Raw genomic sequence first — 57,671 nt, forward strand, 5'->3', positions numbered from 1 at the left:
AACAGAGAAGTTAAGCCCTGCAGCGCCGATGGTACTGGGGTTACACCCGGGAGAGTAGGCCGCCGCCACATTATTCAGACCCTCAGATACATACCTGAGGGTCTTTTTGCATTTTTGGGAAATTTGGAAAAGAAGATTGGTTTTGAATCCAACATAATAATTTCATTATTGCCTCCATATAGAATGGGTTTTACAGAATTTTTCTGGGCCATACTTTTGAAAAGGGACAATAATGCGAAAAAATTAATTTATTCAGCCTCAAATGATCAACTTGAATTTGAAAATTAATCAAAATCATTTTATTAAAATTTTAAACTTATTGGTAGTAAAACAATTCTTAATAATATCAATATATAATTTGAAAAGAATAATTGAAGTATTTCATAATTTTATATTGATAATGAAAGACAATATATTATTTGGTAATTTTTAGTTGGTTATTTAGTAATATTTTTTTTTTGGTCAAAATTTCTCATATTACTGTTGTATTGTTTTAAAATAAAATTTTTATTCCTAGTCTGTTAGATTTATAAAATGTCACAAATACGCCAACTTGCAGCGATCATGTTCACTGATATTGTCGGATACACGGCATTGATGGGCAATGATGAACAAAAAGCCTTTGAATTATTAAGGAAAAACAGGGAAATCCATAAACCAGTAATAGATGAATTTGGTGGTAAGTTTATCAAAGAACTCGGTGATGGAGTCATGGCAAGCTTTCCTTCAGTGAGTAATGCTGTTTACGCCGCCATAAAAATCCAGAATTTATGCAATGAAGCAAATGTTTATAAACTTAGAATAGGAATTCATCAGGGAGAAGTCATTTTTGAGAATGAGGACATTTTTGGAGATGTAGTCAATATTGCAGCAAGAATACAGGCATTAGCAGCACCGGCGACTATATTCGTATCCGAATCCGTACAAAGAGATCTCACCAATAAAAATGACATCAGGTCAGAGTTTTTTAAAATTGAAAACCTTAAAAATGTAAAAGAGCCGGTCAAGGTCTATAGAATACTATCTGCATCATCCATTTCAAGCAGTAATCAAACCTCAGCCATAGAAAAGTCATCCATTATTCCTGAATATGATTATGATATCCATATCAGTTTCAGGTTTAATGATAATAAATATGATGGTTGGGTTTCCGAACTTGTCACAAAGCTCAAACAGGAACTGAGCGCTACCTGTAAAGATAAGCTTTCAATTTATTTCGATATTAATCCCGAAGATGAAAAGAAGAAATTCCTACAAGAAGACGGGTCTGTTTCCTCAAAAATTAAATCTTTGATTTTCATTCCGATTATTTCACAAACCTATTGTGATGTCGATTCACCTGTTTGGAAAAATGAATTCAAAGGATTTCAAGATGGGGTACTTAGTGAGAAAATGGGCAAAACCATTAAGCTATTGAATGACAATGTCGCTTCAAGGGTGATCCCGGTAAAAATCCACGATATAGATATGGAGGATATCAAACTACTTGAATCAGAACTTTCAGGTGGTTTACGTTCGATTGATTTTATTTTCAGAGAAGATGGTGTCAACCGCCCCCTGCTGCCCATAGATGACGAAAAGCAGGGAAATCCAAACAGGCCTATGTACCGAAATCAGATCAATAAATTGGCCAATGCTGTCAAGGATATTGTTTCGGGAGCCAAACTTTTTCAAAAAGAAAACTCTTTTGGATATACAGCCTTTTCGCCAACATCTACAAAAATTGTCCCTAATGTAGTCTCGACATCTTTGTCTTCCTCCCTTAAGGTTCAGATGATAGACCGTTCCAGACCAAACATTTTTTTGGCTTGGACATCCAATGACATAAAAGAAAAAAGAGAGGAGATGGCGATAATCCTCCAAAAAGCAGGATTCAATGTACTCCCTTCTATTGATTGCCCGGCAGATGATGAAGTGTTTAAAGCAAAGACGGTTGAAGCTCTAAAACAATGCGTTTGCTCGCTCCATATATTAAGTGGGGAATTTGGGAGACGATTCGAATCCGATGATGATGTTTCATTTCCACAATTCCAGTTTCTAGAGGCCAAAAAAAATATTGATTCACCAGGGGCGGAATTCAATTCATTTATTTGGTTGCATCCTGAAGCCTCTGGAACAATAAAATCTGCTCAACAGGAATTTATCAAGTACATAAGGAACAACATCACAAAAAACATGATGTTTTCCAATAGTGCAGGCCCCATGCAGTTGGTGGATGATATCAGAGTAGTAATGATGAAGGAGCAAGTGGAAATCTTCGACTCCAAGGATACCGATATCTTCTTTATTTTCAACCAGCAGGATGAACTTGAGGCAAAAGAAATTACGGACAGGTTGAGTTTGGAATACCCAATCGAAATCATGAATATCATGCCCGATGGTGAAGATCAATATAGGGAAGTGTCCTCACAGCAGATTCCAAAAAGTAAACTGGCAGTAGTTTATTTTAAATATGCTGCGGATTGGGCTTTGCCTTTCATAAAGCAAATCTGGAAAGAAGTAGGTGGTGCTTCTTCTCCTACCCCGATATTTTTTGTTGGCGAAGATGATCCTAGAAGTAACTTTGCACGGATTTTTAAAGCTCCAAAAGTGGTTTCCATTATTGTTCCGAAGGAGGAAGTGCCGGCAGAAGTCAAAAAAGTTTATACCACAGTTGTCAATCTCAAATAACGGGTATGTTTGAAGACTATCAAATATGCCCCTATACGGGACTGCGCTCTTTTACAGAAGAGGAATCTTTATACTTTAAGGGTAGGGAAGATGATATTGATGCTGCTACAGCCCAATTGCAGCGGAATAAGTTTTTGATGCTGACAGGTGCTTCGGGTGATGGCAAATCATCACTAGTCTATGCAGGGATCATTCCCAATGCCCGGGCAGGTTTCCTTAAATCGAAATATAGCCAATGGTGTGTTGCTGATTTTAGGCCTGAAAGATCCCCCTTCAAAAATCTGTGCAAGGCAATTGCGAATCAACTTGAAATTCCAAGCGAAATAACCGTTGAATCGGAACTTAAGCATGGTTTTTCTGCCATTGTTGATTTATATAGGAATTCTGATAGGTTTCTTGATGATGATGCTTTGGAGTGGCAGGCAGCCGACGAACGGAAAAAGGCAATTATTAAGAGAAAAGCAGCCAATTTGATAATCCTTGTGGATCAGTTTGAGGAATTTTTTACCAATCCTGAAAATTACGATAAAGGAGTTCCCTCAAAAGAAGCCAATCTGGTTTTAAATTTATTGCTGGAAACCTCTAAGATAGCATTGGATGAAGGACTGCCCATCTATGTTATTTTTACCATGAGGTCAGACTTCATTGGGCAATGCGCGGCTTTTCGTGGATTGCCTGAGTACATAGGATTTTCCCAGTTTTTTGTTCCCAGGCTTAATAGGGCCCAACTGCAATTGGTCATCGAAGAACCGGCTGTCCTAAGTGGAAATCAAATTACAAGAAGGCTGACTGAAAGACTGATCCATGATCTGACCGAGGGTGTAGATCAGCTTCCGATTCTTCAGCATGCACTCAATCAGATCTGGCATGCGGCCAATAATGGGACAGAAGAAATGGATCTGATTCATTATGCCATGGTTGGGGGAATGCCTGTATCCGAACTGCCGGAAGATCAGGTATTGAAATTTAAAAAATGGTTTGATGATCTGCCTGAAAATATCAAAGCCTGTTATCATGCACCGAGCCTACAGAATGTCCTTGATACCCATACCAATAAGCTATTTGAGCAGGCAAGGGCTTACTACATTGAAAATACAGGTAAGGATATTTCCAATGAAGACACAAAAGCAATTATCAAAAATACTTTTTCCTGCCTGACCAAAATTGACCAAAGCCGTGCGGTAAGAAACCGAATGACCCTACAAGAAATTACCAATATATTGGGTAGGAAGGAATTTGGCACGATGGAAGTCGGGGCGGTATTGAATATTTTCCGGGAACCGGGCAATACTTTTATCAGACCATTTATTTCCGATGATCCTGAAAGCCGTGCTCTTGGCGAAAATGACGTGCTTGACATTACCCATGAGAGTCTGATCCGTAATTGGGATTATCTCAAAAACTGGGCTGAGGAGGAATATAACAATTACACCGTTTATCTCGATTATGAGCAACAGCTGAACCGCTGGGTTGAAAGCGGAAAATCGAATGCTTTTTTAATGTCAATTGGGCCTTTGACCTATTTTGAAAATTGGATCAATAATCTAAACCCAAATATCCACTGGGTTTCCAGATACCTTCCGGAGGAATTTGATCAGGACAAGAAATTATCCAAGGCAAAAAATATCCTAAATAATTCTCAGGAATTCTTAAACAAGAGTGCCAGAAAACATGTGGTGACCAGGACAGTCATGCGCTATGGAGCAAAAAGAATCGGGATTGCCATTGCTTTGATTGCCTTTTTGGTTTTCAGTTCTTTTGCCATTAGGCAATACCTTAGACAGCAGAATTCATATATTTTAAATTCCATTAAGGAAGAGTCAATAAAATTAGTCAATAGTCCGAAAGTGGCATTTGAGGATAGAATATATCTCATAGCGGAGCAAATGAAGCTTGACCTTACCAATATAGATGAGGTGATCAATGCCATTCCCGACCCAATCGAAAAAATCAATATTTCAACAGGAATTGCTACAATGTTGGTGTTTCAGGGTAGAGACGAGCCAAAAAAAGAGATTTTCAGAAGTTTGGCCCTTGCGGACAGTGTAGCATCTGAGTATAGCCAATTCAATAATTCATCTTCTGCATTATCTGCCATTTTGAAGCAATTGAATTTTCTGCGTGCGACTCTGGAACTGGCTTATTATTATAATCCTGATCCTCAAATCAATATTTGGAAAATGGAAAATGCAAAGCGGTCAGGGGAAATAATTTTTCATATTCTCCAAACCCGTCCTGCAGATTTCAGTGATATCAAAAATTTCACTTTGGCACTGGAACATGCCGTGAACTATTCGGTTTTTAATCAAGAACAAACCAGTGAACTTATTCAAATACTGTCCTCATTTGAAAAGGAAACTAAATCGGATTGGATTAAAGTGAATTTTGATGAGGATAAGCTACTTCAAAGAGGAAATGGCGAATATGGCTTTAAATTCAATGGGCTTTATCAGCAATTAGCCTATTTATATGCCTCACAAGGCAATAGTGAAAAGGTGTTGGATTGTATGGATGTTTTATTGGCCAATTCCCAAAACAATTACCAAGGGGATTACGCTGCGGGTGCGGATAATGCAGCCAATATAGCTGCTGTATTTTACAAGTTTGGTCATGAAAAGGCTTTGGATCATTTTGTGAATGGCTATACTCAGAGAAAGAATATTTCTTCCGAAGAATTTTATATCCGAGTTTTAGGCCGGATGTTAAAATCTGTTACCACCATCAGTAATCTTCATTTATTTCCATTTATGGATGAAACGCAAAATCTAAACCTACAATTCAGTGATAGGGCTCAAATTGGGTTTTTCTTTTCCAAATATAGGGAAGTGGTGATTCGGGATATCCAGGTTCCTGACCAAAGAAATTTTTTGATCGCACTTTCCTATAAAAATGAAGGAATTCTAAAAAACATCAATTATGAAGATCCCAATCCGGGAGAGCTTACTGTTAATCAATTATTGGACAAATCTGTTGAATATTATCGGACAATTGCTCCTTCTTTCCTTGAGGAACCCACGACATTTATAGGAGTTGCAGCAACGGATGATTTGATCTTTCCCCGGAAATTTTTATTCATTTACCCTGATATAAGACTTAGCTTTGCTCCTTTGGAACCAAGGGTATTCTTTTTCTTTTATTTTTCTGATGTTTTTATCGAGTATTTATTGGACAATCAGCTAATGGAGTTCTTTTATCCAAGTAAGGCTGAGCTTGATTTTATTTCTATATGGTTACAGAATTACAAATCAAAAGTTTGGGCACCTAATGGCTTTGTGGTTAAACCGGTCCGTTCTGATGTATTTCAAAAATTGGACATAGAACTGTCCAAAAGAGAGAATATTGCACAGGTGGATCTGAATTTATTGTACTTATTTTTAGGTGAAAGGGCATATCAAAGAAATGAAGAAGAAGTAATGCATGCCTATTATCAAAAAATTAACCCTGACATTTTATTAAACAATCTTCGTACCAAGGAATATGGAAACCAGGTAAATAATTATGTGTTAAGATTGATAGCAACAGCTACTGAAGGTTTGGCAAATTCCGAGAGTTTTGACGAGATCTTTAGATTGATAAAACCATTCAACAAAGCCATCAATAGGTCTTCAATTTATGCCTATGCAGCAAAAGACCTCCTCTACAAAAAAACAAATCCAGAAATGGCAAAAAGGCTTTTGGACTCTGCCAGAGTTGAGTTTGACAGAACCGGAATTGTCACCACAGGCCAACCACATAGAATACAACTTGCCTACGCCAATACCCTTTATGACCCGAAAGAAAATTTGGAGGAGTCTTTTAGAATTATAAAAAACTTACAGCTGAAAATTCTTGCTAATCAATTTATTGTACGCTCTTTGGGATTTCATTTTTACTTATATGAGGCTAAAAGCCGTTTTCCTGAAAATATTTCTGATGGAGACCAAGCTATTTTGTTGAGTGAAATATTATATGGATATGCAGAGGGCAAAGGAGAGTTAGAGGATAAATGGTCTGAATTCCAGGAAAATTATCTTTGGAATGTTACCAAATGGATTATTTACCTTGATGAAAGCAGCTGATATGAATAATATATGTCCATATACCGGTTTAAGGTCATTTACTGAGGATGAAAGCATTTATTTTAAAGGCCGGGATCATCAGATAGATCAGCTTACTGCCTTGTTGGAGCAGAATAAATTCTTGATGGTAACCGGCGCCTCAGGTGAAGGAAAGTCATCTTTGATTTATGCCGGGTTGATTCCCAACGCCAGGGCAGGCTTTTTCAAAGCGAAATACACCAATTGGGTAGTAGCCGACTTCCGTCCGGAGCGTAGTCCTGTCAAGAACATGGCCTCAGCTATTGCTGATAAATTCAACATTCTAGATTCAACGGTTGAAACAGAATTGAGAAGAGGATTTTCATCCCTGATTGATTTATATACCAATTCCGATTTTTATATAGACGAGCAGGATGAAAAGTGGCAGGATTTAGACGAAACAGGAAAGAGAAACAGAAAGAGAAAGGCTGCCAATTTAATGATCATTGTGGATCAGTTTGAGGAATTTTTTACCAATCCCGAAAACTTCTACAAGGAAGCCCCTTCACAGGATTCACAAATTGTCGTGAATCTGATTTTGGAAACCGCACGCATTGCCCTCAAAAAGAACATACCCGTGTATGTGGTCTGTACCATGCGTTCAGATTACATTGGGCAGTGTTCTGCATTCAGAGGGCTTCCTGAATATATAGGTTTTTCACAGTTTTTCGTGCCTCGATTAAAACGAAAAGATCTAAAACAGGTAGTTGAGGAACCTGCGATATTGAGTGGAAACAGGATTTCCCAAAGGTTGATTGAGCGATTGGTGTATGACCTGTCAGAAGGCTTGGATCAACTCCCTATTTTGCAGCATGCCTTGACTCAGATCTGGTTAGCTGCGGATAGTGGGTCTGAGGAAATGGATCTCATTCATTATGCAAAAGTCGGGGGGATGGCGGCTAATGAATTGCCGGAAAATGATCAAAAAATATTCCTGCAATGGTTCAAAACTTTGCCTGAACATCAGCGGGTATATTATCATCAGACCGGTTTGAGTAAGGTTATTGAAATCCATGCCAGCATTTTATATGAAAATGCATGGGAATATTACAATAAGAATAATCCTGAAAATCCCATTTCTCAGCAAGAAGCCAAGCGGGTTATCGCATTGACTTTTAGCGGACTTACAAAAATTGACAATAGTAGGGCAGTTAGGAATCGGATGAGTTTGGGAGAACTTACCGAAATCATCAATACGCCTAATCTTACTGCCAAGGTTGTGGGTGGAGTTCTGAATATTTTTAGGGAAGAAGGGAATTCATTTATCAGACCTTTCAAAACAGAAGATCCTGAAACCCATGTTTTACAAGATGAAACGGTTTTGGATATTACCCATGAAAGTTTGATCCGGAACTGGAATAAACTCAATGCCTGGGCCAATCAGGAATTTGAGTTCTATAGCATCTTTTTAGATTTTAAAAAACAATTGGATCGTTGGAAGGATAATAAAAAAAGCAGAAATTTTTTACTTCCGATTGGGCCCTTGTCATTTTTCGAAAACTGGTATGAGGAATGTAAACCGAACGTGGGTTGGATCAAAAGGTATTCAGAAATCAAAGAAAATGATGAAATAAGGACGAAGGAAGCCCAAAAACTCTTAGCTGAAATCCAGGAGTTTCTGAAGCGAAGCAGTAGAAATGTGATTTTTACCCGGACTTTTATGAAGTATGGTCCCCAAAGGATAGGGACCTTTTTTGCCATTTTGGTGATGATAGTGTTAAGCGGTTTTTATTGGTATGACGCAGAGCAAAAAGCAAATGAGCGGGTCATTGAGCGGGCTAGAAAGGAATCTGTAACGTTTTTGAATAGTCCGGAAGTAAACAACCAAGATAAGGCGATTTATCTGCTTGCAGAAGAGCGTTTTGAATCAGGCTATTTGACTTCATTTTTGAATTCGATTAATCAAAAGGATAGAATTTCTTTGGCTATTGACACTTATAAATTTTTGATTTATGTAGATAAGCATATTGAAGACCCAATTAGGAGTTTGGTTGTCGATTTTATTTTTAAGGATCTGCAATCACCGGAGTCTTCAATTGAATCAGATTATATTTTGGCTCAGACCAATAAGTTTATGCTTATTCTGATGAGAGATAATTATTATAGCCCCTCAAAAGAAAATGGAGAAATTATTTCAGATTTAACAGAAAGGAACAAGAATAGAGTCCTGGATTTTTATAAGGCAACAGGTCAGTTTAGTCCAACGCTTCCTTTTGAGCTAAATTTGGCCATTCAGCTTTGGCTTACCGATGGCAAAGCAAATATTCAAGAAATAGATGAAGTTCTTCAGACCATTTCACCTGCTGAAAGCGAGGAAGGAAGAAATGCTTTCTCCCGATATTATCCAAAGGGAAGTTTTGAACCCAACGGGAGACAACCAGTGGATTTTAACAACGGTTACCATTCTTTGGCTTCACTTTATGCCAGCAAAGGAGATATCATTGGAGTGGAATGGGCCTTTAACCAATTACTGGATAATGGCCAAAGGGAGTACTTTGAATTGGGAAGGGTATTTAATAATCACCAAAATATTTTGGGGTATTTATACCAATATAAGTTTAGGGATCTAGCGCCAAGGTTAGTAAAATGGATAGCAACCAATACGTTTGACAACCCCGAAATAACGATCTATAGAAACACGGTAATCCGGTCAGGATATATTTCACATCTATATGTTTGGGCCAATCTTGAGCCTCAGGGCTTAAGGTCCTATCGAGGGTATATTTATCCGAATCTATTCTTTTCAGACCGATCTGTTTATGACCAGATGAGTGAGGATTACGAATTATATATCAATCAGATCAAAAACCCCTCAGAACGCAATTATCAATTGGCGATCAATACTAAAAGAAAGGCTGTTTTTACCCACAAATATTGGTTTGACCGTCAAATGGAAGTCAATCAGGATTTGTTGGATTCTTGGTTGGACACTGCGTTTGAATATTATTCGAAGTTAGATGCCAACTATTTAGAAGAAAAAATAGCTTCAACTATCCCATACTATAATGATGGGGTTAGGACAACTCAGCCTACCAGAAAGGAATTGTTTATTTATCCTGACTATCGGGATGGTTGGTTCAGTTGGAACTACCATTCAGATATGTTCTATCAGTATATGGATAGAAAAGGATTGTTGTCAAAAATGTTCACCACAGGGGATGATTTACAGACTATACATTTCTGGATTGCCAAAGCATTTGAAGTTAAAGCCTTTCCTCCTCCGGGTACGGTGGATAACGAGTATCCACTTGCAGATGAAACATTAACCCATGTATTGAATTTTCTGGAGGATCATCCCAAGGGTACAGAGGTCGATAAAAACCTGTTTTATTTGATTTTGGCCAACAGGGCATTTGATAAGGCGGATACAGCGAAAGGATTTGAATATTACCGAAAATTCGATCAACAGGCTATTTCCAGGTCTTCCAATAAATATGAGTATGTGGAAAAAAACTTTTTTCTTAATATGATGACCCAGCTTGCAGCTAATTTAGTACAGTATGGTAAAATTAAAGAGTCCGTTGAATTGGTGGAAAGATTTCCAGGTGATGCGGAAAAGGCCTTCCCATATATTGCGATGGCTAAAAGAGCCTATAAAACCAATTCCGATCCACAGGCATTTGTTTTTTTAGATTCTGTTTCTGCCAAAACAGCAAACTTGGATTTCAATATTCTATTTCGACCATTGGATAGCAGGCCTTATTTTATCAATGTGTTATCCACAATAGGCAGTCAAAGAATCAATAGTCTTGCCCGTGAAATTTTGAGGGATATTCCAGAGCAACAGAAATTCGATGCTTTATATGAATTGGTATCAGGATTGGCAAGGGAAGGTAATTATTATAGGGCATTGATAGCAATCCCAAATAACCTGACAGAGTCACAGGATTTGCAATGCAGAGGCTTGATTTTGTTGGAAGCTTCTAAAAGAAAGGAACTGGAGTCAGGAGATAACCGCTGGAAAGAATTGGATAATTTTCTTGAATGGACTGAAATCTATTTTAATTTCTTGATAAACTGATGAAGAAATATAACACATATTATTACCTGTTATTTGTCCTTTTGGTGATGGGTGGATTTGCTTCCATGGCACAGAACAGCTACGGTTTCAAAATCATGGGGTTGGTTGCCTTTATTTTTGGTTTGTTGTTTGTTACCCAGTTGGTTTATGTTTTTAGGAATAAATCAAAAATTGATTACCTGGTTATTTGCGAACTGATCGGATTGTTTACCATTTCGATTATCCTGGGCTTAAGGGTATATTATATCCATTTTGATTTGGTCGAATTGATATTCGGATTAGCGGGTGGCTTATTAATGGCAGTTTATGGAGTAAAAGCAGTTCAGCTATTCAAAGAAATCAACTCTAAAAACAAGGTATTGGCGTTGCTGGTTTTATGTTTTTACGTGAGTTTGATATCCTATATTTTATCAATGACAGTAATTCCATTCTTCCCCATTTTTTCTGAAGTTTTCGGTATTCTTGCCTTTTTATTACTGATAATTTTCGGTGTAGTATCATTTAGGAAAAAGCAAATGCATTATGGGTCTGACAAGGCAACTTCTATTTCGGTTATTGTTGGGAATAAGGACAGGTCCATCATCCTGATGTCACTTTTTCTATTATTTACGGTATACATGGGGCTATCCAAAGTGGAAGTGCTTCCCAAAATGTATTCAGATGAATTTCCCCAAGCTTATTTTGAATTGGTCAACACGGCAGAGATGGGTCAGGGTGAAGCCGTAGATGGAAAATACAAGCATGAAGAATTCAAAGAGAAATTTGAAAAGTTCTTGGAGAATTCGGAGAGAAGGAATGCCCGGTAGTGTTGTCATTTTTATATAAGACAATAGACACAAGAATCAAGACGTAAGACGTAAGACAAAAAACAAATAGCCCTGAACCCTTATTTTTTCTGGCTAAATCAACTTTTGGCATCTCGCAGCCAAACCCCGAATTGCTTGAAATGGTGCATGATGTGTTTGTAGTGAAATCTATCCCATTCCTCCTTATTGAGGTACCCGAATCTAGGATGGACTTCGGACGCGTCGCTATCTTTCTCATAATATTCCATGTATTCATCCCAAGCCAGTAAGAGTGCTTCCTTGGCTTTTTCCAGATCAGAAAATTTTAAGGGATAGAGTTCTCCGGTATCATTTGGAGGAGTCATGCCCATTGGCATTTCAAGTTCTGTGAACAACAGGATGTCTTTTGACTTGAGTGCCCTTTCACTGGGAGTAAGGGGAGGATATTTGATTTTGCCTACAGAAAGTTTCAATGTCAGGGTTAAATGTTCCACCATATGCTGTGCAGTCATTTTTCCAAATATGGGTTCTGTATCATCTTTGAGCATTTTCAAAGAATCCTGGATTTGAGATGCTGTAAGTACCATGGAGATTGTGGTTTTTCAAATTCATGAGAAATATAAAAAAGCGCCTGATAATATCAGACGCTTTTGGATTGGTATAAATAACTCTAAATTTTTAGCTTTTAACTTCCACACATCTCGCACTCATCAGGATTGTCAAGGGAACATGCGATAGCACCTTGCTTTTGCCCTTTGGTCAAGTCCATGGTAGGGGTTGATGCGATGACAGTTTTTTCAGGCTCTAAAGCACCTTTATCAACAGTGAATTGGATCGCTGCAGTAGCTGCCTGAGACCTCAAATAGTACATCCCTGTCTTTAGACCTTTCTTCCATGCATAGAAGTGCATAGAGGTTAATTTACCAAAGTTGGGGTCCTGCATAAAGACGTTCATACTCTGTGATTGACAGATATATGCTCCTCTGTCTGCAGCCATGTCAATGATGATTTTTTGAGAGATTTCCCAAACTGTCTTGTACAGATCCTTGATGTTTTGTGGGACATCAGGAAGTTTCTGTACAGATCCATTGGCTGCAATCAGTCTGTTTTTCATATTGTCATTCCAAAGACCAAGGCTGATGAGATCTTTCATCAAGTGCTTGTTTGCAATGATGAATTCACCTGAAAGCGTTCTTCTGGTATATACGTTCGAAGTATATGGTTCAAAACATTCATTATTTCCCAAGATTTGAGAAGTAGAAGCGGTTGGCATTGGAGCTACCAAAAGGGAATTTCTCACACCATGCTGTAAAACTTGCTCCTTAAGGGAATCCCATTGCCATCTGCCTGATTTTGGAGTTACACCCCACATGTCAAATTGGAATATGCCTTTAGATGCAGGAGATCCTTCATAAGTTTCATACGGCCCATGAATTTTTGCCAATTCCATGGAAGTTTCCATGGCGGCAAAGTAAATGGTTTCGAAGATGTCTTCATTCAGACCTTTTGCTTCTGCGGATTCAAAAGGCATTCTCAGCATGATAAAGGCATCAGCCAATCCTTGTACGCCGAGCCCGATAGGTCTGTGTCGGAAGTTGGATCTCTTTGCTTCCTCTACCGGATAGTAATTGACATCAATTACTTTGTTCAGGTTTCTGGTAGCAACTTTTGTGATTTCATACAACTTCTGATGGTCAAAGAATTTTTTTCCATCTGGTCCGGTTGTTACATATTTTGGGAGTGCAATGGATGCAAGGTTACAGACAGCAACCTCATCAGGTGCAGTATATTCTAGTATTTCTGTGCAAAGATTGGAAGATTTGATCGTTCCAAGATTTTGCTGGTTGGATTTTTTATTTGCCGAATCCTTATACAACATGTATGGAGTACCGGTTTCGATCTGTGATTCCAATATTTCAAACCAAAGCTCTTGTGCTTTTACGACTTCTCTCGCGCGGCCTTCTCTCTCATATTTTTCGTAAAGTCTTTCAAATTCTTCACTGTGGCAATCTGCCAATCCCGGTGCTTCATTTGGACAGAAAAGAGACCAATCCTCATTCTCTTCCACTCTTCTCATGAAAAGGTCAGGTATCCACATGGCATAGAAAAGATCTCTTGCTCTCATTTCTTCTTTGCCATGATTTCTTTTCAATTCCAAGAAATCTTTCACATCTGCATGCCATGGCTCCAAATAAATAGCAAAACTGCCTTTTCTCTTTCCTCCACCCTGATCCACATACCTTGCGGTCATGTCAAAGTTTCTAAGCATGGGCACTATTCCGTTAGAAACACCATTTGTGCCTCGGATATAACTGCCTTTTGCCCTAACATTATGGATAGAAAGCCCGATGCCGCCTGCAGATTGGGATATTTTTGCGCATTGCTTTAGCGTATCATAGATCCCGTCAATGCTATCATCTTTCATTGTCAATAAGAAACAAGATGAAAGCTGTGGCTTAGGCGTGCCGGCATTGAATAGGGTTGGAGTGGCATGTGTAAACCACTTTTGGGAAAGTAAGTGGTAAGTTTCAATAGCAGCTTCCACATCCTCTTTATGGATCCCTACAGCGACTCTCATGAGCATGTGCTGCGGTCTTTCCACAACCTTATTATCCAAACGGATCAAATAACTTTTCTCTAAAGTCTTGAATCCGAAATAATCATAGTCAAAGTCTCTGTTGTAATCAATCGCTTCGTCAAGCTTAGCCGCATGGTTTTTTACCACACCATATACATCTGGAGCGATCAAAGCTGCATTCTCTCCCGTCTTCGGATTGACATAGGTGTATAGCCTTTTCATCGTATTTGAGAAAGACTGAGAGGTAGTTTTCTGTAGATTGGATATGGCTATCCGAGCAGCTAAGATCGCGTAATCAGGATGCTTTACAGTCAATGATGCTGAAACTTCAGCAGCAAGATTATCGAGTTCTGTGGTGGTAACTCCGTCATAAAGGCCGTCAATTACCTTTTTTGCGACTTCGATTGGATGGATATAATTGATATCCAGACCATAACATAGGTTTTCTATTCTAGCGGTTATTTTGTCGAACCGTACAGATTCGCGACGGCCATCTCTTTTTATTACTAACATGACAAATGGATTTGGGTTAGTGGTGAAATAATTTTAGAAATCTTCTCCGATGGAGAACTTAGGGGATTCGACCAATTCTTTGGACTTCATCACCCCAGCCTTTTGGTAATCACCAACCCTTTTTTCAAAGAAATTGGTTTTGCCCTGAAGGGAAATCATGTCCATAAAGTCAAATGGGTTGGTACTGTTCCATACTTTGGCACAGCCCAGTTCTACAAGAAGTCTGTCGGCGACAAACTCTATATATTGGCACATCAAATCGGCATTCATACCGATCAATTTGACAGGCAATGCATCTGTGACAAATTCTTTTTCGATAGCAACTGCATCTTCAATTATTCTTGTTACAGTTTCTTTAGGAAGATGGTTGACAACGTGCTGTGTGTACAAATGACAAGCAAAATCACAGTGAAGCCCCTCATCTCTTGAAATCAATTCATTGGAAAAGGTTAGCCCAGGCATGAGGCCTCTTTTCTTCATCCAAAAGATGGAACAAAAAGAACCTGAGAAAAATATTCCTTCGACAGCAGCAAAAGCAATCAGTCTTTCCTGGAAATTACCGTTGTCGATCCACCTCAAAGCCCAATCCGCTTTTTTCCTTACACATTCGATGTGCTCCAGGGCATTCAAAAGCCTGTCTCTTTCGACATTGTCTTTGATGTAGGTATCTATCAATAAACTGTAGGTCTCCGAGTGGATATTTTCCATGGCGATCTGGAAACCATAAAAAAACTTGGCTTCGGTATATTGTACTTCGGCCACAAAATGCTCAGCAAGGTTTTCATTTACTATCCCGTCGCTTGCAGCAAAAAAAGCCAAAACGTGCGATATAAAGTGTCTTTCTCCGTCATTCAGGTTTTTCCAGTCTTTTAAGTCTTGACTCAGGTCAATTTCTTCGGCTGTCCAAAAACTGGCCTCCGCCTTTTTGTAGTATTGCCAGATGTCGTCATGCTGGATGGGAAATAAAACGAAACGGTTTTTGTTCTCTTGGAGAATTGGTTCAAAGTGTTGCATTACTCTTAAATGTTTTGGGGTTAGTCTTCTTTAAAAGGAGAGAGAAGGCTATATTAAACTCCTAAATACTGCTGGGAAGAAAAGGCCATTTTTTCAGAACAGCCTTCAACAAATATGATGAAGAATTTCCAAAAATAAAACCCCGAGAACGTCTAAATGCTTCGTTTTTTGAATTTAATTCAAAAAATATATAAACATCATAAAATCAATATTTTAAAGTCATTTATATAAATCATAGATTTAATTTAAAATTACTGTATGAGGCATCAAAACTTTTTTTGATGTCCACAAATATTTTTTTTCGACCTGTTTTTAAGAAGGTTTTTGAATAAAAGTCAAAATAATATTGTAAAAATAATTAATGTGTATAGATCTCAAAATTTGACCTATCTATACAACCGGTCCTGAGTTTTCAATTGCTGTATCAATGTCGTTTAGATAAGCTTTTGCGTTATACAAACCTTTTCCAAAGTTGGGACCAGACCCTGAAAACCTTAAAACATCCATTCCGAACTTTGGAAAAGTTTATCGAATCTCCCCTAATTAAACGACATTGATTGCTGTATATATAAGATAATGTCAGGTAATTCTTAGGGATACTTTTTTATTAATGAAAGAGTAATTATATTTGCACCTCAATTTCCTAAAGACATTAAAATCATTCTATGTACGCAATTGTCAACATCGCAGGAAAGCAGTTCAAAGTAACTAAAGATCAGCACGTTTATGCACCATTGTTGCAGGGCGAGGCTGGCGCTTCCGTGGAATTTGATCAGGTATTATTGGCCGAGGCCGATGGTGCAGTATCAATTGGGGCCCCAACCATTGCAGGGGCCAAGGTATCAGGAAAAATTCTTGATCACGTTAAAGGTGGTAAAGTAATCGTCTTCAAAAAGAAGAGAAGAAAAGGTTACAAAAAGAAAAACGGCCACAGACAAGACTTCACAAAAGTATTGATTGAAAGCATTTCATTATAAGATTTCGCAAGAAGTCCTAAACGTATAAAATCATGGCTCACAAAAAAGGCGTCGGTAGTTCCAGAAACGGTAGAGAATCACACAGCAAAAGACTAGGTGTGAAGAAATTTGGTGGTGAGGCAGTAGTTGCCGGAAACATCATTATCAGACAAAGAGGTACAAAGCACCATCCTGGTGAAAATGTAGGTATCGGCAAGGACCATACCCTGTTTGCACTTGTACCGGGAAAAGTTGAATTCAGAAGGAAGTTTGACGGTAAATCTTATGTTACCGTTGTACCTGCTGAAGCATAACAATCATTTTTCCAAGCATCAGAAAGGCTTCTCCTAACGGGGAAGCCTTTTTTGGTTTTACTACTCCTGATCGATTTTTGGAATTAGAATATATTGGAACGATTCAGTCGGCTTTTTTTGATTCTCCAATCACCTGCCTGTCATGTAAAAAGATTTTTAATTGTGAATTCAGCAGTTGAACTTCATACCTGATGAACTCAATAAAATTATATCCATGAAATCTCTCCAGATACAAATTCTGATTTTGTTTTTGATATATTCAAATCAAGCCATAAGCCAAAACAAACCTTTGGAAATCAAAGATTATGCACGGTGGTCCAGAATCGTCACGGCCACTCCTGCTTCTGATGGTAAGTGGTTTGCTTATGCACTAAGACCCAACGGTGGAGACGATACACTCCACCTCAAATCCCTGACTGATGGCATTCTAAAACGCATTCCATTTGGATTGAATCCGAGTTTTTCAGAAAACAGTAATTTCTTTTCCTATTTTTCCAAACCCAATAAGGCAGAGACTGAAAAACTCAAAAAGGAAAAAAAACCTATTCTCCAAAAAGCATATTTGCAATCTCTCATTGGAGGTGATTCATTTGAGGTTGAATCTGCCCATTCTATGGATTTTTCATCCGATGAAAAATACTGGTTGGTTCACCGTCAAAAAGAAGAGGGAGATAAAGAGTCCCATAAAGGTTCAGATTTAGTGGTTTACATTACTACGGAGGGAAAATCTTTTGTGATAGGGAATGTTTCCGAATTTGCATTGAATAAAAAGTCCTCCCACTTGGCGTACATAGTAGATGCTAAGGACAAAATAGGAAACGGTATTTATTTATTGAACTTAACCACCATGTCTACTAACGTCCTAGATTCTGATCAAAAATCCTATCAGGGGCTGGTTTGGGATGATAAAGAAAGTAAAAAGAAGGAGTGGTCAAGCAAGGGCAATCGGTTTGCGGTTTTGAAAGGAGAAAAAATTGACTCATTGGAGCAGCAGGTGAATGAGTTGCTTGTAGTTTCTGAAATTAATGCCAAGCCGGTAATTCAAACCCTGAATTCCGAAAATCCCGATTTCCCAAAACAATTTGTCATAAGCGAAAAATCCAATCTGCGTTTTTTGCAGGATGGTAGTTCAGTTTGGTTTGGGATCAAAGAGCAAGAAATCAAATTCAAGGCGGATAAAGACACCATTCCAAATGTGGATGTATGGCATTGGAAAGACAGCTATATCCAATCAGTGCAAATAGTACGTGCAAATAGGGACCGGAACGCAACATTTTCCTCGATTTACCTTTTTGGGCAAAACAAATTTGTCAGGCTTTCAGATGATGATTTAAAAACAGTTTTGTCCTCAGGACACAATGTATTTAAAATAGGACTAGACGAAAAACCCTATATCAGTGATATCAATTGGGGAGTGTCGCCGGCAGATATGTATAGGGTAAATGTCAAAAATGGAGAGCGAATTTTGGTTGAAAAATTGGTAAATAGGCCATTGCAACAATCTCCGGACGGGAAATACTACCTGTACCAAAAAGATACCTCAATTATTGCTTACAATCTTGAAACCAACACCAAAATTAATGTATCATCAAAAGCCAATGTAAAATTCATGGATTTGGAACATCCTTATCCCCATGAAAAACCTCCTTATGGAGTTGCAGGTTGGACAAAAGACGGGAAGAATGTCATATTGAACCACAAATTTGACCTTTGGATATTGGCCTTGGACGGAAGCAAAGCCGAAAATATTACCAAGATAGGTGACAAAGAGGAAATCAGGTTCAGACACTTTAAATTGGACAAAGAAGAAGAATGGATAGACACCAAAAAACCAATATTATTGGAAGCCTACGGGGAATGGACCAAGAAAAATGGCTATTACGAACTTAAATTGGGCGGTAATCCGGCACCTCTTTTCTATGTAGATGCGATGATAGGTTCATTGCAAAAGCCGGAAAAGGCTGAAAAATTGTTTTTCACCAAACAAACCTTCGAAGAGTTTCCTGACTTTTTTACATCAGATTCAAAATTTGGAAGTATCCAAAAAATCACTGACGCAAATCCCCAACAAGAAGAGTATGCTTGGGGTCGTAGAAAATTGGTTGATTTCACCAATAGTAAAGGGCAGCGTTTGCAGGGGACGCTGACATTGCCTGCGGGTTATATCGAAGGGAAACAGTATCCTACCATTATGTATTTTTATGAAAAAATGTCTGACCGTCATCATGCTTATTCCATGCCTGTATATGACGATAGACCTCATTTTTCTACTTATGCAAGCAATGGTTATATGGTTTTCATGCCTGATATTATATTTGAGGAGGGTAAACCCGGAACAAGTTCCTTGGATGCAGTAACTTCAGCAGCAAAAAAATTAATTGAATTGGGTTTTGCTGACAAAAACAATATAGGTCTTCAGGGACATAGCTGGGGTGGTTACCAGACTTCTTTTATTCTTACCCAAACTGACATGTTCAAGTGTATCGTCACGGGTGCTCCACCGACCAATCTTGAAAGCTTCTATAATAACATCTATGGAAGTTCGGGGACGGTTCATCATGGGATTATGGAAATAGGTCAGGTAAGAATGGGTCGGGGAGTTACGCCTTGGACACATAGGGAAGATTATAACCGGGAAAATCCTATGCGCCATGTTCCCAATATCAAAACTCCTTTTTTGATCCTGCATGGCACAAAAGATGGAGCTGTGGATTGGGGACAAGGCTTGGAACTTTATAATGCAGCAAGAAGAATGGGGAAAGAGGTGATATTTCTTTCATATCCCAATGAAGGTCACCATCTTTCTAATGAAGCCAATCAAAAGGACTTTCAGGTGAGAATGAAAGCTTATTTTGATCATTATCTGATGAATTTGCCTGCACCGGAATGGATGGAAAATGGTGTTCCCCATTTAGATAAACTTTACGACAAGGTAAAATAACAAGGAACAAATTGAGACTTCCTCATGAATATTTATGCTTAAATTCTGTCATCTTTATTCAATCTTATATTTCCAATGACAACCATTATATCAATATGAAAAGAATATTACATTTTGCTTTATCAGTATTTATCCTACTCGGAATAGGATTTGGACATCAAGTCCACGCACAGCAGTATGATGAAAAAATCTACGAAGCCATCCAATGGCGAAACATCGGCCCTCATCGTGGGGGACGATCAGCTGCAGTGGCAGGAGTAGCTTCCGAGAGGAATACATTTTACTTTGGCGCTACAGGTGGTGGGGTATGGAAAACCACCGACGGAGGAAAAACCTGGGGAAATATTTCCGACGGGTATTTCGGTGGTTCTATTGGGGCAGTTGCTGTGGCAGATTCTGATCCCAATATAATCTATGTCGGTGGTGGAGAAAAGACCGTCAGGGGCAATGTTTCTTATGGCTATGGCTTTTGGAAAAGTGCCGATGCCGGAAAGACTTGGACAAGTCTAGGAATGGAAGAATCCCGCTTTGTATCTCGCATCAGAATCCATCCCACCAATCCGGATGTTGTCCTTGCTGCAGTGATGGGTGACATATTCAAACCAACAGAGATAAGAGGTGTGTACAAATCCATTGATGGAGGAAAAACCTGGAACAGAAAACTTTTTGTAAATCCCACGTCAGGAGCAGTGGATTTGGTATTGGATCCAAAAAATCCGGATGTCATGTTTGCAACGACTTGGGAACTGAAAAGAACGCCTTATAGTCTTGAAAGTGGCGGACCCGGATCCAAAATGTTCAAGAGTGTAGATGGAGGTGAGAATTGGACCGAAATTTCTACCAACAAAGGATTGCCTGAAGGTACTTTGGGAATCATCGGAGTCACCATTTCACCGGTCAACCCAAACCGTATCTGGGCCATGGTCGAAAACCTAAATGGTGGATTGTTCAGGTCAGATGACGGAGGGACGACTTGGGAGAAGACCAATGAAGATAGAAACCTCAGACAAAGAGCCTGGTACTACACCAGACTTTATGCCGATACGCAAAGCGACAGCACGGTGTATGTCCTGAATGTCGATTACCATAAATCTACTGACGGAGGCAAGACATTCAAAAATTATGATGCCCCTCACGGGGACCATCATGACCTGTGGATTGATCCAAAAGATAACCAAAGGATGATCATCGCTGATGACGGCGGAGCGCAGGTTTCTTTCGATGGAGGAGCTTCTTGGACAACTTATATGAATCAACCGACTTCCCAATTTTACAGGGTAACCACGGACAATCATTTTCCTTACAGAATCTATGGGGCACAGCAGGATAATTCCACGCTACGTATCAGCCACCGAAATGATGGAAGAGGGATTACCGAAGATGACTGGGAGCCTACAGCCGGTGGAGAAAGTGGATGGATAGCACCTGATCCAAATGACAGCGACATTGTGTATGGCGGGTCGTATGGTGGGTATTTGACTAGGGAAAACCATAGGACAAAAACCTCCAGAACGGTCAATGTGTACCCAAACAATCCCATGGGGCATGGAGCAGAAGATATGAAGTATCGTTTTCAATGGAATTTCCCCATTTTCTTTTCCCTTCATGACCCGAAAGTCCTTTACACGACTTCCAATCAATTTCACAGGTCAACAGATGGAGGACAATCTTGGGAGACTTTCAGCCCGGATTTGACAAGGAATGCAAAAGAGAAATTGGGACCTTCCGGTGGTCCGATCACCAAGGACAATACCTCTGTGGAATACTACAGTACCATTTTTACTGCGTCTGAATCTCCTTTGAAAAAAGGGGTGCTTTGGGCAGGTTCAGATGATGGATTGGTCCATGTGTCCAAGGACAACGGTAAAACCTGGGAAAATGTAACTCCAAAAGGCCTTCCTGAATGGATCCAAATCAACAGCACAGAGGGCCATCCTTTTGAGGAAGGCGGATTATACTTTGCTGCAACAGGCTATAAAAACGGTGATTTTACACCGTATCTATACAAGACCTCTGATTACGGTAAAACCTGGGCCAAAATCACCAATGGTATTGACGGACAGCATTTTACAAGGGTGATTAGGGCTGATCCGTCCAAAAAAGGGATTCTGTATGCCGGTACAGAGACAGGAATGTATATCTCTTTCAATGACGGTGCGGATTGGAAACCGTTTCAGCTCAATCTTCCAATTGTTCCTATCACAGACTTGACCATCAAGGACAACAATTTGATCGCTGCAACCCAAGGCAGGAGTTTTTGGATCGTGGATGACCTGACTGTCCTGCATCAAATGTCTGATCAAATTGGAGCAAAACCATTTCACCTTTTCAAACCGCAGGATTCTTACAGGATGGACGGTGTAAAAAGGGAGTCAAAAACTGCAGGCACCAATAGGGCCGGCGGAGTCTTGGTTTATTATCACCTGAAAGACGAACCCAAAGAGGAAGTTCGGGTGGAGTTTTATGACAACAAGAGAAATCTTCTCAGAGAATTTTCTTCCAAAGGAATCGAAAAAGATACTTTGAAGTATAAAACCGGTTCGAATGAAATCAATTGGAATCTTCGCATTCCGGATGCCAAAAGTTTTGAAGGGATGATCATGTGGTCCGGCCCGCTACGTGGCCCAAAGATTGTTCCTGGAGACTACATTGTCAGATTGATAGTGGATGGCAAGGCTGAGGAACAGACTTTCAAGGTTTTGGCGGACCCAAGGTATGAATCCACGCAAGAAGACCTTTTGGCGCAATACGATTTTCTCTTGAATGTCAGGGATAAGCTGACCGAAACCCATGAAACAATCATCATCATCAGGAAATACAGAGAGGAGTTAAATGCATTGGTTGAAAAAGATCCCAAAATGAAAAGAAGGATTGATCCTATCATTAAGAGTATTAGTGATATAGAAAAAGAATTGTACCAAACCCAAAACCAAAGCGGACAAGATCCATTGAACTTCCCGATCAGGTTGAACAATAAGTTGGCACATTTGAATTCTGTGGTCGGAACGGGAGATTACCGACCGACCGATGGCGCCGAAGAGGTACGAACAGAAATTACCAACCTGATCAATATCCAATTGACAAAATTCAGGGAAATTGAAAAAACCCAGATTTCCAAAGTTTTGAATATCGAGGAATTGAAAGCGGAGATAGAGAAGAAGTAGTTGCTGTTTTCAGGATAGTTCCCAGTCGATAGTCAATTGACCAAAGCAGTACGTAAAAAAGAAAAACCTCAGTCTAGATCGGACTGGGGTTATTTTTTTTCATAGACACCTAGAATTTTATCACGTCTAAGATCATTGGTAATAATCCAGATAGTATGCCTGTCAAAAAGCGCTGAATGTTTGAAAAGTCACTCCAAAAATTGGAGTGGCAAAAAATAGATGAAAAGCTAATCCGGACAAGTTCCCCAAACAGGTTTTGGCAAGGTCCAAGCTGAATTGGTAAAATCAATCGGAATAGTCGGGATTTTTGCCACACACCATTTTGACAGGTCCTGGTTAAAATCTGTATTCTTACTAAACATTCCATCCATTTTAGTAACATTACTGACATCCCATTCTCCAATAGCTTGGTTAAAAAAAGCCTCATAGAACCCATCGGCACCCAATCCCCCTGCAAACATGTCCTGCATGTTGGTTACCTTACTGACATTCCAAGCTCCTATAGGTTGGTTGAAAGCTGAACCATAAAACATATTCGACATATCAGAAACCTTACTGACATCCCAATTTCCTATGGGTTGGTTGAAATATGAAAATTCAAATAAGTTACTCATATCGGTTACCAAGGAGGTACATAATTTGGTCATGTCCGCTTTTTCTACAAATCTTTGTCTTAAAAACTCATTGTTTACCGCCTCAAATTCATCACCATTAAGGATTCCTTTTTGACCTGCGATGACATTTTCACATTTGCAGGTAATGCCATTTTCTGCTAAATAAAACCTCGGCTCTCCCTGTGGCTTGGGCACGAAAGTGACTATTAAAGTTTTTGGGGCATCGATAAGGGCTATTATTGGGATTTCATTAGAAATTAAATATTCCCAATACCCACCATTGGTTTCAGCGCCATATTCTCCCCAACTTTCAAATACCCATCCTTCTTTGGGGATTGGGGTCAGTTCAACCGTTGTTCCATGTGGGTACTCCCTTCCTGAAGGGTTTTCCACAACCTTTTCGGATACAATGCCCTCTCCAATAATGGTGTAATCCAAGCCATAATTCTTTTTGACAAAGACAGCAATCACCCTTTTGTCTGAATCCATTTTCAGTTCGAGAGGACTGGAAGCCCCACTTACGTCTCCTTCCCATTTTTGAAACACCCAATTTTCATTGGGTTCGGGGGTTAGGGTCACAGAAATTCCTTTGGGATAGAGGCTGTGCCAAGGAGTAAAATTGATCTTACCGGCTTCTTCGGGAGTTGAAGACATGGAAAGTTTGAATCCTTCCAGTGGTAGAGGTTCTTCTTCACAAGAGAAAAGTACCGTGAATAAAAGGATCAGAATTAATTTGGTGCTTCTCATAATTGATGAAAATTTAGGGTTGGAAAAACTTTCAATTAACTGTGACTCCAGACAATCATGTTTAATTATTTAATCCGGACATGTCCCCCAGGCAGGTTTTGGCAAATACCATTGAGTTGAAGCAAAGTCCTTTGGAATAGTTGGGATTTTTGAAACACACCATTTTGACAAGTCCTGGTTAAACTCAAAATTATCCTTGAACATAAAGTCCATATTGGTCACATTACTAACATCCCAATCCCCAATGGATTGGTTGAAAAAAATGACATTTTCTGCTGGGCCATCCCCGCCCACTGGGCCATCCCCGCCCCCATCGTCCTGATAGGCAGCAAACATCCCCTCCATGTTGGTAACATTGCTGACATCCCAATTCTGTATCGCCTGATCAATACTTACTCCCATAAACAAATAGCTCATATCCGTGACCAAAGAAGTACATAATTTGGTCAGGTCAACTTTCTCTCTGATTCTAACCCTTAGGTATTCGAGATTTACAGCTTCGTATTCCACACCGTTAATAACTCCCTTATTTCCTGCAATGACATTTTCGCACTTACAGGTGATTCCATTTTCAGCAAGGTAAAATTTCGGCTCTCCTTGTGGCTTAGGAACAAATCTTGCCGTCAACTCTATCGGTTCGTTTACAGTGATCCTTTTCGGTATTTCATTTCCTGTGAATCCCCCTCCTGCTCCCCAATTTTCAAAAACCCAACCTTCCTTTGGAACAGGGGTTAGTTCTACGATGGTCCCAGGAAAATACTCTCTTCCGGAAGGGTTTTCAACAATTGTCTCCGTAACAGTTCCTTCTCCTATGATTTCTAAATCCAGGGTATAAACTTTTTTCACAAATACCCCTATGATGTTTTTGTTAGAATTCATCTCAAAAAAGTAAGGATTGGAGGTACCAGCTGCATCTCCTTGCCATTGCTGGAACACCCATCCTTCACTGGCTACCGGAATTACCGCAACCCTTTGACCTTCAGTGAAGGCATCAAGCCATCCCGGAGATAAATAAACTTCACCGCCTTCTGCCGGAGTTGCTGTTTTAGTTATTGTATATGTCTTGACAGGAGTCTCTTCCTCACAGGAGGAGAATACTGTGAACAAGAGGATTGGAATTAATTTGGCGCTTCTCATCATTGATAAAAATTTAAGGTTTGAAAACTTCAATTTGACTCCAGACAATCATTTCTAATTATCTTTTCCGGACAGGTGCCCCAGATAGCTTTGAATAAAATGACCACCGCTTAAAGGCAGATTTCTTGGGAGGCGAAATGTAAGAGTAAATTTAACTAAGCTAAGGTTCGATAAAGAGGCAGTTGCAGTTTTTAGAGAGGAGGCTGATGATTCTTATCTGCGACTAAATTATTTTGTCGCATGATAGATTTTATTTGTCGCAGTTACTTTTCAACGAACGATTTAAAAGTATTTTTTATAAGTTTTTTATTGGATATTTCGGTATTAATTTCGCTACAACTGTAGGCAATGTTGTGCCACTGATTTCGGTGGTATAGTGCCCGGATTCGAGACCTTTTTCCCTGATCATCAACAATTGGAATGAGATGATCGGACAATGGACAATCATAGATGCAATTCTTGAGAGGATATTGAAACCATACCATGTAGGTTTATCCTGAAATTCACTCAGAAAAAAGATCGATCAATTACAAAAACTTAGTATTTTTATATCTACAGTAAGTGTCACGGTATCAACCTAATATCATTTTTATGAATATCCAGGAATTTATTTTTTCCGAAAAACGAAATGACCGCATCAAGCAACACCTGTTGTTTTGGGGGATTTGGTACCCATATATCACTTTGACCCATGCCGCATCTCCATTTGGATATCCCGAAATGGCTTACTTTAGAAACCCAGTCTATACATTTACCGAAAGTTTCTTTGTTGTATTGGCGCAAGTTCCATTGACCTACGGGATGCTTTATTTTGTTTTGCCTAAATTTATCTTGAGAAAGAAATACTTGCAGGGTCTCTTCGTTATCATCGCTTTTTGGTTTGCAGGAGGCATTTTTAACCTATATCTGATGGGTCAGGTATTTCCTCCACTTCTGGCTTACCTTTTGCCTACTGAGTATTTACCCCTAGCCCCACGTAGCGAAGGTGTGTCCTTCTTTATGGCAGTGATTGCGACAAACAAAGGTGCATTTACCATTGCATGCAGTGCGCTGATGCTAAAATTCGGTAAACACTGGTATCACAAAGAACATAGGAATCTTCAATTGCAAAAGGAAAATGCAGAATCACAGTTGAGGCTGCTGACAGCGCAGGTGCATCCCCACTTTTTATTTAATACGCTCAATAATATTTACTCTCAAACTCAGATAGAATCCCCAAAGGGTTCTAAAATGATTATGGGCCTTTCAGATATTCTCAGGTACATTTTATACGAAGGTCAAAAACCGATGGTGAGGTTAAAGCAGGAATTACAATTAATCATAGAGTATGTCAATCTTGAAAAAATACGTTACGGCAATAAACTGGAGGTAAATGTTTTGATCCCTGATACACCAAAGGATTTGTATATCGCTCCATTGCTGTTACTACCATTTGTCGAAAACTGTTTTAAGCACGGTACAAGTAACGTGTTGGAAAATCCCTGGATCAACCTGACCATTGAATTGAAAGACACAACACTTGTGATGAAACTAATGAACGGAAAAGTGCCGATGAAAGGAAAAGAACAAAAGCGTTCTGGCATCGGAATCAATAATGTGCGTAAGCGTCTTGACCTTTTGTATAAAGACAGATATGATTTGCAGATAAGAGAGGAAGAAGAAGTCTTTGTTGTTGACCTGCGGGTTGAACTCATTAGAATTACAAAAAAGAAGCAGATTGAAGAAATGAACGAACCACAAAACCCTGTTTATGCCTAATGAAAGTCATATGCCGACCAATTGCATCATTGTGGATGACGAGCCCATGGCAAGAGATGTGGTCAGGCGATACATTGATATGATACCGGGATTGAAGCTCATAGGCGAATTTGGAAATGCCATTGAAGCAACCATGTTTTTAAAAGAACAATCAGTGGATCTGATTTTTTTAGATATTAAGATGCCACAACTTAGTGGGATAGAATTTGTAAAAAGCCTTCATAATGCTCCAAAGATCATTTTCACAACCGCACACAAAGACTTTGCTTATGAAGGTTTTGAATTGGATGTTACGGATTTCCTTTTAAAACCAATCCGATTTGACCGCTTTTTAAAAGCTGTGAACAAGGCTCTACCCCAAAAACAACATGAAATTGAAACACATGGAATAACAAATGGAGAAAAAATCAATCCTGCTATTTCATTTATTTATCTGCGGGCGGATCGCAAAATGAAGAAAGTTCTGCTCGATGAAATCATTTATATTGAAAGCGACAGGGATTATGTAAAAGTTTTCACTGAAAATGGATTTATCATTACCCGTCAAACGATTGCATCAATAGAGGCATTGTTGTCTGAAAACCAGTTTGTACGTATCCACCGTTCTTTTATCATCTCGATCAGTAAATTAAAGTCCTTTACTTCTGAGACTGTGGAGATAGGAAACAAAGAACTGCCTATCGGGAAGTTATACCGAAATAATTTTTTGAAACTTCAAAGCAACTGAAACAGGATCAATATAGAATACTCCCCTAAAACTGGATCGAATGTTGAGTGTAACCTTCCGACAAAGGCATATTTTTAGACTTGCTAAACCTCTGCTATCCTTTTGTCATCAAAAGTTTCAGCTTTCCGACGAGTTATAGATTGGATTTGACATTTGGTCAAAAAAATTACTACCGCCACTTTTTAGTAATTCCGAAATAAGAAAAGGCTGAGAATAAACGCTCACAGCAATCAGTACCTGGTCGGTCAACCGCATTTTATGCTTGGAAAGATAGTCCGACGAGTACAGAAAAATCATGTAATCACCTACTGAGAAATAACTCTCTATCATTGGCTGAAATGTTACTGCGACAAACATAGATTTTAATACGACGAAATAACCAAGTCGCGGATGAGAATCATCAGACTACTATCTAAATATCAATTTTTCCTCCCTATCGATCTGATGTATGGGTAAATTTATAACTACGTTTTGTAGCCAAGATTACCTGCCTTCGAGTTGGGGTGATTTTATAAAATGTTGCACCTTGACGCAGTAAGTAGGGAGGAGAACGGATTCGAAAACAGGCATTAAGTACGATTAAGTCCAATCCTAGCCAATTTAATAGCCTGTAGTATTTTACGGTTTTTCAACCATAAACTTTTATCATTATGAAAACACTTAGATTATTTCAAATCGTTTTGTTTACTACCTTATTTTCCTGCTCAGAGGAAAAATACCTATCGATGTCGGTGTTTCCAATTGAAAGTGGGCAAATTGATTCTTCAGTGCCCCCCGGACCGATTGAGCAGGGGCAATCCGTCACCCTTACGGCATTAGCCAATGAGAACTGGGTATTCCTTAGATGGGCTGGTGCTGCAAGCGGCACGGCCAATCCGCTCGTGATTACGATGGATTCCGACAAAAGCATTGAAGCTGTATTTGTCAAGAAGGATTTTCTCCTCGAATACACCATCGTAGGAGAGGGCAAGGTCTTCGATAGGATAATTGAAAATCCTTCAGGGAGGAAGTTGCCCCATGGCACGATGGTAGAACTCACGCCTGTCCCAAAGGAAGGATGGGTATTTGAAAGTTGGATTATCGAGGATATTAACGCGGCAAGAAACTTAATTTCAAATGACAACCCTAAAACAATAAGCATTGACGGACGCAATTTCCTCATAAGGGCTGTTTTTGTTTCCAAACCCCAAGGAGAGGCAAGGTTCTTTTTCGGGGAAAACGGAGTCACATGCAAATGTGAAAATGTGATTTCAGGGCAAAAAGGAATCTTAAATGGCGTTGAATTCGAAGCTGTTAACAATGAGCTATTAAGGCAGAAAGTTAATGATAAAGCCGATCTGACCAAAGTATGCACCTCTTTAGTAACCGATATGAGTCAGTTGTTTAATGAAAGAAATTTTAACCAACCTATTCGGAATTGGGATGTAAGCAATGTCACAAACATGTCTTATATGTTTTCTAGTTCGGGGTTTAACCAACCGATTGATGCTTGGGATGTAAGCAATGTTGCCAATATGTCTTATATGTTTACTGGTTCGAGTTTTAACCAACCGATTGGGAAATGGGATGTAAGCAACGTTACCAATATGAAGGGCATGTTTGAAGCAAGAGAATTATCGCAATCGTTTCCTGATGGTGAAACAATCATTCAAGTGATAGGGGAATTCAATCAACCGATAGGAGAATGGGACGTTAGCAAAGTCACCAATATGGATTACATGTTTTCAAACCACCCCAAATTCAATCAGGATTTATCAAATTGGTGTGTTGTAAAAATACCTGTTGCGCCGACAGGCTTTTCCAATAATACTTGGCTTTGGGTATTGCCAAAACCGGTATGGGGTAGCTGTCCGGATTAGAAAACGGCAGTAAATCTTAATAGGTAACAAAAAGCGAGAGCGACATTCAATAAAACCTGGATTTTGTTTCGTGCTGCGTCAAGGGATTTCCTCAAACAGCCATGAACGAAAGCTAGGTTTTAGGGGAAGACATTCCCGAATGAAGGAAGAAAACGTCGAAGATTGACATTTTTTTTCTTCTGGTAATTGAATTCGAATTCCAATGACCTGTCCCTTGGGGGATATCGAAAACTCTTTTTAACTTCAAGAATCCAAGCATAAATTATTATGAAAAAATCATTTGGTTTCATTATTTCGGTTGTCTGCATCAGTTTCCTATTTGGATGCGAACCAGAACCAGATCCTACGCAAGGAAATCAATTTATATCACTGGATGCAAAAATCGACGAAATCATCAAGAGATATGACATTCCGGGAGCTCAAATTGCAATAATGAAAGATGAAAGATTGGTTTACCAAGGATCATATGGTTTTGCCGATAATGAGTCCAAATTGCCGGTATCGAACCAAAACGTTTTCCGAATTGCCAGTGTTTCCAAGCCAATTACGGCAATAGGAATTTACAAGCTTGCTCAAGATGGACTATTGGCTTTGGACGACAAGGTTTTTGGGGAAGGGGCAATTTTGGGAACTACATTTGGCACCAATCCGTATTCAGAAGCCATAAAATCGATCACCGTCAGACACTTGCTAGAGCACAAGGCAGGTGGCTGGACTAATGACGGAAATGATCCAATGTTCTCACTGCTTAACTACCCACAGCACCAGCTGATTGGTTATACCCTTGATACAAGACCCCTTGATTTTCAACCAGGGTCAACTTTTCTCTATTCAAACTTTGGATATTGCATTTTAGGGAGAGTTATAGAAGCAGTGAGCAGAGAAAGCTACGAAGCTTATATACGGAACAATATCTTGGAGCCTTCCGGAATTACAGGCATGTATATCGGCAGCAAAACCTTTTCCGAAGAATTTGAAAATGAGGTGCGGTATTACAATTCTCATTCAGGTTTTTCCCCATACCAAATCGACGTTAAGCGGATGGATGCAGGAGGTGGATGGGTAGCCTCTGCAACAGATTTACTCAGATTTATGGCTAGAATAGACAGACTTCCCTACAAACAGGATTTTCTGAAAGAATACTATTTGTTCCAGATGTATTTTGGGTTTTTCAATTGGATACACAATGGTGCAATGTCAGGAACCTCAGCTGTTTTGGAGAGAGTAAATGACAATTTCAGCTTTTCTGTCGTGGCCAACGGTAACAGCAATGAGTTCAACACCGCTATTGAAGCCTTTAGGAGGGCAATCAACGATGAAATAAAATCCAAAAGAAGTTGGCCGGACCATGACCTATTTTAATTTAATTAGAAAGGAATTTCTTAACAAAATCCTACCATATTTCCAGAATCGGCATTCCCTTTAGATAGATAAAAGTAAAATCCCTAAATGCCAAATTTAAAAGGTGACTAAGTTGGGAGGAGAGAATGCAGTCAACAATTGATTTCCTTCTACATTTTTTCTTTACTACTATTCATTTTGTCAAGCAGAAGTACCAAATGGGATAGGGAACAAAAAAACGGCTATAGGAAAGTTATACCGAAATAATTTTTTGAAAATACAAATCAACTGAAATAGTAGGAATATAAAATATTCCAATAAAACAGGAACGGAGGGTGGCTAAAATAGGCCATTTTGATTTGTGTCAGTACGACTAACAGCATCAAATCAGGAACTTTTTTTGTTAATTATTCTTAACTTTTCCCTGTAAATTTTTAGGATTTTAAGGACTACCAAAGATTTTGTACATTACCGCCCATTATTTTCCAGTCCCAAAAAAAATATTTCTGCCACCTAATTATTGAGAACTCTATGTTTAAACTGAAAAAAAATTTACTCCTCACCATGGCGATTGTGATGGTGGCTGTGGCCATGCCCATGAATGAGGCTTTGGCACAAAAAAAGAAAAAGAAATCCGATGCGCCTGTAGCCGCAGCTCCCGCTCCGGAAAAAAAACCTGATAAAAAAACCATCGCTGACCTGACCAAAGGCAACCATAAGTTTGAAGGCCTCTTCACATTTTATCAGGATACTGTCAGTGGAGAACTGAAAATGGAAGTCAGCAAAGATCAGTTGGGCAAAGAGTTTATTTATTTTGCCCAGATCGGAGATGGCGTCACTGATGCCGGAACCTTTAGAGGAGCTTATGGTGAAAATAACATCTTTAAGATTGTCCGCTATTTCAATAGGGTGGAATTTGTCAAACAAAACGTCTCCCATTATTTCGATCCTACAAATCCCCTAAGCCGATCCGCAGATGCCAACATCAGTCCAGGTATCATGGCAAGTGCCAAAATTGAAGCTGAAGACGCTGAAAAAGGAACAATTCTCATCAAAGCAGATAACCTCTTTTTGAAAGAAACTTTTTCGCAGATCAAAAACCCACCTTTCCCCGGTGAATCGCCAATGGCATTTAGGTTAGGCAATCTTGACAGTGAAAAAACAAAAGTACTTGCCATCAGAAGTTATGAGAAAAACACAGACCTCGCGGTAGAATATGTGTACAACAATCCCTCAGTTCTCAATGGAGGATCTTCTGCCGTAACTGACGGAAGGAATGTGAGCATCAAGGTTTTTCATAGCTTGATTGAACTGCCGGACAATGGCTATGAGCCGAGATTCGACGATCCGAGGGTGGGCTTTTTCACTACCGAAGTGACGGACATGACCTCTGCCAGCGCCACTCCTTTCAGAGATTTGATCCACAGATGGGATTTGAGAAAGAAAGATCCAAGTGCGGCTATTTCCGAACCTGTTGAGCCTATTGTTTTTTGGATAGAAAATTCAACTCCTATGGAATGGAGAGGAACAATCATGGATGCGGTATTGGAATGGAATAAAGCCTTCGAAAAGGCTGGATTCAAAAATGCCGTTCAGGTCAAAATCCAGCCGGATGATGCAGATTGGGATGCAGGAGATATCCGATACAATGTATTGAGATGGACAAGTTCACCAAATCCTCCCTTCGGTGGTTATGGTCCAAGCTTTGTCAATCCCCGAACAGGACAGATTTTAGGAGCAGACATTATGTTGGAGTTTGTATACCATACCAACAGGGTGATGTATGACAAACTTTTTGGCGAAGAAGCAGCCTTAGAAAATGGAGTTAACCATAGCAAACAACCTCATTTCTGTTTTGTAGGAGCACATCTACAAAACAATATGATGTTTGGTCAGGCTTTCCTGAGAGCACATGGAGCTTCTGACATGGAAATGGAAGGTATGAAAAAAGAAGCAATGGCTGAATTGCTGATGCATGAGGTTGGACATACGCTAGGTTTGAACCACAACATGAAAGCCTCCCAGCTATTTTCCCCAAAAGAATTGGCTGATAAAAATTTCATCGAAGGAAAAGCCCTTTCAGGATCTGTAATGGATTATTTGGCGATCAATCTTTCTCCCGATAAGAGCACCCAAGGGCATTATTTCTCTACCACAGTCGGCCCTTACGATGTGTGGGCAATCCAGGCTGGTTACACTCCTGTCAAATCCCAAGCCGAATTAGACGCGATTTTGGCACTTTCCACCAGGCCTGAACTGATTTTTGGCAATGATGCGGATGATATGAGATCTCCGGGTAAAGCCATTGATCCAAGGGTGATGATCGGTGACCTTTCCAATGATCAGATTGGCTATTCCATCCACATGATGGAAACTTCCAAAAAACTCATGGAAGGGATCAAAGAGAAATATTCAACCGATGGCCAGTCCTACGAAGAATTGACTCAAGCATATGGTGTATTGATGGGGACCTATACCACTGCGGGAGGTGTAATGTCAAGGTATATCGGTGGAGTATATGTGGACCGTGCCATGGCAGGCCAGGACGGAGCTACGCAGCCTTTCACTCCCGTTAGCGTCAAGGATCAAAAAAGGGCTTTGGATGCGATCAGCAAACACATGTTGGCCCCAAATGCCTACCAGATCCCTGAAGACCTGATCAATTACCTTGCGAGACAAAGAAGAGGATTCAACTTCTTTGGTGGACCGGAAGATCCAAAAATCCACCAGCAGGTCTTGAATTCCCAAAGAAGTGTCTTGGCCCATATGACCCACCCCAATACTTTGCAGAGAATGGTCGATTCAGAATTGTACGGCAATGAATACAACATGGCCACCTATATGAATGACTTGACCAAGGCAATATTCGATGCGGACATCAATGGCAATGTCAATACTTTCAGACAGAACCTTCAGATTGAATATGTCAATACTTTAAAAGGAATGGTAACAGGACCGCAAAGCAACAGGTATAATAATTTTGCCAAGTCTGCGGCTTTGTATAACCTGAATTATATCAAAACCAAAGTGAGCAATTCCTCAGGGAATATTTCCTCTAAGGCCCACAAAGACCACTTGAAGTTGGTCATCAACAATACCTTGGAAGATGTGAAGTAAAAAAAGCAAAACATTGTTTCTATAGCCTCAGGCCGGTCAGGTCTGAGGTTTTTTTATTCCGGCAACTATTGGCACCAGAAAGGAATGTTTTTGTGTCCTTGGATATTGGATGATTATCTGATTTTTTGGAAGGTTTGGTAATGTAATTTGGTTAAAATTTTCATGTTTTTTGTGGTCTAAAATTCGGTTGAAATAGAAATTTAGACTAGCTTTAATTACTGTAAAAGGTAAAAGAATCACGTTTAAAAACTCAAAATACTGTACCATGAATTACACAGAAAATTATAACGGAATCAAAATTGATGTGCAGGCACCGCAGGTAGATTTGCCGGAAGGTTTGCAGGCCCAAATCAGAAAATCAATTGACAAAATCTCCAGGTTCACCGACAATATCAATGCTGTGGATATCTATTTTAATATTTCAGGAAAAGGAAAAACAGCAGAAAGGATTATAGGTATGAGGGTCGGTGTTCCCGGCCCGGATGTTTATTCTGAGGAAAAAGGAAAGGAGAGATGGAATACGATGCTAAGGAGTGTCACTGACAAAAATATCCGTATGCTTCAAAAAGATAAATAGGAATCCTTTCAGAAAATTTATTTAAAAGCTTCAGGTTAAAAAAGCCTGAAGCTTTTTATTTGATCTACAAAATTCAAAGCGCTTTGTGGGGACACGATCAGGATAAAAGCAATTCCGAATAATGCGCCATACAGGTGGGCATCATGGTTGATACCATCGCCGCCTTTTTTGGATTGGACAAGGCTGTAAATCAAAAACAAGACTCCCAGCGCAAAACCCGGAAGACAAAGCAAACCAAAAAGACAAATGTCAGACAGAGGCATCAAGATAATGCTGCCAAACACCGTAGCGGCTACCCCGCCGGATGCTCCAAGAGCGCGGTAGAAAGAATGTGATTGATGTTTGAAATACGTCGGAATGTCTGCAATTACAATTGCGCCGACGTAGAACAGTAGGTACATGCCAATCCCCGCTGCCTGTCCGAACTTAATCATGAGGAAGCTTTCCACCACCCTCCCAAAAAAATAGAAAGTAAACATGTTAAAGAGCAAATGGGTCCCATCCTTATGGATAAATCCAGAGAGGATAAACCGATCCCATTGGTTCTTTTTTTGGATTTGGTAGGGCGTAAACATCCACCTTTCCATCAGGTTGGGCTTTTGCCAAGCTAAGTATGAAGTCAAGACTGTCAGCGCAATGATGAGAACCGTTGCAGATAATTCCATGAAGTAATGTTAGATTATTTTTCCCGGTGCACCAGGTCTTGGGTAAGTTGAAGAAGGGATGTATAGATGTCCTTGTTGGGAACTTCAAGAGAAGCAAATTGCTCAAAGCCTTTGTCGAAGTATGCTTTCATTTTGGCTTCGGTCAGGCTTTTGATCTCCAATGAATCATAAATTGCCGTGACTGCAGCCACTTTTTCTTCTTTGTTAAAAGTCTTAGCCTCAAGCCAGGACTCCAATTTGATTTTGGAATCTCCCTCAGCCAATTCTTTGGCTTTGATGAGGAGGAAAGTCTTTTTATTGGAAATGATATCGCCACCGACCTGCTTGCCGAATTTGTCTTTGTCGGCATAGACGTCGAGCAAATCATCTTTGAGTTGAAAACCGATACCGATATTGACTCCAAAATCATAGAGTTTTTGTGCATCTTCGACGCTAGCCTCTGCCAGGATTGCCCCAAACTGAAGTGCAAATCCGAGCAAAACAGCTGTTTTTTGCCTAATCATGTCGATGTAAGCTTCTTCAGAGACAGTATTTTGGGATTCAAAATTCATGTCATGCTGTTGGCCTTCGCAAACTTCGGCAGCTGTTTGATTGAACAGGCGGATGGATTCCCAGAATTTACCGGGTTCAATGTCCAGGAGCATGTCATAAGCCTTGACCAGCATCACATCCCCGGAAAGAATCGCTGTATTGGCATTCCATTTTTCATGGACAGTTGCTTTTCCCCTGCGTAGCGGGGCATCATCCATGATGTCGTCATGCATCAGGGTGAAGTTGTGGAAAACCTCCACAGCCGATGCGGGATTCATGATGTTTTGGTAGTCAGATTTATACAGCGAATAAGCCATCAGGGTAAGCAAAGGGCGGATTCTTTTTCCGCCCAGGCTCATGATGTATGAAATCGGCTCGTAAAGTTCTTGGGGTGATTGTCCGTAAGAATGCCTTTGGATATGTTTTTCTAAATCCTGTAAGATTTTATCTACGCTTATTTCTTGGTTCATTATCTGCAAATTCCAGGTCTATAGTTCTTCTATCAATGTCCGTGGCTACTACACGTACCATTACTTTTTCACCCAAAGTGATCATTTTTTTATTTCTTGTCCCAATGAGACGCATATTTTTTTCGTCAAATTGGTAATAATCGTCCTTCATGTCCTGAACCCTGATCATTCCTTCACACTTGGTTTCGGTGATTTCCACAAAAACTCCCCATTCTGTCACTCCGGTAACGATACCATCATAATCCTTTTCCTCAGCAAGGGACATGAATTCCACTTGTTTGTATTTGATGGAAGCTCTCTCTGAATCAGCAGCCCTTTTTTCCCTTTCTGAAGAATGGAGACATTTGTCTTCCCAGGTTTCTGCCTCAGGTGACTTGCCACCATCAAGATAATGCTGCAGTAATCTGTGCACCATCATATCCGGATACCTTCGAATAGGGGAGGTGAAGTGGGTATAATGTTGGAATGCCAAACCAAAGTGACCTTTTGCTTCTGTCGTATATTTGGCTTTGGCCATGCTTCGGATTGCAAGCTGTTCTAAGACATTCTGTTCCGGCTTACCGAGAATCTCTTCCATGAGTTTATTCAAAGCCATAGAGATTCTAGTTCCTTCCCCGATTTTCATTTCATGGCCAAATTTCTTGGCAAAATTGGCAAAAGTCTCCAATCGCTCCACATCCGGGTGGTCGTGAATCCTATATACAAATGTATCCTTTCCTTTGTTTTTGTTGAAGACAAATTCTGCAACAGTCCTATTGGCTAATAGCATAAATTCCTCAATCAATTTGTGAATGTCCTTTCTCTCTTTGACAAAGAGACCGAGTGGCTTTCCTTTTTCATCCAATTTGAATTTGACTTCCACCGTCTCAAAATTGACTGCTCCTTTATCAAATCTTCTTTTTCGGAGCTTTTTGGCAAGATCATTCAAGAGTGTGAGTTCCTTGTAGAAATCACCTTCCTGCTTGTCGATGTTTTCCTGACCTTCTTCATAGGCAAATCGCCTGTCGGAATGCGTTACTGTCCGACCTATCCAAGTATTCAGAACATCGGCATTTTCATCCATTTCAAAAACACAGGAGAATGTCAGTTTGTCCTCGTTGGGTCTAAGCGAACAAAGCCCGTTGCTGAGTCTTTCAGGTAACATCGGGATGGTTCTGTCTACCAAATAAACTGAAGTAGCCCTTTCGTAAGCTTCTTTCTCCAATTTGGTTTTTGGCTTGACATAGTGGGTCACGTCGGCGATATGGACACCGATTTCAAGGTTTCCGTTTTCCAATACCCTGTAGGATATCGCATCATCAAAATCCTTGGCATCAGCCGGATCAATGGTAAATGTGGGAATGCCCCGCATATCGCGGCGGTTTTTGATTTCTTCAGGTGAAATTTCCTCGGGGATTAGGTTTGCTTCATCTTCGACTTCTTTGGGGTATTCGAAGGGCAAACCAAACTCAGCCATGATGGAATGGATCTCAACTTCATGTTCTCCGGCTTTTCCAAGAACACGGGTGACTTTCCCTGTCGGATTTTTGTCGTCCTCGCGCCAGTCGGAGAGTTTGACAACTACTTTTTGGTTGTGTTCGGCTCCACCAAGGTCACCCCTGTGGACAAAAATGTCATAGTGCATCTTTTTGAAATCAGGCACGACAAAGGCGAATCTCGGGGATATTTCTACCCTACCGACAAACTCATCCCTGCTTCGGCTGACGATTTCCAATACTTTTCCTTCGAGCCTTCCGGTACTTCCTTTGACTGGGTATACCATGATTCTGACACGGTCACCATCCAAGGCATGTTTTAGATCGGCTTCTTTTATGAGGACATCTTCCTCCAATCCATGTTTTGCATCAGGTTTGATGAATGCAAAGCGCGGATTGACAAAATCCACTTCCCCTTCGATGAACTCAGGTTCTTTGACCGAAGCAAAATAATTTCTTGGTGATTTGGATATGTTGCCTGCTGCGGCAAGTTTATGTAACATCGGTTCTACACCGCCTTTGGCGATGGAGTCGCGGATTTCAAGTTTCTTGATAATCTGTTTGGCATTGAATTCTTTGCCGTAATTGTTATCCAAAAAATTGAGTACTTTTTTGGCCAGTTGGGCGGCATCTATCACCTTTCCGCTTTTTTTGCCCTTTTGGCCCTGATTATTTGATTTTCTTCCCATGAAAGTTTATTTCCAATTGTGTAATGATAAGCCCTGAATCTGTGCGAAATGGGCCGTGTTGTTTGTGATTAGTTGTAGGTCGGAATGGATTGCAATCCCGGCTATCAGTAAGTCAATTTCGCCAATAGTTATCCCTTTTCTCCTAAGGTCAGCATATATTTTTGCTGATAGCCTTACGGAATTATGAGAAATGTTTAGGACTTCACATTTGCTGATGAAAGTTTCAAATTTTTCCATTTGTTTTTGAGCTTGTTTGTATTCAAGTCCCTGAAAAAACTCAAATACAGTCAATTCAGAAATGGTCAATTTCGGATGAGAGGATAAGTAATTACTTAAATTTCGAGATGTATTTTCATCATCGTCAAAAAAATTAATAAGTGTATCCGTATCTAAAATGGATTTTCTCAAATGGTATTGTGTGATTTAGATCCCTTCAATCGCTTTTCAGGCAGACCTGTTGTTAATTCTGTTTTGAAATCATCATCCATATTTTTAAGAAACCCTTTATATGCAAGTATTTCTTCCTTACCAGAGTTTTCTTTTTCCAATTCATTCAAAAAAGTAACCACAACATTCAATTCCTCCAAAGAAAGACTTTCAATCCTTTCCAAAACCGTTTCTTTCAGGCTTTTTACTGTGGTAGATTCCATTGTCTCACTTACTTTTTCTAAAGTTAATAAAAAACTTAAAGCAGAATTGGTTCCAATTTGGTTTTATTAACCAAAATCCTTCCAAGAAAGCAACTTACCGCTGCTGCGTATTTGCGACTCCTTGCCGCCATATACCAAGAATTTTTTCAGGTTTTGGATTTGTGAGATTTTTTCAAACTTGTTGAGCCCGACATTATACAGGTTCAATTTTGAAATAACATGACATAAACTTTGAAATAACACGACATGAATTTTGAAATTACATACTTTGAATTTTGAATTGACATGTGGTTTATTAGTTTTTATATATTCGAAAAGAGTCATAATGGGCTTATTTGCCTTATGCAGTTACTGATTTGGATCATCCTTCATTGTCCCTGTTAATCACTTCCATTTCGATATCAGGCGGCAGTCCTTGGAATGCCAAATATATCTGAGCTGTCACCACAACATCACGCAGGCAATATTTCCTTATCGATTCCAAGTCTTTTTGGATATAATAGGCTTCATTGACCTGAGAACCGTCGATGGACTCCTTGGAAGTAGGGATGTCAAAAATGGCAGCAAGCAATTCGAGCCTGGTGTAATGCTTATAATCCCCGAATTTCCACAGTTCCAAAGTATCAAGGTGACGGACTTCCCAAGGTTTTTTGCCTGCGATCTGCAATGGTTCAGGAAGAGGAATCCTATTTATCAAGATCCTTCTGCTGAGGTAAGGGAAGTCAAATTCCTTTCCATTGTGGGCACAAAGGATCCATTTTTTCTTTTGGAGTAATTCACAAAAGGCAGTCAGGGTGTCGTATTCCAATTCTTCCCCATAGCTTTTGGTCCGGAATTCCAATTTATTTTCTTCCTCCAGATAATGGAAGTATCCGACTCCCACGCAGATGACTTTACCAAATTCAGCATAAATTCCTGCTTTTTGGAAAAATAAACTTCCGGGTTCCACATCTTCCTCTTTAGGAATGATATGCTTTTCTTTTTTAAGCCACTCATCCTGTAGCCGCGGAGGCAATTCCTTAAAATCGGATTCCAAAGAGGCAGTCTCGATATCCAAAAAAAGGACATCCCCTAATTCACTCAAAAAATTTCCCATATAAATGATTTTTAGATTGTTTCCTTTTTATCTTCCAAATATTCATTGGACAATCCCATTTCTGGAATTGATTCAATTACTCATTAAGATATTGGGATATTAGTTAATATTCAACTAAAAATCAAAAAATCATATAAATTCAATTCTGCCATTATGAATGGAGCACACCTTTCAATCCCAATTCAGGGATAAAGCTCAGATTGGAAGGGTCCATACTCCCTTCTGCGAAAATGAATTTTTTGTCAAAAATCTGATCTAGGATATAATAACTGACCCAATATTCATTGGTCAATGCAAAAAGGGCAGGGTCAATCGGTTCGATTTTGGCGATGGATTCTGAACCAAGTTCTTGGATCATGTGTCTCAAAACCGAGGTTTTCTTTTCTTCTCCACCGATTTGGCCATACCCTTTTGAGGTAATCATCACAGTATTCAATTCAATCAGGTTGAGATTGATGATGTAAACCGACCATTCGGTATTGCCGTTGGTTTCTTCTTTGGCAATGGCAAGCTTGACTCCCGTGACAGGGTGAAAGTCGATGTCTTTTTTCATTTAAATTAGACGTGAGATGTGAGACGTGAGATTTGAGAATATAGAGTCAACCGTTATTTACAGTAGCTATATCAACTTTATTTCAACCTTATTTCTATTGTATTTCAATCATATTTCTACTGTATTTCCATTTTTTCAAATCAACTCCATCCCAAATAGTTTTATAAGATGATTTTTGACTTTTTCCTTTACTTCAGTTTCGCCTAGGGGGTGTCCAAGTTCTAAATGCATCGAAGTGACTGCTTTGTCCGCTATGCCACAAGGCACAATGTTTTTGAAATAGCCAATGTCAGCATTGATGTTAAAAGCGAAGCCATGCATGGTTACCCATCGGCTGGATTTTACGCCAAGCGCACAGATTTTTCTGGGATTTTTTTGCTCCAAATAGTCCAGCCAAACCCCTGTCAATCCCTCGATTCTGCCTGCCTCGATCCCATATTCTGACAAAGTCAAAATAATGGCTTCTTCGAGAAGTCTCAGGTATTTGTGGATGTCGGTAAAGAAATTATCGAGATCAATAATGGGGTATCCCACCAACTGTCCGGGACCATGATAAGTGATGTCACCTCCCCTGTTGATTTTGTAAAAAGTAGCATCCTTATCTTTCAGGCCCTTTTCATCCAGCAAGAGATGGGATAATTCACCGCTTTTTCCCAAAGTGTAGACATGTGGATGCTCGACAAAAATCAAGTAGTTGTCAGTGGAAATTTGCGATTCCGGGCCGGTTTGACGGTTTTGGATTTTAAGTGAAACGGTCTTTGCAAAAAGCTCCTCCTGGAAATCCCAAGTTTCTTTGTAATCCTTGATGCCGAGATCGATGAACTTAACTTTTTTATTGATAACTTGATTCACAGTTTTTCTTTAAATCCAAATGAGAACAGCAACCATAAAATGATGGTTCTCTTTGATAACCCAAAAATAAATAAATATCCCCATGGCGGAACATAATGACAAAGGAAAGGAGGCTGAGAACTTGGCCAAAGTTTGGTTGATGGGGCGAGGCTACGAATTTGTGGAGGCCAACTACCGGAGCGGACATGCTGAAATTGACCTTATTTTTAAGCATAAAGGAATTATGGTTTTTGTGGAAGTCAAATTCCGAAGCGGAACCGGTTTTGGCTATGCAGAGGAATTTGTAGATAGCACCAAAAGAAAGCTTCTGATAAAAGCCGCTGATAACTTTGTTTATGAAAGAGATTGGCACAAGGATATCCGGTTTGACATCGTCGGAGTATATAGAGACCAAAAAGGGAATGTAAATTTCAAGCAGTTCGAAGACGCATTTTATTAGTCAAAAAAAGAGCCTGATTTATCTATCAGGCTCCTGTTTTCAACTTTTCGGTTTGAATTTTTCTATGGGATTTTCTGTAGGTGGTAGAGATTGAAGGTAAGCAAAAATGGCTTTTAGGTCCTCCTCCTTCATCCCCGCATACATTACCCAAGGCATGATGCTCTGGAAATCACCCGGTTTGAGTTTTTCAGCTGTATGGTTTTCTCCATACATTTTGAACCGCTGTACAAACATCTCCTCTGTCCAGTTCCCCAATCCTGTCGCATGTGGGGTTAAATTGGGAGTAGAAAGTATGCCATCGGGAAAGGCAAATTCTCGGCCCCCTGCAAGTGGTTCTCCGACGTAGGCACCATCCTCGAATTTGGTATGACAATCCGCACATGCGCTTGCTGTGACTAAGTATCCGCCATAAGCTACCTGATTGTTTGGATCAGGTCTTTTGGTTAATGAAGCTTCAGCCGGCATCGTTCTCATGATGAGGTTGAACGGAAAATCAGGTTTGGATTCGGGATGGCTTGTTTCCACTGGTTCTAGGCTTCTGATGTATGCGATTACAGCCTCAATATCTTCCACGTCCATTTTCCCATAACTGTAGTAAGGCATGATTGGGAAGATGGGAGTTCCATCTCGCCTTACTCCTGTGGTGATAAGCCTGAATAATTCACCGTCTGTCCATTCTCCGATTCCAAATGGAGTGATATTCGGAGAAATGAATACTCCCGGAAATCCCATCGTAGCATCGAATCTTTCTCCTCCTGTCGCTTCTGTTCCCGGAATTGGGGGTGCTGAAAAGAGGCTAAAATCTCTTTTGGAATGGCAGTCGATACACACCATCACATGGTTTGCCAAGTATTTGCCATGTTCAATTTTCTCAGGCGTGATCTCCACTTTAAACTCCGGATCCGCGGGTCCCACATTGGGCAAGGCAAAAGATACATAGGCCACGGCGCCAATAATTACAATTACCAAGGCTGTCACCAAGTACGCAACAATTTTCAAAAGCTTTTTCATTAAGTAGTGGTTTGGGTTGAAATAAAAATTCACAAATGCACCCAAAATTTAATGATTTATATTGAATTATTAATAAAAACGAAAGAAAAGATTGACGTCTATTTTTCAAAATGGATTTAAGCTTATTGGCGAGTAGCCCAATAATCTACTTCAGTCGGGATGGAAGACCGAAGTCGGAAGACCCCCGCCTGTCGTCGGGCAGGGATGTACCGGACATGTCGGTCACCATCATTGAAATACTTTGAATGAACGCCTTCATTGGCATCATTGCGCACATACTATTTAAAATCACCCAGAAAAAATTCTGTAAAAAAAGTTGACAAATGGAGGTTTCAAAGAAGATTTTTGAGCGTGACCCAAATGGTTTCAAAAACTATCAAATGACCTTCTTCGGTAGGATGGATTCCGTCGGGTAGGTTGAGGTCAGGGTTCCCTGCCACACCTTCCAATAAAAATGGAATCAATTCGACATTTTCTTCAGCAGCTGTTTGGGGAAATAATTCTGAAAATTCTTTGGTGTATTCCTGTCCCATGTTGGGGGGAATCTGCATTCCGGCCAAAACTATAATTGTTTCAGGATATTTTCCCCGCACCAATTGGATGATTCCTTTCAGATTTTTCTTGGTCTCCGATGGAGTAATTCCGCGTAAACCATCATTTCCGCCTAATTCTAAAATAAAAATTGCCGGTTCTTCCTCCAAAAACCAATCCAAGCGGCTCAATCCGCTAGCTGTCGTTTCTCCACTCAATCCGGCATTGATGACTCTGTAGTTCAAACCAAGACTATCTATCCTAGCGGCGGTCAATCCCGGGAATGCGTCCTCGGCTTCAATTCCATATCCAGCTGTGAGGCTGTTCCCGAAAAACAGGATTAGTTTTTTTGATTGAACTGTTTCAGTTTTTGAGGTTGATTCAGATTCAGATGTTTTTTCGTTTTTTGTGGAACATGATGGAAAAAGTATGAAAATTAAGAATAGAATTGTTAGGAATGAGTGCTTCATTGGAATTCATGTTAACTTTTTAAAATGATATAAGTCCACCCTGAAGGATTCACCTCTAATATAAATGATTCAGATTGAGCTATCGATTTTATTTTATTCATTTCGTTAAGGAATATATCCTGGAATTCCTTATTTGGGATATTTCCCAGGCTTACTTTTATTAACTTTTTTGGTGAACCATTAAGCAAAAGATCATTCTTGAAATCAATATCTTTTGAAATAACTATTATGCCATGTTCATCAGCAAATTTAGCTATGGTGGCATCTTTTGTGTGATACCCATCTAAAACATTATTTACATGGATGGCTTCAAGACCCATTGAATTCAAAAATCTAACAAATTTGAATGAAATGTGGACGTCGCACAAAAATTTCATGCCATTTCTCTTATTGATTTACCTGAGATTGCCAATTTTGCAAATTCAAATACAGCTAAGAAATCTTCCTTTTCCAATTCAGGATGGTCTTCAAGGATTTCATCCATACCCATTCCGGATGCTGATAAGTCTAATAAAACCTCAACAGGCCACCTCATTCCTCTTATACATGGTTTTCCATGACATATTTCAGGATCGATCGTTATTCGATTTTGATATTTCATGATCTCGCTTTTCCCAAATCTACAATTTTTCAGCTATTTTGTTCAAACCCCATCCTTTCCTTTTATATTTAAACCCAACGAATCAAACCATTTGGCCGTTTGATTGTGTTATTGTCAAAACCAATCCACAAAGATTTTTATGAGCATATTGAGTGTAAAGGATGTGTCCAAAACCTACCAAAGCGGCACAAGAAAACTAACTGTTTTAGACCAGGTAAATTTTGATATCCAAGCAGGAGAAAGCATCTCCATCGTAGGCCCTTCGGGAAGTGGAAAAACCACTCTGCTCGGACTCTGTGCCGGATTGGATTCCGCAAGTACGGGATCTGTGGTTTTGGCAGGAAATGCATTTGAAAAGCTTTCCGAAGACCAAAGGGCCGAAGTCAGGAGCAAAAATATCGGATTCATTTTTCAGAATTTCCAATTGCTTCCTACCCTTACCGCCTTGGAAAATGTGATGGTACCTCTTGAATTAAAGAAAAGAAAGGATGCAAAAGCAAAAGCTACGGAGCTATTGACCAAAGTGGGATTGGGAGACAGGATTACACATTACCCTTCCCAGCTTTCGGGGGGAGAGCAACAGCGTGTTTCCATCGCAAGGGCTTTTGCGAATGAACCGAAAATACTTTTTGCTGATGAACCTACCGGAAACTTGGATACCGAAACCGGTGAGATGATCGAAGACCTTATTTTTGATATGAATAAAGAGCAAGGCACCACACTCATATTGGTCACCCACGATCCGGAATTAGCGAAAAGAACAAACCGCATCATCAACATCAAAGGTGGTAAAATCCAGGAGGGCAGCCATGTCTGATTTTTCTTGGGTATTGAAAATGGCCTTCCGGGATTTTAGAAAAAATTTCTCAAGGCTCCTCCTTTTTGTTTCTTCCATGGTCGTAGGAATTGCGGCCTTGGTGGGCATCAGTTCCTTTGGCGAAAACCTCAAAAAGGGGATCGACCAACAATCCAAAGAGCTTGTCGGGGCTGATTTGGTCTTGGAAAATAACAAACCTCTTGGGCCACAGCCTACCGATTCTTTGGCAATTGCTACCGCAGAAGAAATCAATTTTGCCAGTATGGTCGCATTCCCTTCCACAGGTGCAAGCCGACTGACGCAGGTTAGGGCACTTGAAGGAAATTTTCCTTTTTATGGAAAATTGGAAACCATCCCTGCCGAAGCGGAAGCTTCCTTTAGAAAGGGCGGCAAAAGGGCTTTGGTAGAAAAACTCCTCATGGCACAATTCAATGCCGTAATTGGGGACAGCATCAAAGTGGGTAATCTTTCTTTTTATATAGAAGGAGAATTGCAGAAAGTTCCGGGACAAACCGGGATTACAGCCACTGTCGCTCCTGCGGTGTATATTCCGATGGAATATGTGGAGGCCACCGGACTGATCCAATACGGCAGCAGGCTTGAATATGTCAGGTATTATCAATTGGATGACTTGACCAATCCTGATGACTTGGTGAAGAAATACGAGGAGCAATGGGAGGAAGAAAAAGTCGATGCAGACACCATTGAAGACCGGAAAAGGCAGACTGGACGTTCTTTCGAAAACTTATCGAATTTTCTGAGTTTGGTTGCCTTTATCGCTTTACTTCTCGGATGTGTGGGAGTGGCGAGTGCAGTCAATGTTTTTGTAAAAGAGAAATTGGCTTCAGTAGCTGTGCTTAGATGTCTTGGCGTATCCGCTTGGACTGCGATGAAAATTTATCTGGTTCAGATCGTGATTATGGGTTTGGCAGGCGCGTTGTTTGGATCACTTTTAGGGAGCATTTTGCAGTTTATTTTACCGACAGTTTTTGCGGATTTCCTTCCGGTGGATGTCACCATTGCACTTTCTTGGAAAAGTATAGGCTTTGGTGTAATCACCGGATTGTTGGTATCTATTTTATTTGCTTTGTTGCCTTTGTTGAAAATCAGAAAGGTATCTCCGATGGCTACTTTGCGGCCTGAGGAAGGAGAAACCAAGATCAACAAGGATCCCTTGCGTTGGGCGGTTGTGTTTGGCATTCTTTTGTTTGTCTTCGGGTTCAGCTTTTACCTGCTCAATGGATGGAAGCAAGCACTCGGTTTTACCGGATTTGTGGTTTTTGCCTTCCTGATTCTTTGGACTGTTGCGATAGGGATTATGTGGCTGATCCGGAAGTTTCTGCCGATTTCACTGCAGTATCCTTTCAGACAATCTTTGGCTAATCTGTATCGACCAAACAACCAAACTGTTTCTCTGATTGCGACAATCGGATTGGGTACGGCCATGATCAGTACCTTGTTTTTTGTCCAAAACCAATTGTTGGATGAAGCGAAGTTTGCAGACAAAAAGGACCAACCAAACATGCTGCTTTTTGACATCCAAACGCATCAGGTAGAAGCTGTAGCTGATAAGATCAGAAGCAAAGACCTTCCCATCATGCAGCAAGTGCCTATTGTAACCATGGGACTGGAGTCAATCAACGGCCTTACCAAAAAAGGAAATGACACTTTGCCTGAAGAGGAAAAACGTTCTCGGGGATTATACAACAGGGAATTTCGGGTAACCTACAGAGACACTTTGATCAGTTCTGAAAGACTGTTGAACGGAGAGCTAAGGAAAGTAACCAATCCCGGTGATTCTGTATTTGTCTCTTTCGATCAGGGATACGCCACGCGAACAGGGATCAAATTGGGCGATGAAATTATCTTCAATGTGCAGGGAAGACCCATTACGACTTATGTAGGAAGTTTTCGGGATGTGAAGTTCAATCAGGTCTCGACTAATTTTCTTGTCTTATTTCCTGAAAATGTCCTGAACAATGCGCCGAAGTTTCATGTGCTGATTACCAAAACCAAAAATGACCGACAGGCAGCAGACGTGCAGTCGGAAATTGTGAGGGAGTTTCCAAATATCTCCGTGATCAACCTGGGGGCCATAGTAGAAACATTGGAAGAAATCCTCGGCAAGATCAGCTTTGTAATTCAATTTATGGCCTTTTTCAGCATTATTACCGGGATTTTGGTTTTGATCAGCTCATTGATCATCAGCAAGTACCAAAGGATGCGGGAAAGTATTTTGCTACGGACACTTGGTGCTGACAGTGGTTTGGTCAGCAAGATCAATACCTTGGAATATTTCTTTTTGGGTTCTTTGGCTTCACTGAGCGGGATTTTGCTTTCCTTTTTGGCAACATGGTTGCTTAGTGAGTTTGTGTTTGAGTTGCCATTTAGAGGTGCATACAAAGAAGCGTTGATAGTCTATGTAGCCATTACGGCATTGACAATTTTGCTAGGCTGGCTCAATGGTCGCAAAATCGTGAAGATGCCTCCTATGGAGATTTTGAGGGGGTAGACTAGGTAGTTATCCGCAATCATGCCGGAAACCAAATATTCTTTATTTATTGGGACGGAAGACGGAAGACCGAAGACGGAAGACCGATGTGGCCTTTGGGAATAAAATTCTCAAAGGCCTTTTTATTTACTTTCCATTCCTGTATTTCACTTTTCTTTTGGTAGACTGCCATTAAAAACTATTTTTGTCTTACATAAATAAAACCAATAAAAAACATGAATACAATTAGAAATTTTGCAATTATTTTGATTTTTGGTCTTTTTATTTCAATTCAGGCTTATGCCCAAGTCCATGTTGGAGTGTACAATAGTGGTCTATTTAGTCAAATCGGAGTTGGAACAGATAATGAGAAAAAGTATTTTGGTGAATTAAGGTTCCTCGCAACGGACCTACTTGATACTCCTCTTGGAGTCGAAGGAATGTTTCATAGAAATTTTAAGAGGTCAGATTGGGTTAATTTACATGCAGGCGTAATGTTAGGCGTATTTGAAAATGGAGGAGCAAGAGTTGGATTGCCTTTAGGGTTGACTTTTAAACCCATACAAGAACATAAGAATTTTTCAATTCTTATGGAAGCAACACCGAATGTGAATTTTGATATTGGAATGATTGGATTTAGAGGAAATATCGGTCTGCGCTACACTTTCAGGAAGGAAAAAGAGTAGTATATAGGCCTCCTAAATGACAGAACCGACTATCCTCTTCATTGGGATGGTCGGTTTTTTTATTGGGTGGAAAAAGATTATTTTGATCCTGTCAAATCCACCAGCCATGAAAAAAACATTGATTCTATTTGCTTTCAGCTTCTTTTTATTTGCCTCAGAGATTTTTTCCCAGATCATGCCTTCTCCTGACAGAAAGGAAGGGGACGGCCCGTATGACAAGCTGATCCTTCGAGGAGTAACATTGATCGATGGGACAGGCTCACCGCCAATCGGTCCTATCGATATTGTTGTCCAAAAGAACAGGATCACGGAAATAACCGTCGTAGGTTATCCCGGTATTCCCATCAAAGAAGACAAAAGGCCGAAAGCCGGGCCAAATGACAAAGTGATGGAACTTGCAGGACATTACCTTTTGCCGGGATTCATTGACATGCACGGGCATATAGGAGGTTCAGGACAGGGCACTCCCGCTGAATATGTTTTCAAACTTTGGATGTCACATGGCATCACTACTGTAAAAGACCCCTCTGCAAGTAATGGACTGAGTTGGGTGCTTGACCATAAGAGAAAATCCGCCGCCAACACCATCACAGCACCGCGTTTGTTTGCGTACACAAGTTTTGGGCAGGGTTCAGAAAAACCCATCACCAATGCCGCTGAGGCCAGGGTTTGGGTAAATGAAAATGCCAAAAAAGGAGCTGACGGTATCAAATTCTTTGGTGCAAAACCTGAAGTGATGCAGGCAGCATTGGAAGAAAACAAAAGAATCGGTTTGAGGTCTTCGATGCATCATGCGCAGATGGACGTGGCGAGATGGAATGTTCTCCATTCTGCAAGGGCAGGACTGACTACGATGGAGCATTGGTATGGACTTCCTGAAGCACTTTTTGCTGACAGGACCATTCAGGATTATAGGCTGGATTATAATTATCAGAATGAACAGCACAGATTTGCGGAAGCAGGAAAGCTTTGGAAGCAGGCTGCGCCGCCGTATTCAGAGCATTGGAATAAGGTGATGCAGGAGTTGTTGGATCTGGATTTTACTTTGGATCCCACTTTCAATATCTATGAGGCAAACCGGGACCTGATGCGGGCGAGAAGGGCAGAGTGGCATGAGGAATATACACTTCCTTCCTTATGGAGATTTTACAAACCAAGCCGTGAATCCCACGGATCCTATTGGTTTGATTGGACTACAGAAGAGGAGATCCAATGGAAGGAAAATTACCGACTTTGGATGACTTTTGTCAATGAGTACAAAAACCGTGGAGGACGAGTGACGACGGGTTCAGATTCCGGATTCATTTATCAATTGTATGGATTTGCCTATATCAGGGAAATGGAATTGCTCAGGGAAGCTGGATTTCATCCTTTGGAAGTCATCAGGTCCTCGACCATGTATGCCGCGGAGGCTTTGGGAATGGAAAATGAAATCGGAACTGTGGAAGTTGGGAAATTAGCCGATTTCGTGATTTTGGAAGAAAACCCACTTCAAAACCTCAAGGTTTTATATGGCACCGGCGCTATCCGGATTGATGAAAACAATGAACCGATCAGAGTTGGCGGGGTAAAGTATACCGTGAAGGATGGAATAGTATATGATGCCAAACAACTCTTGCAGGATGTCCGTACGCTGGTACAACAGCACAAAGACCGGGAAGAATCCAGGAAATTGAAACAGCCGGGTTTGGATTGGTGAAATTGAGTGCCAAGAACCAAGTATCAAATACTAAGTACCAAGTTGACTTAGGTTTATACAGATGTAGGATCCACAATCAGAAAGTAAATTCAAATATATTTTCCAATACCTGGTACTTGGTACACTATACTACGTAAAACAATACTATGCCTCACATTCAGCTCAACACGACAAAGCTTTTTTATATCAAAGAAGGAGAAGGAAAAGAAGTAATCGTCTTCTCACATGGATTACTTTGGAGTCATAAAATGTTTCAGAGTCAGATTGATTTTTTAAAACAGAATTATACCGTCATCGCTTATGACCACAGAGGACAAGGACAATCTGAAGTGACTGACGGACCCATTGACATGGATTTGCTGACTTTGGATGCCGTGGAGCTGATAGATAAACTTGTAGGCAAACCGGTTCATTTTGTTGGGCTTTCTATGGGTGGATTTATTGGGATGCGGCTTGCGGCTAGATTTCCTGAAAAAGTAAAAAGTCTGGCTTTGCTAGAAACTTCTGCAAGTCCTGAACCCGTAGAAAACTTTCCAAAGTATAAACTTCTGAACGGGATCGTCAAATGGTTCGGCATTATTCCAACAGTTGCAGGGTCGGTGATGAAGATCATGTTTGCACAAAGTTGGCTCGAAAATCCGCAAAATGGGGATGCCTACAAAAAATGGATAAAGGAAATTCAATCCAATAAAAAATCCATCACCAAATCCGTGGAGGCTGTTATCCATAGGAAGGGAATAGAAGAAGAAATCAGACAAATCAAATGTCCGACCATGATCGTGGTGGGAGATGAGGATGTGGCCACCAAGCCCGAAAAAGCAAAGTTTATCCAAATGTCTATTCCCAATTCGGTATTGCACATGGTACCGGGAGCGGGTCATAGCAGCTGCATCGAAAAACCCGATGAAATCAATAGGCTCATTGGGGATTGGATGAGGCAGTTTTAATTTTAATGGTTATCCATTTCTTTGGCAGAAACCCCGTATCCTCTTCATCCGGGACGGATCCCGATAGCTCAAGACGAAGTCGGAAGACCCCCGCCTGTCGTCGGGCAGGGATGTACAGGGCATTTAAGTCCGCACCCCAGAATTTGAATAGATTTCAAAATTTTTGGCATCATTGCGTACGTACAGATTAATTTTTTTTAGATTATTTCAAATAAATTTTTGAAAAACAGAAATCATTTGAAACTTTTTGGTACATTTGCATGTATATACATTTAATACAAAGACATTTTATACACATGAGATTGGAAGACGAAATACAGCAAAAGGAATTTAAAGATGACTACAACAAAGCCATCGTAAATATTCTTTTTACGCAAAGCTATATCGTCACAAAGCAAAACAATCTCTTTAAGCCTTATGGTCTTTCACCGGAGCAATACAATGTGTTGAGGATCCTAAGGGGGCAAAACGGAAATCCCATTACAGTTTCTTCGATACAAGATAGGATGCTGAATAAAATGTCAAATGCATCCCGCTTAGTAGAAAAGTTAAAACAAAAAGGGCTTGTCCTCAGGGAAGAATGCCCCGCAGATAGACGTCAGGTTGATATCATGATTACTGAAAAGGGTCTTCAATTGCTCAACCAACTTCAAGAGGAAATTCTGAATCAAAACAATAACCTGATACAATTAAACCAGGAGGAAGTCAGTCAGTTGAATTTTCTGCTTGACAAACTACGGGGTTAAAAAAATTTATCTATAAACATGTCTATACATTTAATGTATCGACTCTTTAAAAAACCTTTATTGTGACTTTGGGTTGCAATAAGGAGACAACAGAAACAAACCTTTATCAATAAATTAAACAAACAAAAGTATGATTACCGCAACAGAAACAACAACCAAATGGGCAATTGACCCAACACATTCAGAAGTATCATTCAAAGTAAAACACTTGGTGATTTCTACCGTGACAGGTAATTTCAAATCATTTGAAGGGGGAGCAGAAAGCCCGTCAGATGATTTTCAGGGAGCAGAGATTTCTTTCGCAGCCCACATCGCAAGTATTGATACCAACCAATCAGACAGGGACAATCACCTGAAATCAGCAGATTTCTTTGATGCTGAAAAATATCCTAAAATGATATTTACGGGTACCTTGGAAGGAAATTCGCTGAAAGGTGAGTTGACTATCAAAGATGTTACCAAGACAGTAGTATTGAGCGCGGACTTTGGCGGTGTCGTTCAGGATCCATATGGACAAACGAAAGCAGGCTTCGAGTTGGAAGGAAAAATCAGCAGAAAAGAATTCGGATTGACTTGGAATGCCGTAACTGAAGCAGGAAGTGTGGTCGTCAGTGACCAAGTCAGAATTTTGGCTAACATTCAGATTGTAAAACAGTAATTTTGAAAATGGTTAATGGTTATTGAGTTATTCTTAATAACCATTAACCAAATAACCAAATAATTCAACCAAAAACCCCTAACACTATGTCTCCTCTAATCACAGGAATCCACCATATCACCGCAATTGCAGGCAATCCACAAAAAAACCTGGATTTCTATACAGGTTTTTTGGGTTTGAGGCTGGTGAAGAAGACCATCAATTTTGATGCACCTGATGTCTATCATTTCTATTTTGGAGATGAATTGGGTGCACCTGGGACCGTGTTCACGACTTTCCCTTTTGAAGGAGCGAGAAAAGGGACCAAAGGAACCGGAGAATTGACCTATACGGCATTTTCCATTTCCGTGGATGCATTGGGTTTTTGGATGGAAAGGCTGACCAAATTCAATATTCCTATTTCTACCCCTTTGTCAAGATTTGGTGAAAAATTGATCCGATTTGAAGACCATGACGGCATGGGTATCGAGCTCATTGCAACCGACAAAGACAGCCGAAAGGGTTGGACTTACGGTTCTATTCCATTGGAATTTTCGATTAAGGGATTTTACGGAGCTACATTGAACCTCAAAGCGAAAGAATTGACAGCGAATTTGCTTACCCAATTCATGGATTACAGGTTCATTGAGGAGGAGAATGGACGGTTCCGATATGGAACTAAAGGTGTCCCGGGTGATATCGTGGACATCGTCATTGATCCAAATGGGAGACAGGGGATGCAAAGCGCAGGAACAGTGCACCACATCGCTTTTCGGACTGCCAATGTTGCAAGCCAACTAGAGATACAACAGATATTGCTAAATAATGGCTATCATGTGACAGAAGTGAAGGATCGAAATTATTTCAAATCCATCTATTTCCGCGAACCGGGCGGAGTGTTGTTCGAAATCGCAACCGATGAACCGGGATTTGCAATCGATGAAGATGAAGCACATTTGGGAGAATTGTTAAAACTTCCTCAATGGATTGAGCCTCAAAGGGCAAAGTTAGAAGCACGGCTAGCCAAAGTTGAACTGAATATTGAAAAATATGCCTGAGTTGATACATTCCGGAAAATCGATCGAAGAAGCAACCAAAGTTGCGATCATGATTCATGGCAGAGGCGCGACTTCCGCAAGCATATTGAGTTTAAGTCAATACCTGAACTTGGATAAATTTGCATTATTGGCACCGCAAGCTCCGGGTGGTTCTTGGTATCCCTACAGCTTTATGGCACCAGATGCCAATAATGAACCTGCCTTTTCAAATTCTATTCAAGTTATTGATGGGATTGTCAAAGAAATTCTGGGCAAAGGTTTCAACTCCAGCCAAATCTACTTTATCGGATTTTCTCAGGGGGCTTGTCTTTCATTGGAATATGCTTCCCAAAAAGCCAAAAAGTATGGAGGAGTGATGGCATTTACTGGAGGATTGATTGGAGAAAAATTAAATCCCGCCAAGTACAAAGGTGATTTTCTCGGAACGCCTGTTTTTATCGGATCAAGTCACAAGGACATGCATGTTCCATTAAGCAGGATTGAGGCTTCGGAGGAATTGATAAAAAATCTAGGTGCGGAAGTGAAAACCTTGATTTTTCCTGATACGCAGCATACCATCCGTCAAGAGGAGATCGATTGGGTCAATAGGAATATGTTGAAGTGATTGAAATAAATAGTAAAAAGCCTGATCATAAAGTCAGGCTTTTTTCCTGATCCAAAGTCAATTTCTTTTTTTAGGGAAGATCCGACGACCTTTTCCAAAGTTAGGATTGGACCTTTGAAATTTTTTTGGTTTTGTTCCAACTTTGGAAAAGTTTTTCAATACCTAACAACTTTTCAAAACGATATAGAATCATCATTTGAAAAAAACTTATGACTTGTTTTCTTGTTGTTATTTATATTTGACTATGGCCAATCAATACTTAAAATTTCTCGAAGCACTTTCTCAAAACAACCATAAATCATGGATGGATGAGAACAAAGCGTGGTACCTTGCTGTCAAAGAGGAATTTTTAAATGATGTGGGCGAAATGCTCGCGGAAGTTTCTGTTTGGGAACCGGCCTTATCTTCTTTCAAAGCAAAAGACTGTGTTTTTAGACAAAACAGGGATGTCCGATTTTCAGCAAACAAAGACCCCTACAAAACCAATTTTGCCGCATATTTCTCTGTAGGGGGAAAGAAATCCCTCGGCCCGGGATACTATGTACATGTTCAGCCAGGCAATAGCTTTTTGGCAGGGGGAATATGGATGCCTGAATCCGAAAGCCTAAAAAAAATAAGGCAGGAAATAGACTATTCCGGAAAAGAATTGGAAGCCATTTTGAACGAACCGAAGTTCAAAAAGACTTTTTCAGGATTGGAAGGAGACAAACTCAAGAATATGCCAAAGGGTTATGAAATGGATCACCCTTACATTGAATTGCTCAAGCAAAAGAGTTTTATAGTATCCAATCCTATTTCCGATGCGGAAATTTCCACTGGAAGTTTTAAGAAAAAAGCAGTGGAGGGCTTCAAATTGATGAAGCCATTCCATGATTTTCTTTCCCGTGCTATAGATGAATCTGATAGCGGAGAAGGATTGATGTGATGGATTTATTGGAAATCGCTCCAGTCGATTTCATCAAAAACTCCTGAGACCGTTCCAAATCCAATCATCAACAACAAAAGAATCATCAATCCGAAACCAATAGCATACCAAATCAGTTTGGCTTTGGCCCAATTGGCTTTGTTGGGGTTTCCGGTTTTGTCCACAGCCCACACGATGAGCATGATAAATCCTACGACAGGAATATTGGCAATCAATATGGTCAAAAACCAATCGCTTGCTTTTACGGTTGGATGCTTAAAATCAGCAGTGTAGTCAAATTCCATTTTCTTCAGGGTTTTGGGAAATTAATAAGTCTTTTACTTCAAATGTGTATTCGCTGATGGCAAAATTTTCAGCGTTGAAAGGATCGGTTTGAATAAAAGAAATTTTGATGGTTTTGTAATCCTCAATTTTTGAATATCCTTGGGAATACAATTCAGCGCATTTTCTGGCTACATTTTCTTCACTCATTCTCATTTCAGGACTTTTTCCATTGAATAGCCTGAGTTCGATTGTGCCTTGGTTTTCGCCATCCGTGTATTCTTGGGATACATTTACTTCTACACTTTCAAATTCTCCCAAAGCCATTATTTCTGCTGAAGGGATGTAGCCTTCTCCGGCGATTTTGCTAAATCCCCACATCATACCTTTGACCATTGTCTCTCCATCGCAGGCGCAGGAACTGACAAACAAGGAAATTAAAAGAAAATAGATTGGACTGAATTTTTTCATTTTGCTGCAACGGCTTCAATTTCAATCAACAATTCAGGGTTGGCGAGAGAATGAACTGCTATCGTCGATCTTGCGACTTTGTTTGGGTTGGTTTCATTGTTGAAATATTCCCCATATGCCTTGAACCACGCCTCCCAATCAATTTTTCCATTCTTGTCAGGTGCAAGATAAACACGGAGAAAAACCACGTCTTCAAGTGTAAACCCACCTTCACCGATAGTTTCTTTTATCCTTTCCAATATCCCGATACTTTGCTCATAAGTATTGCCAAACCTTCCGTAAGTACCCGGAACAGCATTTTCATCCTTTACAGGAGCGACCAAACCGGATGTATAGAAATATTCTACGCCTTTTGGAATGTACACACCTCTAAGAATGGCGGCATCAGGCCGATCATACCGGACGATAAATTCCTCCTTTTCTGCGGCAACTTCTTTTTTCTCTGTGGTGACCATGCAGGAACCAAGGAAAGCAAACATGGGTAAAAGGAAAATTATTCTTTTCATCTTTTGTCTGGGTTTTCTGGAATTAAAAAGGCTTGTTTTACCAAGCCTCTTATTATTGATTCAATATGTAGTCTATTCTTCAGCTTCTGCCAATTCGTTCTCTTTCATTTTGACACGAAGGATGAAATCGCTCAATACATTCATGTAGTTGATAAAAGCATCGTATGGTGTGTCATAATGACTGAAATAGGAGTGGACATGGCCATCAGAAAAGAATTTGGTACACATGTAATAGAAATGATCGGAGGTCTGAAGGTAATTCCAATCCCTCTGGATTTCCTCGTCTTCGATGTTTTTGACACGGTTTTCCATTTCATAAAGTTTGGAAAATGCCTCATTTTGGAGGTCGTTTCCTAACCAGGCAGTCAAATCCCTTTCCTCATCCGCCCAAGAGATTGGGGTAGGTACATGAATCTTAGCTACCGGAGTTCCATTTTTCACCACCTCAGATGGTGTAGAGAAGTTGAAATCGGTATACTTAAATACTGCACTTGGAAGTGCCTTCATAAACTCAAATATTCCTGTCTCTGCCCATTGGTGTTCTCCAAAGGTCTCATAATCCATAAAAAGGTTGATGACTTGCTGCTCTTGAGGCACGGCATTGAGCCAGGTGACAAACTTCTCTGTCGTCAGAGGATAATCCGCCCAGGTCTTGTTGCTGAACCTGAAAGCGATGTCATCGCTGAGTTGGAAGTTTTTAAGAAGTATCTTCAGGTTAGGATCGATTGCGTTTTGGTAAACAAAGTTCGGACTTTTCCATCCCAAAATATGCTTGGCACCTTCTGTCAGCATTCCTTCATATCCCATTTCTGCCACCATTCCGCCGATTTTGTCAGAATAAATCAATTCTGTATTTCTAAAAACCTTTGAGGTGTAGCCGT

The 57,671-nt window shown here is 40.1% G+C and carries 48 protein-coding genes (1 of these 48 running past the window's edge); 26 read left to right on the plus strand and 22 right to left on the minus strand.

The window, feature by feature from the left end; genetic code table 11:
• The 5 genes from MMU05_RS19590 to MMU05_RS19610 form a co-directional block, all read left to right on the plus strand.
• Positions 1-288: hypothetical protein (locus MMU05_RS19590; RefSeq protein WP_241143359.1), on the plus strand; the 288-nt coding region annotated here is incomplete at its 5' end.
• A gap of 246 nt (positions 289-534) precedes the next feature.
• A complete protein-coding gene (locus tag MMU05_RS19595) occupies positions 535-2,670 on the plus strand; it encodes an adenylate/guanylate cyclase domain-containing protein (protein WP_241143360.1) in 2,136 nt (711 codons plus the stop codon).
• A gap of 5 nt (positions 2,671-2,675) precedes the next feature.
• Positions 2,676-6,728, plus strand: coding sequence for an ATP-binding protein (locus MMU05_RS19600; RefSeq protein ID WP_241143361.1), 4,053 nt, complete (start codon positions 2,676-2,678; stop codon positions 6,726-6,728).
• A 1-nt stretch (position 6,729) separates the two neighbouring features.
• Positions 6,730-10,767 carry an ATP-binding protein gene (locus MMU05_RS19605; protein ID WP_241143362.1) on the plus strand — a complete coding sequence of 1,346 codons (4,038 nt, stop codon included), beginning with the start codon at positions 6,730-6,732 and terminating at the stop codon, positions 10,765-10,767.
• Complete coding sequence (locus MMU05_RS19610; protein WP_241143363.1) at positions 10,767-11,573, plus strand: hypothetical protein; 807 nt, start codon at positions 10,767-10,769, stop codon at positions 11,571-11,573. Before MMU05_RS19605 ends, MMU05_RS19610 begins: the two co-directional genes overlap by 1 nt.
• Positions 11,574-11,671: 98 nt before the next feature.
• Here the strand turns inward: MMU05_RS19610 and MMU05_RS19615 are convergent, their stop codons facing one another.
• From MMU05_RS19615 to MMU05_RS19625, 3 genes are all read right to left on the minus strand, one after another.
• Positions 11,672-12,139: a DUF1569 domain-containing protein gene (locus MMU05_RS19615; RefSeq protein ID WP_241143364.1), complete on the minus strand. Its 468-nt coding sequence runs from the start codon at positions 12,137-12,139 to the stop codon at positions 11,672-11,674.
• A 98-nt stretch (positions 12,140-12,237) separates the two neighbouring features.
• Positions 12,238-14,643 carry a ribonucleoside-diphosphate reductase subunit alpha gene (locus MMU05_RS19620; protein WP_241143365.1) on the minus strand — a complete coding sequence of 802 codons (2,406 nt, stop codon included), beginning with the start codon at positions 14,641-14,643 and terminating at the stop codon, positions 12,238-12,240.
• A gap of 33 nt (positions 14,644-14,676) precedes the next feature.
• Positions 14,677-15,657, minus strand: a complete 981-nt coding sequence (locus MMU05_RS19625; RefSeq protein WP_241143366.1) for a ribonucleotide-diphosphate reductase subunit beta — start codon at positions 15,655-15,657, stop codon at positions 14,677-14,679.
• A gap of 665 nt (positions 15,658-16,322) precedes the next feature.
• Between MMU05_RS19625 and rplU the strand changes: the two genes are divergently transcribed.
• The 4 genes from rplU to MMU05_RS19645 all read left to right on the plus strand — a co-directional run bounded on the left by rplU (position 16,323) and on the right by MMU05_RS19645 (position 23,032).
• Positions 16,323-16,634, plus strand: coding sequence for a 50S ribosomal protein L21 (gene rplU / locus MMU05_RS19630; protein WP_241143367.1), 312 nt, complete (start codon positions 16,323-16,325; stop codon positions 16,632-16,634).
• A gap of 32 nt (positions 16,635-16,666) precedes the next feature.
• Positions 16,667-16,927, plus strand: a complete 261-nt coding sequence (rpmA, locus tag MMU05_RS19635) for a 50S ribosomal protein L27 (RefSeq protein WP_241143368.1) — start codon at positions 16,667-16,669, stop codon at positions 16,925-16,927.
• Between the two features lie 214 nt (positions 16,928-17,141).
• Positions 17,142-19,868: an alpha/beta hydrolase family protein gene (locus MMU05_RS19640; protein WP_241143369.1), complete on the plus strand. Its 2,727-nt coding sequence runs from the start codon at positions 17,142-17,144 to the stop codon at positions 19,866-19,868.
• A gap of 95 nt (positions 19,869-19,963) precedes the next feature.
• On the plus strand, positions 19,964-23,032 hold the full coding sequence (locus MMU05_RS19645) for a WD40/YVTN/BNR-like repeat-containing protein (RefSeq protein ID WP_241143370.1): 3,069 nt from the start codon (positions 19,964-19,966) through the stop codon (positions 23,030-23,032).
• 227 nt (positions 23,033-23,259) lie between these two features.
• Here MMU05_RS19645 and MMU05_RS19650 read toward each other — a convergent pair whose 3' ends face one another.
• Positions 23,260-24,393: a BspA family leucine-rich repeat surface protein gene (locus MMU05_RS19650; protein WP_241143371.1), complete on the minus strand. Its 1,134-nt coding sequence runs from the start codon at positions 24,391-24,393 to the stop codon at positions 23,260-23,262.
• A gap of 69 nt (positions 24,394-24,462) precedes the next feature.
• Positions 24,463-25,533 (minus strand): BspA family leucine-rich repeat surface protein, encoded by a 1,071-nt coding sequence (locus tag MMU05_RS19655; protein ID WP_241143372.1) that lies wholly within the window; start codon positions 25,531-25,533, stop codon positions 24,463-24,465.
• A gap of 588 nt (positions 25,534-26,121) precedes the next feature.
• Here MMU05_RS19655 and MMU05_RS19660 point away from each other — a divergent pair.
• The 6 genes from MMU05_RS19660 (at position 26,122) to MMU05_RS19685 (ending at position 34,909) form a co-directional block, all read left to right on the plus strand.
• Positions 26,122-27,288 carry a sensor histidine kinase gene (locus MMU05_RS19660; RefSeq protein WP_241143373.1) on the plus strand — a complete coding sequence of 389 codons (1,167 nt, stop codon included), beginning with the start codon at positions 26,122-26,124 and terminating at the stop codon, positions 27,286-27,288.
• Positions 27,281-28,015, plus strand: a complete 735-nt coding sequence (locus MMU05_RS19665) for a LytR/AlgR family response regulator transcription factor (RefSeq protein WP_241143374.1) — start codon at positions 27,281-27,283, stop codon at positions 28,013-28,015. The genes MMU05_RS19660 and MMU05_RS19665 overlap by 8 nt, the downstream gene beginning before the upstream one ends.
• Positions 28,016-28,665: 650 nt before the next feature.
• Positions 28,666-29,874, plus strand: coding sequence for a BspA family leucine-rich repeat surface protein (locus MMU05_RS19670; RefSeq protein ID WP_241143375.1), 1,209 nt, complete (start codon positions 28,666-28,668; stop codon positions 29,872-29,874).
• Between the two features lie 267 nt (positions 29,875-30,141).
• Positions 30,142-31,236, plus strand: coding sequence for a serine hydrolase domain-containing protein (locus MMU05_RS19675; RefSeq protein ID WP_241143376.1), 1,095 nt, complete (start codon positions 30,142-30,144; stop codon positions 31,234-31,236).
• Between the two features lie 510 nt (positions 31,237-31,746).
• On the plus strand, positions 31,747-34,332 hold the full coding sequence (locus tag MMU05_RS19680; RefSeq protein ID WP_241143377.1) for a zinc-dependent metalloprotease: 2,586 nt from the start codon (positions 31,747-31,749) through the stop codon (positions 34,330-34,332).
• 265 nt (positions 34,333-34,597) lie between these two features.
• Positions 34,598-34,909, plus strand: coding sequence for an HPF/RaiA family ribosome-associated protein (locus tag MMU05_RS19685; RefSeq protein ID WP_241143378.1), 312 nt, complete (start codon positions 34,598-34,600; stop codon positions 34,907-34,909).
• A gap of 35 nt (positions 34,910-34,944) precedes the next feature.
• Here MMU05_RS19685 and MMU05_RS19690 read toward each other — a convergent pair whose 3' ends face one another.
• The 8 genes from MMU05_RS19690 to lipB form a co-directional block, all read right to left on the minus strand.
• Positions 34,945-35,574, minus strand: coding sequence for a rhomboid family intramembrane serine protease (locus MMU05_RS19690; RefSeq protein WP_241143379.1), 630 nt, complete (start codon positions 35,572-35,574; stop codon positions 34,945-34,947).
• 14 nt (positions 35,575-35,588) lie between these two features.
• Entirely contained in the window at positions 35,589-36,575 is a 987-nt protein-coding gene (locus MMU05_RS19695) for a polyprenyl synthetase family protein (RefSeq protein ID WP_241143380.1), read from the minus strand.
• Positions 36,550-38,739 (minus strand): ribonuclease R, encoded by a 2,190-nt coding sequence (gene rnr, locus MMU05_RS19700; protein ID WP_241143381.1) that lies wholly within the window; start codon positions 38,737-38,739, stop codon positions 36,550-36,552. The genes MMU05_RS19695 and rnr overlap by 26 nt, the downstream gene beginning before the upstream one ends.
• A gap of 6 nt (positions 38,740-38,745) precedes the next feature.
• The gene (locus tag MMU05_RS19705; RefSeq protein ID WP_241143382.1) at positions 38,746-39,147 is read right to left on the minus strand and encodes a type II toxin-antitoxin system VapC family toxin; all 402 of its coding nucleotides are present in this window, start codon (positions 39,145-39,147) and stop codon (positions 38,746-38,748) included.
• A complete protein-coding gene (locus tag MMU05_RS19710) occupies positions 39,144-39,389 on the minus strand; it encodes a hypothetical protein (RefSeq protein ID WP_241143383.1) in 246 nt (81 codons plus the stop codon). Before MMU05_RS19710 ends, MMU05_RS19705 begins: the two co-directional genes overlap by 4 nt.
• 361 nt (positions 39,390-39,750) lie before the next feature.
• Positions 39,751-40,485 (minus strand): 3'-5' exonuclease, encoded by a 735-nt coding sequence (locus MMU05_RS19715; protein WP_241143384.1) that lies wholly within the window; start codon positions 40,483-40,485, stop codon positions 39,751-39,753.
• Between the two features lie 151 nt (positions 40,486-40,636).
• Positions 40,637-41,038, minus strand: coding sequence for a hypothetical protein (locus MMU05_RS19720; RefSeq protein ID WP_241143385.1), 402 nt, complete (start codon positions 41,036-41,038; stop codon positions 40,637-40,639).
• Between the two features lie 135 nt (positions 41,039-41,173).
• On the minus strand, positions 41,174-41,890 hold the full coding sequence (gene lipB / locus MMU05_RS19725; RefSeq protein ID WP_241143386.1) for a lipoyl(octanoyl) transferase LipB: 717 nt from the start codon (positions 41,888-41,890) through the stop codon (positions 41,174-41,176).
• A gap of 82 nt (positions 41,891-41,972) precedes the next feature.
• On the opposite strand from lipB, the gene MMU05_RS19730 reads away from it, so the two are divergent.
• Positions 41,973-42,329 (plus strand): YraN family protein, encoded by a 357-nt coding sequence (locus MMU05_RS19730; protein ID WP_241143387.1) that lies wholly within the window; start codon positions 41,973-41,975, stop codon positions 42,327-42,329.
• 39 nt (positions 42,330-42,368) lie between these two features.
• Here the strand turns inward: MMU05_RS19730 and MMU05_RS19735 are convergent, their stop codons facing one another.
• From MMU05_RS19735 to MMU05_RS19750, 4 genes are all read right to left on the minus strand, one after another.
• Positions 42,369-43,340, minus strand: coding sequence for a c-type cytochrome (locus MMU05_RS19735; RefSeq protein ID WP_241143388.1), 972 nt, complete (start codon positions 43,338-43,340; stop codon positions 42,369-42,371).
• A 332-nt stretch (positions 43,341-43,672) separates the two neighbouring features.
• On the minus strand, positions 43,673-44,341 hold the full coding sequence (locus MMU05_RS19740; RefSeq protein WP_241143389.1) for an arylesterase: 669 nt from the start codon (positions 44,339-44,341) through the stop codon (positions 43,673-43,675).
• A gap of 11 nt (positions 44,342-44,352) precedes the next feature.
• On the minus strand, positions 44,353-44,661 hold the full coding sequence (locus MMU05_RS19745; protein WP_241143390.1) for a DUF5615 family PIN-like protein: 309 nt from the start codon (positions 44,659-44,661) through the stop codon (positions 44,353-44,355).
• A gap of 53 nt (positions 44,662-44,714) precedes the next feature.
• Entirely contained in the window at positions 44,715-44,942 is a 228-nt protein-coding gene (locus MMU05_RS19750) for a DUF433 domain-containing protein (RefSeq protein ID WP_241143391.1), read from the minus strand.
• A gap of 139 nt (positions 44,943-45,081) precedes the next feature.
• Here MMU05_RS19750 and MMU05_RS19755 point away from each other — a divergent pair, with 139 nt between their 5' ends.
• Positions 45,082-45,759 (plus strand): ABC transporter ATP-binding protein, encoded by a 678-nt coding sequence (locus MMU05_RS19755; protein WP_241143392.1) that lies wholly within the window; start codon positions 45,082-45,084, stop codon positions 45,757-45,759.
• Positions 45,752-48,271, plus strand: a complete 2,520-nt coding sequence (locus MMU05_RS19760) for an ABC transporter permease (protein ID WP_241143393.1) — start codon at positions 45,752-45,754, stop codon at positions 48,269-48,271. Before MMU05_RS19755 ends, MMU05_RS19760 begins: the two co-directional genes overlap by 8 nt.
• A 46-nt stretch (positions 48,272-48,317) precedes the next feature.
• Here MMU05_RS19760 and MMU05_RS23045 read toward each other — a convergent pair whose 3' ends face one another.
• Positions 48,318-48,443, minus strand: a complete 126-nt coding sequence (locus MMU05_RS23045) for a hypothetical protein (protein WP_262917706.1) — start codon at positions 48,441-48,443, stop codon at positions 48,318-48,320.
• A gap of 43 nt (positions 48,444-48,486) precedes the next feature.
• Here MMU05_RS23045 and MMU05_RS19765 point away from each other — a divergent pair, with 43 nt between their 5' ends.
• The 8 genes from MMU05_RS19765 (at position 48,487) to MMU05_RS19800 (ending at position 55,552) form a co-directional block, all read left to right on the plus strand.
• Entirely contained in the window at positions 48,487-48,936 is a 450-nt protein-coding gene (locus tag MMU05_RS19765; protein WP_241143394.1) for a hypothetical protein, read from the plus strand.
• A gap of 106 nt (positions 48,937-49,042) precedes the next feature.
• On the plus strand, positions 49,043-50,635 hold the full coding sequence (locus MMU05_RS19770; RefSeq protein ID WP_241143395.1) for an amidohydrolase family protein: 1,593 nt from the start codon (positions 49,043-49,045) through the stop codon (positions 50,633-50,635).
• Between the two features lie 146 nt (positions 50,636-50,781).
• Positions 50,782-51,582 (plus strand): alpha/beta fold hydrolase, encoded by an 801-nt coding sequence (locus MMU05_RS19775; protein WP_241143396.1) that lies wholly within the window; start codon positions 50,782-50,784, stop codon positions 51,580-51,582.
• Between the two features lie 296 nt (positions 51,583-51,878).
• Positions 51,879-52,328 carry a MarR family winged helix-turn-helix transcriptional regulator gene (locus tag MMU05_RS19780; protein ID WP_241143397.1) on the plus strand — a complete coding sequence of 150 codons (450 nt, stop codon included), beginning with the start codon at positions 51,879-51,881 and terminating at the stop codon, positions 52,326-52,328.
• Positions 52,329-52,458: 130 nt separating this feature from the next.
• Complete coding sequence (locus MMU05_RS19785) at positions 52,459-52,986, plus strand: YceI family protein (protein WP_241143398.1); 528 nt, start codon at positions 52,459-52,461, stop codon at positions 52,984-52,986.
• A gap of 86 nt (positions 52,987-53,072) precedes the next feature.
• Positions 53,073-54,023 carry a ring-cleaving dioxygenase gene (locus tag MMU05_RS19790; protein ID WP_241143399.1) on the plus strand — a complete coding sequence of 317 codons (951 nt, stop codon included), beginning with the start codon at positions 53,073-53,075 and terminating at the stop codon, positions 54,021-54,023.
• On the plus strand, positions 54,016-54,627 hold the full coding sequence (locus MMU05_RS19795) for an alpha/beta hydrolase (RefSeq protein WP_241143400.1): 612 nt from the start codon (positions 54,016-54,018) through the stop codon (positions 54,625-54,627). Before MMU05_RS19790 ends, MMU05_RS19795 begins: the two co-directional genes overlap by 8 nt.
• Before the next feature lie 244 nt (positions 54,628-54,871).
• Complete coding sequence (locus MMU05_RS19800) at positions 54,872-55,552, plus strand: DUF2461 domain-containing protein (RefSeq protein ID WP_241143401.1); 681 nt, start codon at positions 54,872-54,874, stop codon at positions 55,550-55,552.
• Between the two features lie 5 nt (positions 55,553-55,557).
• Here MMU05_RS19800 and MMU05_RS19805 read toward each other — a convergent pair whose 3' ends face one another.
• From MMU05_RS19805 to MMU05_RS19820, 4 genes are all read right to left on the minus strand, one after another.
• On the minus strand, positions 55,558-55,836 hold the full coding sequence (locus tag MMU05_RS19805) for a hypothetical protein (protein ID WP_113925249.1): 279 nt from the start codon (positions 55,834-55,836) through the stop codon (positions 55,558-55,560).
• Positions 55,826-56,284 (minus strand): hypothetical protein, encoded by a 459-nt coding sequence (locus MMU05_RS19810; protein WP_241143402.1) that lies wholly within the window; start codon positions 56,282-56,284, stop codon positions 55,826-55,828. Before MMU05_RS19810 ends, MMU05_RS19805 begins: the two co-directional genes overlap by 11 nt.
• Entirely contained in the window at positions 56,281-56,790 is a 510-nt protein-coding gene (locus tag MMU05_RS19815) for a RidA family protein (protein ID WP_241143403.1), read from the minus strand. Before MMU05_RS19815 ends, MMU05_RS19810 begins: the two co-directional genes overlap by 4 nt.
• Before the next feature lie 72 nt (positions 56,791-56,862).
• Positions 56,863-57,671, minus strand: the 3' portion of a protein-coding gene (locus MMU05_RS19820; RefSeq protein WP_241143404.1) for a glycoside hydrolase family 57 protein. The gene runs 406 nt beyond the window's last position; the window shows 809 of its 1,215 coding nt (coding positions 407-1,215); its start codon lies off the right edge, out of view; it ends in the stop codon at positions 56,863-56,865.

Source organism: Cognataquiflexum rubidum, from assembly GCF_022538115.1.
Lineage (GTDB): Bacteria > Bacteroidota > Bacteroidia > Cytophagales > Cyclobacteriaceae > Cognataquiflexum > Cognataquiflexum rubidum.

Bases quoted from the DNA above. Each gene is read 5' to 3' on its own strand.
- MMU05_RS19595 (WP_241143360.1), top strand. From the start codon at position 535: ATGTCACAAATACGCCAACTTGCAGCGATCATGTTCACTGATATTGTC.
- MMU05_RS19600 (WP_241143361.1), top strand. From the start codon at position 2,676: ATGTTTGAAGACTATCAAATATGCCCCTATACGGGACTGCGCTCTTTT.
- MMU05_RS19605 (WP_241143362.1), top strand. From the start codon at position 6,730: ATGAATAATATATGTCCATATACCGGTTTAAGGTCATTTACTGAGGAT.
- MMU05_RS19610 (WP_241143363.1), top strand. From the start codon at position 10,767: ATGAAGAAATATAACACATATTATTACCTGTTATTTGTCCTTTTGGTG.
- MMU05_RS19615 (WP_241143364.1), bottom strand. From the start codon at position 12,139: ATGGTACTTACAGCATCTCAAATCCAGGATTCTTTGAAAATGCTCAAA.
- MMU05_RS19620 (WP_241143365.1), bottom strand. From the start codon at position 14,643: ATGTTAGTAATAAAAAGAGATGGCCGTCGCGAATCTGTACGGTTCGAC.
- MMU05_RS19625 (WP_241143366.1), bottom strand. From the start codon at position 15,657: ATGCAACACTTTGAACCAATTCTCCAAGAGAACAAAAACCGTTTCGTT.
- rplU (WP_241143367.1), top strand. From the start codon at position 16,323: ATGTACGCAATTGTCAACATCGCAGGAAAGCAGTTCAAAGTAACTAAA.
- rpmA (WP_241143368.1), top strand. From the start codon at position 16,667: ATGGCTCACAAAAAAGGCGTCGGTAGTTCCAGAAACGGTAGAGAATCA.
- MMU05_RS19640 (WP_241143369.1), top strand. From the start codon at position 17,142: ATGAAATCTCTCCAGATACAAATTCTGATTTTGTTTTTGATATATTCA.
- MMU05_RS19645 (WP_241143370.1), top strand. From the start codon at position 19,964: ATGAAAAGAATATTACATTTTGCTTTATCAGTATTTATCCTACTCGGA.
- MMU05_RS19650 (WP_241143371.1), bottom strand. From the start codon at position 24,393: ATGAGAAGCACCAAATTAATTCTGATCCTTTTATTCACGGTACTTTTC.
- MMU05_RS19655 (WP_241143372.1), bottom strand. From the start codon at position 25,533: ATGATGAGAAGCGCCAAATTAATTCCAATCCTCTTGTTCACAGTATTC.
- MMU05_RS19660 (WP_241143373.1), top strand. From the start codon at position 26,122: ATGAATATCCAGGAATTTATTTTTTCCGAAAAACGAAATGACCGCATC.
- MMU05_RS19665 (WP_241143374.1), top strand. From the start codon at position 27,281: ATGCCTAATGAAAGTCATATGCCGACCAATTGCATCATTGTGGATGAC.
- MMU05_RS19670 (WP_241143375.1), top strand. From the start codon at position 28,666: ATGAAAACACTTAGATTATTTCAAATCGTTTTGTTTACTACCTTATTT.
- MMU05_RS19675 (WP_241143376.1), top strand. From the start codon at position 30,142: ATGAAAAAATCATTTGGTTTCATTATTTCGGTTGTCTGCATCAGTTTC.
- MMU05_RS19680 (WP_241143377.1), top strand. From the start codon at position 31,747: ATGTTTAAACTGAAAAAAAATTTACTCCTCACCATGGCGATTGTGATG.
- MMU05_RS19685 (WP_241143378.1), top strand. From the start codon at position 34,598: ATGAATTACACAGAAAATTATAACGGAATCAAAATTGATGTGCAGGCA.
- MMU05_RS19690 (WP_241143379.1), bottom strand. From the start codon at position 35,574: ATGGAATTATCTGCAACGGTTCTCATCATTGCGCTGACAGTCTTGACT.
- MMU05_RS19695 (WP_241143380.1), bottom strand. From the start codon at position 36,575: ATGAACCAAGAAATAAGCGTAGATAAAATCTTACAGGATTTAGAAAAA.
- rnr (WP_241143381.1), bottom strand. From the start codon at position 38,739: ATGGGAAGAAAATCAAATAATCAGGGCCAAAAGGGCAAAAAAAGCGGA.
- MMU05_RS19710 (WP_241143383.1), bottom strand. From the start codon at position 39,389: ATGGAATCTACCACAGTAAAAAGCCTGAAAGAAACGGTTTTGGAAAGG.
- MMU05_RS19715 (WP_241143384.1), bottom strand. From the start codon at position 40,485: ATGGGAAATTTTTTGAGTGAATTAGGGGATGTCCTTTTTTTGGATATC.
- MMU05_RS19720 (WP_241143385.1), bottom strand. From the start codon at position 41,038: ATGAAAAAAGACATCGACTTTCACCCTGTCACGGGAGTCAAGCTTGCC.
- MMU05_RS19730 (WP_241143387.1), top strand. From the start codon at position 41,973: ATGGCGGAACATAATGACAAAGGAAAGGAGGCTGAGAACTTGGCCAAA.
- MMU05_RS19735 (WP_241143388.1), bottom strand. From the start codon at position 43,340: ATGAAAAAGCTTTTGAAAATTGTTGCGTACTTGGTGACAGCCTTGGTA.
- MMU05_RS19740 (WP_241143389.1), bottom strand. From the start codon at position 44,341: ATGAAGCACTCATTCCTAACAATTCTATTCTTAATTTTCATACTTTTT.
- MMU05_RS19745 (WP_241143390.1), bottom strand. From the start codon at position 44,661: ATGGGTCTTGAAGCCATCCATGTAAATAATGTTTTAGATGGGTATCAC.
- MMU05_RS19750 (WP_241143391.1), bottom strand. From the start codon at position 44,942: ATGAAATATCAAAATCGAATAACGATCGATCCTGAAATATGTCATGGA.
- MMU05_RS19755 (WP_241143392.1), top strand. From the start codon at position 45,082: ATGAGCATATTGAGTGTAAAGGATGTGTCCAAAACCTACCAAAGCGGC.
- MMU05_RS19760 (WP_241143393.1), top strand. From the start codon at position 45,752: ATGTCTGATTTTTCTTGGGTATTGAAAATGGCCTTCCGGGATTTTAGA.
- MMU05_RS23045 (WP_262917706.1), bottom strand. From the start codon at position 48,443: ATGGCAGTCTACCAAAAGAAAAGTGAAATACAGGAATGGAAAGTAAAT.
- MMU05_RS19765 (WP_241143394.1), top strand. From the start codon at position 48,487: ATGAATACAATTAGAAATTTTGCAATTATTTTGATTTTTGGTCTTTTT.
- MMU05_RS19770 (WP_241143395.1), top strand. From the start codon at position 49,043: ATGAAAAAAACATTGATTCTATTTGCTTTCAGCTTCTTTTTATTTGCC.
- MMU05_RS19775 (WP_241143396.1), top strand. From the start codon at position 50,782: ATGCCTCACATTCAGCTCAACACGACAAAGCTTTTTTATATCAAAGAA.
- MMU05_RS19780 (WP_241143397.1), top strand. From the start codon at position 51,879: ATGAGATTGGAAGACGAAATACAGCAAAAGGAATTTAAAGATGACTAC.
- MMU05_RS19785 (WP_241143398.1), top strand. From the start codon at position 52,459: ATGATTACCGCAACAGAAACAACAACCAAATGGGCAATTGACCCAACA.
- MMU05_RS19790 (WP_241143399.1), top strand. From the start codon at position 53,073: ATGTCTCCTCTAATCACAGGAATCCACCATATCACCGCAATTGCAGGC.
- MMU05_RS19795 (WP_241143400.1), top strand. From the start codon at position 54,016: ATGCCTGAGTTGATACATTCCGGAAAATCGATCGAAGAAGCAACCAAA.
- MMU05_RS19800 (WP_241143401.1), top strand. From the start codon at position 54,872: ATGGCCAATCAATACTTAAAATTTCTCGAAGCACTTTCTCAAAACAAC.
- MMU05_RS19805 (WP_113925249.1), bottom strand. From the start codon at position 55,836: ATGGAATTTGACTACACTGCTGATTTTAAGCATCCAACCGTAAAAGCA.
- MMU05_RS19810 (WP_241143402.1), bottom strand. From the start codon at position 56,284: ATGAAAAAATTCAGTCCAATCTATTTTCTTTTAATTTCCTTGTTTGTC.
- MMU05_RS19815 (WP_241143403.1), bottom strand. From the start codon at position 56,790: ATGAAAAGAATAATTTTCCTTTTACCCATGTTTGCTTTCCTTGGTTCC.